This window comes from Vibrio fluminensis (genome assembly GCF_015278125.1).
Taxonomy (GTDB): Bacteria; Pseudomonadota; Gammaproteobacteria; order Enterobacterales; family Vibrionaceae; genus Vibrio; species Vibrio fluminensis.
Window position 1 is genome coordinate 1 of record NZ_JADILO010000035.1, and the last position, 56,768, is coordinate 56,768.

Here is a 56,768-nt window from a genome sequence, read left to right on the forward strand (position 1 = left end):
ACCTACAGGCAATAACTTCATCAAAGTTATTTAATTGATGGTGCGGTCGGAGAGACTTGAACTCTCACACCTTGCGGCGCCAGAACCTAAATCTGGTGCGTCTACCAATTCCGCCACGACCGCAGCAAACTTTTATAGTTAAGAAGACAATTGGTAAAGTCTTAGTAACGTTGTCATGTCGATTACTCAACATGTCTAAATAATGGCAGGTCTACCTGGATTCGAACCAGGGAATGCCGGCATCAAAAGCCGGTGCCTTACCGCTTGGCGATAGACCTGCAGATGCTCTTAACAGAGACTTGATCCTTCAGCATGCTTTACACTTTGCATTCATTCAAAAGAGAATGGTGCGGTCGGAGAGACTTGAACTCTCACACCTTGCGGCGCCAGAACCTAAATCTGGTGCGTCTACCAATTCCGCCACGACCGCAGCAAAGTTTCTTGTTAAGCGTATGCTTAGAGAAGAATATGTAGTTAGAAAGACGATTGGTAAGTCTTAATAACGTTGTATGGTGGCTACTACGGGATTTGAACCTGTGACCCCATCATTATGAGTGATGTGCTCTAACCAGCTGAGCTAAGTAGCCAATATGTTCACGATAAATCGAGACACATTTAATTATGGTGCGGTCGGAGAGACTTGAACTCTCACACCTTGCGGCGCCAGAACCTAAATCTGGTGCGTCTACCAATTCCGCCACGACCGCAGCAAACTTTATGGTTAAAAAGACGATTGGTGAGTCTTAGTAACGTTGTCATGTCGATTACTCAACATGTCTAAATAATGGCAGGTCTACCTGGATTCGAACCAGGGAATGCCGGCATCAAAAGCCGGTGCCTTACCGCTTGGCGATAGACCTACAGCATAACTTCGATGAAGTTATTTAAATCATGGTGCGGTCGGAGAGACTTGAACTCTCACACCTTGCGGCGCCAGAACCTAAATCTGGTGCGTCTACCAATTCCGCCACGACCGCGTGATTCGTTCGTAGATTATGTCAAGATGGTGCGGTCGGAGAGACTTGAACTCTCACACCTTGCGGCGCCAGAACCTAAATCTGGTGCGTCTACCAATTCCGCCACGACCGCATCTTGAATCTACATAACTGATAGTTGATTGGTTAAACTAACAGTTTGAATATGGTGGCTACTACGGGATTTGAACCTGTGACCCCATCATTATGAGTGATGTGCTCTAACCAGCTGAGCTAAGTAGCCATGTTTTCGAGCGAGATAATATAAACTATTCTCTCTCTCGGTGACAACCCTTTTTATCAAAAGGTTTCCACTTAAATAGTGGCAGGTCTACCTGGATTCGAACCAGGGAATGCCGGCATCAAAAGCCGGTGCCTTACCGCTTGGCGATAGACCTACAGCAATAACTTCTACGAAGTTATTCAAACAATGGTGCGGTCGGAGAGACTTGAACTCTCACACCTTACGGCGCCAGAACCTAAATCTGGTGCGTCTACCAATTCCGCCACGACCGCATCTATTCCTGATTGCTTTAAACTTAAAGTCGAAAACAATTAGGAATGGTGGCTACTACGGGATTTGAACCTGTGACCCCATCATTATGAGTGATGTGCTCTAACCAGCTGAGCTAAGTAGCCATTACCATGTTTTCCGTTCCTTTCTGATTCATCGCTGTCTCGTTGGGAACGGGGCGCATTATGCGTATCTGAGCGAGAACCGTCAACAGTTTTTTCGAAGAAATTTGGATAAATGAATCGTTCGGTTTCTTTTTAAACAAAGAGGCGCGTTAATGATCTAAAACTGGTAAAAAATTGACGGGCTATATTGAAATTAAAAGGTCACTTTGATTGGGGTATAAAAAAAGCCAGCATATTAGCTGGCTTTTAAACTCAATAGCTTGCACAAAAAATGCGCAATTAATTATACGTTGAAGCGGAAGTGAACCACATCGCCATCTTTTACGATGTATTCTTTGCCTTCAAGACGCCATTTACCTGCATCTTTAGCACCACTTTCACCGCTGTATTGGATAAAGTCGTCGTAGCCGACTACTTCTGCACGGATGAAGCCTTTTTCAAAGTCAGTGTGGATCTTGCCTGCTGCTTTGGGCGCAGTTGCACCCACAGGGATAGTCCATGCACGCACTTCTTTCACGCCTGCTGTGAAATAAGTGTGTAGACAAAGCAGCTCGTAGCCTGCGCGAATCACGCGGTTTAGACCTGGCTCTTCGATGCCCATGTCTGCTAGGAACTCTTCACGCTCATCATCTTCAAGCTCAGCCATTTCTGACTCAATTGCCGCACAAACAGGTACAACGACGTTGTTTTCTTTTGCTGCAAACTCACGAACTGCGTCTAAGTATGGGTTGTTCTCAAAACCATCTTCGTTCACGTTAGCGATGTACATGGTTGGTTTTAGCGTAAGGAAGTTTAGGTAACCAACGGCTGCTAGTTCTTCTTTCGACAGGTTAACAGTACGTGCAGAACCGCCTTCAGTAAGCACTGGTAGTAGCTTTTCAAGTACAGTTAGTTCGAACTTAGCGTCTTTGTCACCACCTTTCGCTTTCTTTGCATTGCGCTGAATTGCACGCTCACAAGAATCTAGGTCGGCAAGAGCAAGTTCTAGGTTGATCACTTCGATATCTTCGATAGGTGATACTTTACCTGCAACGTGAATGATGTTTTCGTTTTCAAAACAACGAACAACGTGACCAATTGCGTCCGTTTCGCGGATGTTTGCTAGGAACTTGTTACCTAGACCTTCGCCACGAGATGCACCAGCAACTAGACCAGCAATGTCTACGAATTCCATTGTCGTTGGCAGTACGCGCTGAGGGTTCACAATTTTTGCCAACGCATCTAGACGTAGATCTGGCACTGGAACCACACCAGTGTTTGGTTCGATAGTACAGAACGGGAAGTTTGCTGCTTCGATACCCGCTTTAGTTAGTGCATTGAACAGAGTTGACTTACCAACGTTTGGTAGACCAACGATGCCACATTTAAAACCCATGATTGTAACCTTATTCAGCTTTGAACGTGTGTAAGCGGTTTTGTGCTTTGCTTAGGCCATCTTTTAATAAGATGTCGAGACAGCGCACAGCTTCATCTGCTGCCGCTTCTAACTGCTCATGCTCTTTTGCAGGAGCTTTACCTAGCACATAACCAGCCACTTTATCTTTGTGTCCCGGATGGCCAATGCCAATACGAAGACGATAAAACTCTTTGTTGTTGCCTAATTTGCTAATGGTGTCACGCAAACCATTGTGACCACCATGGCCGCCGCCTTTTTTGAATTTAGCGACACCCGGAGGTAAGTCTAGCTCGTCATGAGCGACCATGATTTCCTCGGGTTTAATTTGGTAGAACTTAGCCAGCGCAGCGACTGCTTTGCCAGATAGGTTCATAAAAGTGGTTGGGATCAATAGGCGAAGATCCTCACCATTTACCATGATACGTCCAGTAAGACCAAAGAACTTTGGCTCATTCTTTAGCGTAACGTTATGAACGCGAGCTAACTCCTCAACGACCCAAGCACCCGCATTGTGACGAGTCTTAGCGTATTCAGGGCCAGGGTTAGCCAGTCCGACAAGAAGTTTGATCTGTTGAGTCAAGGTTAGGATCTCTCTGGAATCTCAAAAAGCGCAGTATAATAGCACACAAAATCGCTATCGGGCGAGAACGTGCTATCGCCGGGGATATAGAAATAAAAAAACACCCCTAAAAAGGGGTGCTTTGAAATTGTTCTAATCGGTTAGATTAGTTGAACATTGCAGAGATAGACTCTTCGTTGCTGATGCGACGAATTGCTTCAGCAAGCATGCGAGATAGGCTTAGTGTGGTTACTTTGCCAGTCGCTTCCATCTCTTTAGACAGAGTGATTGAGTCAGTTACGATCACTTGGTCTAGTACCGAATTCTTGATGTTGTCTGAAGCGTTACCAGAGAATACAGCGTGAGTTGCGTAAGCGAATACACGCTTAGCACCACGCTCTTTTAGCGCTTCAGCTGCTTTACATAGAGTGCCACCTGTATCGATCATGTCGTCAACGATCACACAGTCGCGACCTTCAACATCACCGATTAGGTTCATCACTTCAGATACGTTTGCACGTGGACGACGCTTGTCTACGATAGCGATGTCGATATCGCCTAGTGCTTTTGCAGTTGCACGAGCACGTACTACGCCACCTAGGTCAGGAGAAACCACTACAGGGTTTTCTAGACCACGAGATTGCATGTCTTCAAGCAGTACAGGCGTACCGAAGATGTTATCTACAGGTACGTCGAAGAAGCCTTGAATTTGCTCTGCGTGTAGGTCGATAGTTAGAACGCGGTCAACACCTACGTTAGACAGGAAGTCTGCTACCACTTTAGCAGTGATTGGCACGCGAGAAGAACGTACACGACGGTCTTGGCGAGCGTAACCAAAGTAAGGGATTACTGCTGTAATACGGCCCGCAGAAGCGCGGCGCATTGCATCAATCATCACGACAAGTTCCATTAGGTTGTCGTTAGTTGGTGCACAAGTAGATTGGATGATGAATACATCGCTACCACGTACGTTTTCGTTGATTTGAACAGCGACTTCGCCGTCAGAGAAACGAGAAACAGTGGCGTCACCAAGTGAGATGTAAAGACGATCAGCAATACGTTGGGCTAGTTCAGGTGTTGCGTTACCAGCAAATAGCTTCATATCAGGCACGGTGGAAACCTCAGGTTTGCGTCCAGTTTTTAAATAGATGATTTGTGGGCTAAACGGTATTTAGCCAGTGTCTGGTATAGGGGGGAAACATTGTTTCCTTTCGCCACAAATGCCGACACGTTGTCAGATAATTGCTCGAATGCATTTTGTGCATCGTTTTCGCTCAAAAATTCAGCAAAAACGCACGATCCAGTACCCGTCAATCTCGACGGCGCGTATTGTAGCAGCCATGAAAGTTGCTTATCAACCTCTGGATAAAGCATTCTCACAATTTTTTCGCAATCGTTTCCGTATTCTGACTCTAAAAGCAGTGATAACGGGCGTTTCGGTGTATCACGTGTTAAGTCTGGATGAGTAAAAATATCGACAGTTGCAATACTTACATTTGGTCTTACGACTAAGTACCACTTTTCTTCTGGTTCAACTTTTACAATCTCTTCACCGACGCCTTCGGCAAACGCGGCATGTCCTCGGACGAAAACGGGGACGTCAGCGCCAAGTTTGAGGCCGATATCCGCCAACTGGTCTTCACTGCAATGGGTTTGCCATAGGTGATTTAGGGCAACTAAAACGGTTGCGGCATTCGATGAGCCACCGCCAATACCCCCCCCCATAGGCAAAATCTTGTTTAACTTGATATCAGCACCTAACTGGCAACCGGTAAAGTTTTGCAATGCAGTCGCGGCACGCCAGATCAAATTATCCTCAAGCGCGACGCCCGGAATATCAGGTGTTAGCGTGATGTTTCCGCTTTCATTGGCAGAGATTGTTAGATCGTCACAGTGATCGACAAACTGGAAAAGCGTTTGTAGTTCATGGTAGCCGTTCTCACGACGTCCAGTGATATATAGAAATAGATTGAGTTTGGCTGGTGAAGGCCAATGAGTGGTGTCACGAATCATTACTTCAAAGTCCACTTTGAGATAACCAAATTGATGGTGGTGTCGTTTTGTTTTAGCTTTAGCTTGTATGGTACGGGCAGATCTGAGCCTAAAAATGGTACATCTTGGTAACTGGAGTAAATCAATTGCCAAGTTTGTCCATTTATCTTCTTGGTTAGCGTTGCCAATGTTTGGGTATCATTGACTGTAAATTCATCGGCATTGGTCGGTTTGCCTAGCAGCCAATCATTGAGTTGTTCTACTGGGATACTTAAACCAGTAAGGCGAGCTATCAAACGGTCAGCGCTGACATCACTGTAGACATCGTCTTCGTATGTTTTAACTGTCGCGAGTGATGGGGTGATCTGCATATTAAGCACCGTTTGACCAAGAAATGTGCTTAGGCGCAACTCACTGTCTTGCGCCGAGTTTTGCCAATAGAAGCTGAGCGATTCTCTTTGCTGCGGTGAAATGTACCCCAGTTTGCCAGATGCACTGTAATCAGAGATCAGTTCAAGTCTTTGCTGGTGAGCTTGCCATTCAACACTCGTAAAGCTGTTTTGAATGGAGCTACAACCAGAGAGCAGAACAAATGAAAATAAAATCGTCGTGAGTTTTGTGAATAGTCGCGAGGGCATGGCGAGTAGGATTCCTTATCAGCAAACTTCTCAGCACATACTATAGCATTGAAAAGTATTGTTACTCTTGTTTGAAAAAGGAAAATACTTACTTTGCAGTGCTATTCAACCTATGTGATTGAGAAATAGGGTAGAATCACTCTTTTTATCGCCATAATTACATTTTAATTAGTTGTTAACGGAAAACAGTTGAGTGATCCCCTTTTATTCAGGGGGGGCATCAAGTAAAATTCCGTCCCTGTTTTCACATAACCAGATTTAGAGAACACACAGTACATGTCATTGCTTGCTATCGGTATCAATCATAATACGGCTTCAGTAGAACTGCGCGAGAAAGTCGCGTTTGGGCCGGACAAGCTACCGCAAGCCCTACAGCAACTGTCTGAAAGCTCGTATGTAAGCGGTGGTGTGATTGTCTCTACTTGTAACCGTACAGAAATTTATTGCGACGTAAAACCGTCGTGCAAGAACAAGGTTATTGATTGGCTGGCGCAGTTTCATCAGGTTAGCGCAGAAGAGCTAAAGCCGAGTATCTATGTCCATGAAGAACAAGCTGCGATTCGTCATCTAATGCGCGTGGCTTGTGGTTTAGACTCATTAGTACTTGGTGAACCTCAAATTCTAGGTCAAGTAAAACAAGCTTTCGCTGACTCTCGCGATGGCAATTCCGTTAACGCATCAATAGAGAAATGGTTTCAAAAAACATTTTCTGTTGCGAAGCGTGTGCGCACTGAAACGGACATTGGCGGTAACGCGGTCTCTGTCGCTTACGCTGCGTGCACCCTTGCTAAACACATTTTTGAATCGCTACAAGATTCAACGGTATTATTGGTGGGTGCCGGAGAAACCATTGAATTGGTCGCGAAACATTTGGCTGCTAATGGCTGCAATAAAATGATTGTGGCTAACCGTACCAAAGAGCGTGCTCAGGTTTTAGCTGAGCAGTTTGGAGCGGAAGTGATTAGTTTGCCGGAAATTCCTGAGCACCTTCCGCGCGCCGACATCGTAATCAGTTCGACTGCTAGCCCATTGCCTATCATAGGTAAAGGTATGGTCGAAACAGCGCTGAAGAGCCGACGTTATCAACCTATGTTGTTCGTTGATATTGCAGTACCACGTGATATTGAGTCACAAGTTGGTGAGATTAATGATGCGTATCTTTACTCTGTGGACGATTTGCAGTCGATCATCGACAGCAATATAGAACAGCGCAAAGTAGAAGCGATTCAAGCGGAAGCGATTGTCAGTGAAGAAAGCGCCTCATTTATGACCTGGCTACGCTCGTTACAAGGCGTGGACAGCATTCGACAATATCGCACTAATGCCAACGATATTCGTCAAGATTTATTAAGTAAAAGTATCCAAGCTCTTGCTGCAGGCGGTGATCCTGAAAAAGTGTTAGTGGAATTGAGCAATAAGCTCACTAACAGACTCATTCATACACCGACACGAGCTCTACAAACAGCAGCAGAGCAAGGTGAGCCAGCAAAGCTTGCCATTATTAGACAAAGTTTGGGTCTTGATGACCCGCTATAACTAGAACCCTGAGTTAAATATATGAAAGCCTCTATTCTTACGAAGCTAGAAACGCTAGTAGAACGTTATGAAGAAGTACAGCACCTATTAGGTGACCCTGATGTCATTGGTGATCAGAATAAATTCCGTGCGCTATCAAAAGAGTACTCTCAGCTTGAAGAAGTAACTAAGTGCTTCCAAGCTTATCAGCAAGCGCAAGAAGATCTTGAAGCTGCAGAAGAGATGGCAAAAGAAGATGACGCAGAAATGCGTGAAATGGCTCAGGAAGAAATCAAAGACGCGAAAGAAGCGATTGAACGCCTTAGTGACGAACTGCAAATTCTATTGCTACCAAAAGATCCAAACGACGATCGCAACTGTTTCCTAGAAATTCGCGCCGGTGCGGGTGGTGATGAAGCGGGTATCTTTGCTGGTAACTTGTTCCGCATGTACTCAAAATTTGCTGAGAAGAAAGGTTGGCGCGTTGAAGTGATGAGCTGCAACGAATCTGAGCAAGGTGGCTACAAAGAGATGATCGCTAAAGTGACTGGTGACGGTGCTTACGGCGTACTGAAATTTGAGTCAGGCGGTCATCGTGTACAACGTGTACCAGAAACCGAATCGCAAGGTCGTGTGCACACATCAGCGTGTACGATTGCTGTGATGGCGGAAATTCCAGAAGCGGATCTACCTGAAATCAAAGCCGCTGATCTAAAAATCGATACGTTCCGTGCGTCAGGCGCGGGTGGTCAGCACGTTAACACCACGGATTCAGCAATCCGTATTACTCACTTGCCAACAGGTACTGTGGTTGAGTGTCAGGATGAACGTTCACAGCACAAGAACAAAGCGAAAGCGATGCAAGTACTGGCTGCGCGTATTGTGCAAGCTGAAGAAGCTCGTCGCGCCGCAGAGGTTTCTGACACCCGTCGTAATCTATTAGGCTCAGGTGATCGTAGTGACCGTATCCGTACTTACAACTACCCACAAGGCCGTGTATCGGATCACCGCATCAACTTAACGGTTTACCGTCTAAATGAAGTGATGGAAGGCGATCTTGCAAGCTTGATTGAACCGGTGATTCAAGAGCACCAGGCAGATCAGTTAGCGGCTCTAGCAGAGAACAACTAAGTTAATGTCGGCTACCAACAGTGTTGAAAACACACTAAAGCGAGCGACACAGCAACTTCAAGAGAGCGGCAGTGATTCGCCGTCTCTTGATGCTGCGGTATTACTCTGCCACGCATTAGATAAACCGCGCTCATTTTTGATGACTTGGCCTGAAAAAGAACTTTCAGCACAAGAATTAGCACCTTTTGAAGCGCTACTGTCGCGCCGTTTAACCGGTGAGCCAGTCGCTTATATTGTCGGTGAGCGTGAGTTTTGGTCCTTGCCACTTGAGGTTTCGCCTACAACCTTAATCCCTCGTCCTGATACTGAGCGCCTTGTCGAGCTGGCTTTAGATAAAGCTTTCGCTTGTGAAGGTGACATCCTCGATCTTGGCACCGGTACTGGCGCGATAGCATTAGCTTTGGCTTCAGAAATGCCAGCGCGTCGAGTGGTGGGGATTGATCTAATGGAAGAGGCGCAACAACTGGCTTCGCGTAATGCACAACGTCTTTGCATCAACAATGCTGAGTTTTTGGCTGGCAGCTGGTTTGAACCTTTGCAAGCTGGTACGCAGTTTGCTGTTATCGTTTCAAATCCCCCATATATTGAAGAGAACGATCCGCATTTGAGTCAAGGTGACGTGCGATTTGAGCCACTCAGTGCTTTAGTCGCAGCAGAGCAAGGCTTAGCCGATATTCGTCATATTACGGATAATGCGCGCCAATTTCTTAGCGACAACGGTTGGTTGTTGTTTGAACATGGTTATGACCAAGGTTTAGCTGTGCGTAAAATCTTCACGGAATTGGGTTACCAAGATGTGGAGACATTCCAAGATTATGGACATAACGATCGAGTGACATTAGGTCGCTATACAAAATAACAAAGAGAGCAATTAGATGTACGAAGGATTGAAGCATTTTCACTTACTCACTATCGCCCTAAGCGCAACATTACTGTCGGTGCGTTTTGCACTTTTATTGGCAAACTCTGAATTGCGCAATAATAAGTTTCTTAAGGTGTTCCCCCACATTAACGATACGGCATTGTTGTTATCAGGTATTGCGCTAGTCGTATTGTTTATACCTTGGTCAGCAGCGCCATGGTTGCCGATGAAAATTAGCTGCGTATTGGCTTATATTGCCTTAGGATTTTTTGCTTTAAAGTTGGCAAAAAATAATCTGTTGAGAATTTTTGCATTCCTTGGCGCATTAGGTTGGCTTGGTATGGCGGGTAAGATTGCTGTGACTAAAGTACCTACGTTGTTTTAGGCTGGTGATTACAAATGTACGAATTGTTTGATGAAGACTTTGATGCGCTAGAGTTGGCGGAAGGTGCCTTGGTGCTCAATCAGGCGATTGACCCAGAAACGCAAGTGGATTGGGCAAAGGCTGAAATGCAGCGTTTGCTACAAGAAGCTGAACTTGCATTGGTGCATGAAAGTCATCCTCAACAGCGCTTTGAAGCTTTCTTGCGACTTTTTTATCATGAGTGGGGTTTTCAGGGTGACAAAGAGGCCTATTTCGACGGTGCTAATGCCTTTTTAGATAAGGTGCTCGAACGTCGTAAAGGTATCCCTGTCAGTCTAGGGGCGTTGCTACTTTATTTTGGTAAACAACTGGGCTTTCCAATCGAGGGAATTACTTTTCCTACTCAGTTTGTGGTTAAGGTCTGTTGGCCACATGCCCCTGTACAGTACGTAAATCCTTTTAATGGTGAGTTTGTTTCTGAACATACGTTAAGGGCTTGGCTAGTTGGCCAGAAAGGACCATTCGCCAAGCTAAAGGCAAGTTACCTAAAATCGATAGATAATCCGACAGTAATTGGTCGTTGGTTAGCACTGATTAAGAGCGCTTTACTGAGAGAAGAACGTTATGCATTGGCACTACGTTGTTCCGATCTTGCGCTGACTTTTGCGCCAGATGACCCTTATGAAATTAGAGATCGCGGCTTTATCTTTCAGCAACTAGACTGTCATCAGATGGCGTTGTCTGATTATCAATATTTTATTGATCAGTGTCCGGACGATCCGGCTGCCGAATTACTTAAAAATCAAGTACGTGCCATGAGTAAGACTCAGGTGACGCTGCATTAAGTCCAGTTATAGGCTGGCTCACAAGGTTTAATAAGAGAGAAAAAGATGGAACAGAAAATCGTTCATGTTGGTGATATTCCTGTTGCTAACGACAAACCGTTTACTTTATTCGCTGGTATGAACGTACTAGAGTCACGTGACCTTGCTATGCAAATCTGTGAGCACTACGTAACGGTGACTGATAAGCTCGGTATTCCGTACGTATTCAAAGCGTCTTTTGACAAAGCGAACCGCAGCTCAGTGCATTCATACCGTGGTCCGGGTCTTGAAGAAGGCATGAAAATCTTCCAAGAGTTAAAAGATACTTTTGGCGTGAAAATCATCACAGACGTGCATACGGAAGCGCAAGCTCAACCCGTTGCGGACATTGTAGACGTAATCCAACTACCTGCATTCCTTGCTCGTCAAACAGACCTTGTTGAGGCGATGGCAAAAACGGGTGCGGTTATTAACGTTAAGAAACCTCAATTTATGAGTCCTGGCCAAGTTGGCAATATCGTGGATAAGTTTGCTGAGTGTGGTAACCACAACGTAATCTTGTGTGAGCGTGGCTCTTGCATGGGTTATGACAACCTAGTAGTGGATATGCTAGGTTTTGGTGTAATGAAAAAAGCATCAAACGGTAGCCCAATTATCTTTGACGTAACTCACTCGCTGCAAATGCGTGATCCTTCAGGTGCTGCGTCTGGTGGTCGTCGTGAGCAGACGGTTGAATTGGCGAAAGCTGGTCTAGCGACTGGTATTGCAGGTCTATTTATCGAGGCGCACCCAAACCCAGATCAAGCACGTTGTGATGGTCCATCGGCTCTTCCTCTTGATAAGCTTGAGCCTTTCCTAAAACAGATGAAAGATCTGGATGATTTAGTGAAAAGCTTCGCGCACATTGATATTCGCTAATTTAGTGTCAAATCAGAGTTTAAAAAGGCTGCCTTATGGCAGCCTTTTCTTTTGGAACTCAATAAGATATGTGGTTTTAAATGTGTCTATAAGTAAATTTGGAAATCAGTTGTTACAGCTAAGTAATCGCGAAAACGTTTGCTTGTGATCATTTGTTGAATCAGATGTAAGTTACCGCTTTTGTTGCACTTTTTAGTCAAAATAATAGTGATCGATGTTGCATAAACATGAAATCAAAATGTTTAAGGGGATTGGTTACTTTAAACTATGTCAAGTTTTGCTATTCAAAATTTAAACAATGCTTGCGCTGCATTTCTCAGCATGAGCCAAAACTGGTAGCAAATGGCAGTGGATCCTATTTAGTTCAAAGGTATGACTATGACGCAACGCCTGATTGTAAAAACAGCACTAAGTGCAGCAATTCTTGCAACCCTAGCTGGTTGTGCAACGACAGCACAAAATGAGTGGGAAGCTGATAAAACTTACAAGTTAACGGTTCTTCACACTAACGACCACCATGGCCGTTTCTGGGAGAACAAATACGGTGAGTACGGCATGGCGGCACGTAAGACACTTATCGACAATCTACGCGAAGAGATTCGTGCTGATGGCGGTAGCGTATTACTTCTTTCTGGTGGTGACATCAACACAGGTGTTCCAGAGTCAGACCTACAAGATGCTGAACCTGATTTCAAAGGCATGAGCAAGATTGGTTACGATGCAATGGCACTTGGTAACCATGAATTCGATAACCCGCTTGAAGTGCTAATGCAGCAAAAAGATTGGGCTAACTTCCCAATGCTTTCTGCAAACATTTACGACAAAAAGACTGGCGAGCGTATGTTCCAGGCTTACGAAATGTTTGAGAAACAAGGCATCAAGATTGCTGTTATCGGTCTAACAACAGAAGATACACAGAAAATCGGTAACCCTGAATTTATCGGTGGCATCGAGTTCCGTGATCCTAAAGAAGAAGCGAAGAAGCTAATCGCTGAACTTAAAGAGACTGAAAAACCTGATTTAATCTTCGCAGTGACGCACATGGGTCACTACGAAAATGGTAACCGCGGTGTAAACGCTCCGGGTGACGTAGCATTGGCTCGTTACCTAGATGAAGGCTCATTAGATATGATCGTTGGTGGTCACTCACAAGAGCCTGTGTGTATGGAAGCACCAAACGTAATTAAGAAGAACTTCCAACCTTCTGACGAATGTAAGCCAGACATTCAAAACGGTACTCATATCGTACAAGCGTACGAGTGGGGTAAATACGTAGGTCGTGCGGATTTCGAATTCCGTAACGGCGAGCTAGAAATGGTGAGCTACGATCTTATCCCTGTAAACCTGAAGAAGAAAATCAAGGTTGACGGTGAGAGCAAGCGTGTATTCATCGAAGATGAAATCGCGAAAGACCAAGCTATGGTTGAGTTCCTACGTCCTTACCAAGAAAAAGGTCAAGATCAGCTAAATGTGAAAATCGCAGAAACTAACGGTAAGTTAGAAGGCGATCGTAACGTGGTTCGTTTTGAGCAAACAAACCTAGGTCGTCTAATCGCGACGGCACATATGGATCGCGCTAAAGCTGACTTCGCAGTAATGAACTCAGGTGGTGTACGTGATTCTATTGAAGGCGGTGACGTAACTTACAAAGACGTATTGAAAGTTCAGCCGTTTGGTAACATCGTGACTTACATCGATATGTCAGGTAAGGAAGTGATTGATTACCTAAACGTTGTGGGTACTAAACCTGTTGATTCAGGTGCTTACGCACAGTTTGCTGGTATTTCAATGACAGTGGCTAACGGTCAAGTTTCAGATGTTAAGATCGGCGGTAAAGCGATCGATCTAGAGAAAACTTACCGTTTCACAGTGCCAAGCTACAACGCTGCTGGTGGTGACGGCTACCCGAAAGTATCGACTCACCCAGGTTACGTAAACACAGGTTTCGTTGATGCAGAAGTTCTTAAAGAATACCTACAAGAAAACAGCCCTGTAGATGTAAACGCATTCGCACCAAAAGGTGAGATTGTTTACAAATAAGCGCTATTGACTGTAAGTCTTAAATCGCATTAACTAAAGCGGCACCATTTGGTGCCGCTTTTCTGTTTTATCAAGACACTCATCACTATAAGTTATTGCTTGGCGCGATTTGCCTTGTCAGTGGTTTATCCTGATCGGTGATAGGAAGTTATTATGACCCCGGCAATCAATGCAGCCAAAAAGAAAAAAGTTACTCATAAAATTCACCAGTATGAACACGATCCGAGAGCAGAAAGCTATGGTCTAGAAGCCGCCGAAGCGTTGGGACAAGATCCTAAGCAAGTGTTTAAAACCCTGCTATTTTGCTTAAATGGTGAGCCAAAGAACCTTGCCGTGGCAGTATTGCCCGTTGAGCACAAACTGAATCTTAAGCTGGCCGCAAAAGCGGCTAAAGCAAAAAAAACGGAGATGGCAAATCCTGACATCGCACAAAAGACCACAGGCTATGTAGTGGGGGGCATTAGCCCATTAGGGCAAAAGAAAGCACTGCCAACATTTATTCATAACAGTGCCGAGGAGTTATCAACCATGATGGTTAGCGCTGGTCGCCGTGGTTTGGAAATTGAGCTGGCTCCAAAAGATTTGGCAGCACTGACGCGCGGACAGTTTGTGGAGTTGTGCCTTTAAGAGCGAGAGTCGGAAACGTTCTACAGAACGCTGCGCTCACGGATGTGGGAACGTTCTGCTGCGCCTCACTTACGGAATGAAAAAGGGTGACGATTACCGTCACCCTTTTTATTTGTACAATGCGCTTCGCTTGTTAAAATTCCGTATTCCGTATTCCGTATTCCGTATTCCGTATTCCGTATTCCGTATTCCGTATTCCGTATTCCGTATTCCGTATTCCGTATTCCGTATTCCGTATTCCGTATTCCGTATTCCGTATTCCGTATTCCGTAACTAGGTTAAGCACGATAGCAACGATACCACATAGGCTGATGCCTTGCAGGCTGAAGTCGCCGATGCCAAATGCCATGCCGCCGATACCAAATACTAGCGTGATAGCAACGATAACTAGGTTGCGAGACTTGTGTAGGTCAACGTTGTTTTTGATAAGCGTGTTTAGACCAACCGTTGCGATAGAACCGAACAGTAGGATCATGATGCCGCCCATTACTGGCATTGGGATAGTTTGTAGAACCGCACCCAGCTTACCAACGAGTGATAGAGTGATTGCCGTGATGGCTGTCCAAGTCATGATTACTGGGTTGAACGACTTGGTTAGCATTACTGCGCCCGTTACTTCTGAGTAAGTTGTGTTTGGTGGCGCGCCGACCATAGAGGCTGCGATAGTCGCTAAGCCGTCACCAGCGATAGTGCGGTGCAGACCAGGCTTTTTCAGGTAGTTTTTACCCGTTACGTTTGAGATTGCCAGCATATCACCGACGTGCTCAACGGCTGGTGCAATCGCCACAGGGATCATAAATAGAATCGCGTTGATGTTAAATTCAGGCATCACAAATGCAGGCATGGCAAACCAAGCGGCTTGATGTACAGGAGTAAAATCAACGATGCCATAGAATAAGCTTAACGAGTAGCCGACGATAATGCCGCCAAGGATAGGCATTAGTTTAAGGAAGCCGCGGCTGAATACGCTGATACCAATAGTAGTAAGCAATGATGCTGATGAAACGATTAGCGCCGTGTTTTTGTCAATAACTTGCTCACCACCAGCGACACCTAGTGCCATGCTCACTGCATTCGGCGCAAGACCGAGGCCGATAACCATGATAACTGGACCAACGACAACGGGCGGTAGCAGTTTATGTACAATTTCGACACCGCGCAGCTTAATAAGTCCACCCAATGCGACATAAACTAAACCCGCAACCATCAGGCCACCCATAGTTGCAGGGATACCCCAAGCTTGAACGCCATAAAGAATAGGAGCAATGAAAGCAAAAGAGGAAGCGAGGAAGATAGGAACAGAACGACGAGTAACAACTTGGAAGATTAGAGTACCGATACCAGCACCGAATAGTGCAACACTAGGGTCTAGTCCCGTTAGGAGGGGAACCAGTACCAGAGCACCAAATGCAACGAAGAGCATTTGAGCACCTTGAATGGCATTTTTCATTGTTTTATTCCTTTATGGTGGCAAAAATCCAAAACTCACACGATTTAGCTATTTTGCTAGCAAATAGTGGCGAATCTATGGCTCAAGATAAAAATTCGCGGGATTTTATCACCACTGCAAACGATTTCAATCTGAACTAGATCAAATGTTTACATTTTTGTGGATGCGATCTAATTGATAATCTGCTCGTCATCGATAAGTTCTGTGCAAAAAATACAATCATTGCATGGTGTTTTTGAACTTGTCACTAAGGTCAAAAAACGGTGAGTTCGCATGCAGTTTTGTTGCTCACTGATGAGAAGTTGCTTATCATCAGCGAATAACCGCAGTAACCGAATTTAGGAAATGTATGCGCTCTATTGTTTTATTCGCATTAGGTTTGATAGGCTTTCCTGCCCTAGCTCTAACAAATGTCGACTTATATCAATCACAAGTGGTATTAGACCAGAGCATTGAGAAACCTGACGCCCAAGCTCGCAAACAGGGAATGGAAGAGGTCATTGTGCGTGCCTCTGGTGTACCTGATGCTATCCATAATTCCGTTATTCAAAAAGCGCTGCAACAGAATGCTCAATATCTTGCACAGATTAGTTACGGTCAGCTAGATGGCCAGAAAACACTTAAAATGCGCTTTAATGATTCGCAAATTGACTCTTTGCTAAGTCAGGCTCAACTACCTTTGTGGCCTGCTCAGCGTGCAAACTTACTTGTTTGGTTGATTGAAGAATCTCAAACAGAGCGTTCGGTAGCTTGGGAAGATTCCAATTCCGCGCTGTTAGAGAGTATGAAGCAACAAGCAACAGAGCGAGGATTGCCGCTTACGATTCCTGTGGGTGACTTTAATGACGTGACAGGCGTTAATATTTCGGATTTATGGGGGGGATTTGCTCTACCTGTAGGTCAGGCGAGTCAGCGTTACCCGGTTGATGGCGTTTTGGTGGTTCGCGCAAGCAACAATAACCTGCGTTGGACGTTATATGACCAAATGCCGAAAACTATCGGCGTTACGCGCCAAGCACCTTTGTCAGGTAATGACAGTGGTCAAGATGCTGCGGATAAAATGATTGATCAAATCAGTGATTACTACGCAAAGCAAAGCAGCGTTGTTGTGGCTGGTGAATCATCGGAAGCGATCAAAGTTCGTTTTACCTCGTTGGATAATGCGGTTGATTTCTTTGTTTTGGAGCGAAAATTACAACAGTTAAGTTCAGTAGCATCGCTTGATATCACGAAAATTCAAGGGAAAGACGTAACATTTAAAGTCCACTTATTGGCGACACCAACCGAGTTTGAACAACAAGTGCTACGTCTTCGTGAGGCCAAAGCCATTGCAATCGAACCTGCGCCAGTCGTTGTAGAACCAACGATCACTCAAGAGCCGAAACCTGCAAATAACGCTGTCGTTGAGGAGCAGATTCTATCCGACGCTACAACACAGTCGCTAGATACCGATACCACAATAAATAATGCCGCTGCCCAAGCTCTTCCAGCGATTATTGAGCAGGCACCTCCGGCGATTGTTGAAGTGCCGCCAACCTTTATCTTTGAGTGGCATGGTGAGCAATATGCAGCGCCAATGCCAGTTACGGAACCACAACAAGAAGAAGCGTTAGAGTCTGAGGAAATCGAGACAGAAGTTGACGCTTAACTCGCTTTAATAATTAAAAAGGCCTAGCAATGCTAGGCCTTTTCCATATTACGCGAAACATTATTTCTCAAATCGGGCGCGTTCTTTCTTTTCTACTTCAGATAACCGACTTAACTTCATACCCATCTCCTTACCACGAGCTCGAGCATAAAGAATATTGCCAGCAAAAGCGCCACTGGTGAGAAGTAGTTCAACCACTGCTAGCATGCGTTCACCACCGTCAACATAGATAATCGTCAAGGCGTGCAGAAAATAAAGCATCAACACAAAGTTTGCCCATGCATGAGTGTATGGCTTGCCAGCAAGAATGCCGGGCAGTGGCAAAAGCAGCGGAATACACCACGCAATAGCCAAGGTGGTACTATTAATATGTGGATGAGGTGACAACGATATTTGCCAAATAGCGACCCACGCAAGCAAGCCTAAGTTCGCTCCTAATGCCAACAATCGATAAGCTTTGGTTGCAGGCTTCATATCTTGCAGCAGTCGATCGGTTTGTGGATCTGACATAATCACTCCTTGATTAGTTTTAACGCAGTCGTTGCTAGACGTTTTCCTAATTGTTGGGCCAATTCGCTTTCTTCAGTCGAGAGAGACTGTTGATTGTTATGGGCAACATGGCTTGATCCGTAGGGGGTGCCGCCTGTTTGTGTGGTGTGCAACTGTGGATGAGAGTAGGGAATCCCCATCACTAACATACCATGATGAAACAGTGGCAGTTTCATACTTTGCAACGTCGTTTCTTGCCCGCCATGTAGGCTCGAAGAGGCAGTAAAGACACAAGCGGGTTTATCGATTAAGTCGCCGGCTAGCCATAACGTACTCGTTTGATCCCAAAAGTGTTTTAAAGGGGCGGCCATATTACCAAACCAAACTGGGCTACCCATGGCGAGCCCATGACAATGCTTGAGCTCATCAATAGAGATAATCGGATCTTGCGGCTCACCATGATGAGAAGAAATCTCTTCTACTGTTCGCAGCAACGCTTCGCAATGAGGGATAGATTCTATCCCCCGAGCGATTTGCCGGGCTAATGCTCTAGTTGAGCCATGGCGGCTGTAATAAAGAACAATTAGCTGGCAGTTCATAAGATTTCTAGTACTTGCTCTGGTGGACGACCATGCTTAGCTTTGCCATTAGCCACCACGATTGGGCGCTCAATAAGCTTAGGGTTTTCAGCCATCGCAGCGAACAGTTGTTCATCAGATGCCTGTGCAAGATTCAGCTCTTTATATACATCCTCTTTAACTCGCATCATCGCGCGAACTTCTTCTAGCGCCAATAATGCGTATAGATCTTTCAGCTCCGCTACTGACAACGGGGTATCCAGATACTTGATAATTTCCGGCTGAACGCCTTGTTCTTCAAGTAATGTAAGTGTTTGGCGGCTTTTTGAGCAGCGAGGGTTGTGATAAATCACGACTGACATTTTCTGTCTCCTTTTTATTGTAATGCTAAGAAACGATCACGCTGTACCATCAACTGGTCAATCCGCGCATCGTATCTTGCTTGTTCTAAGCTTCCCAACTCAGCCATTTGGCTAGCCTGAGTATAATATTGTATCGCTTTATTCCAGTTTGCTTTTAGCGCAAAGATTTCAGCACGTGCCGCAAGATCTTCCTGGCTGTTACCCAGTTTAATATTGGCTTCAGAGAGTAAACTCCAACCGTTAACATCTTTGCCATTTTGATGGGTATAACGTTGCAAAACACGGATGGCTTCAGAGTATTTATCTTGTGCCAATAAACTATTGGCATAGTTAATCATCAAGACAGGATTGTCAGGCTCTGATCCCAGCGCTTTCTTCAGCATTGCGCTCGCTTTTTGTGGTTGCTTTTGTGCGATATAGAGATCGCTTAAAGCATCAAGATAAAAGCGGTTGCTGTTATCTATTGCGATCAGCTTTTCGAGAAGCGGAGCCGCTTTGTCGAGTTGGTGATTGTCCAAATAAACCAGTGCGCGTCCATATTGCATTGCAGGTTTGATGTTCTCCGGTAATTTTTTCTCTGTCCGTGTTAGCCAGTCCAAAGCAGCATCGGCTTTTATGCCGGCGTAACGCGCGACGATTCTCGCTCTGGCAAGGTTATAGTTAAGCGAAGTATCAACCCTTCTTTGTGGGTAAGTTTGTGCGCGTGCTCGTGTATCTGTAATTCGGTCTTGTGGCAGTGGGTGCGTGAGCAGCATTGGCGGTAATGTCGTCGCGTAACGATATTCTTCGGCTAAACGGCTGAAAAACTTTGGCATTGCGCTAACGTCGAACCCTGACTTTGATAGTGTTGCGATACCAAAACGGTCGGCCTCTTTTTCGTTGCTACGAGTGTAATTGATCTGGCCTTGCATGCTGCCTGCTGTTGTCGCCGTAATCGCTGCGACTCCAGCTTCCGGTGCGGCGATTGCCAGTAGTAACGCGCCTGCAAGAGCAGCCATGGTCGCCGGGGACCTTCTGGCTTGATCTTCCATGCTGCGAGCTAAGTGGCGTTGTGTCACGTGAGCAATTTCATGTGCAACAACAGAAGCAAGTTCACTTTCCGTTTGTGCGTGTAAAAATAGACCAGAATGAAGGGCGATATATCCGCCAAAGAACGCGAATGCATTGATATTGCGGTCGCGAATCAAGAAAAATGTAAACGGTGTTTTTACATCGTCAGCATTCGCAACTAAGCGGTGCCCTAAGCTATCGATATATTCATTCAGGACAGGGTCATTAATGATTGGCGCTCGGTTGCGCAACATGCGCATGTAAGCATCACCATATTGTAATTCTTGATCGATCGTTAGAGTACTACTGGCTGCGGTTCCGATATCTGGCAAATCATTGGTGTTTGCGAGTGATGGCGCGGAAGGGATGCTCAGTGCTGTCGCAATACAAAGGGCAATTAGCGAACGTGTCTGTTTAAACATAGCTAGCAGTTTTGATTTCCTGTTGAGATGACGCTGCAGTCAGACTGAAAGCCAGCATCATTTACAATCCATAGACAATTACCTAGGTAGCTCCTCGAAGTTAGTTTTACTTCTATAGCTACTGAGATATAGACACTTTATTGGTGTGAGGGTTTCAAAGCAAATAAAGTTAATTGATATCTCTATCTCCATCACCTCCAAGCGGTGATAGTTTGTTCCATCTCGACAGGGCGAGCAATTTTTAGCTGTTAAGTATACAATGGCAAGCTAATAGTGTTTATTCGGCTTTGATTGCTAAATGAAAGATTTAGACTTAAGAGAGCAGCGTTGCCCTATGTCATTGTTGCTTGCTAAACGCCAGTCGGCGAAGTTGGTTGATGGTGATAGGCTTAACATTTTAGTGACAGACCCAAGCTCTAAATCGGACATAGTGAGCTATTTAAGCCAGCATTCGTTTGAGGTCGAGTTGACTCAACTTAACAACTATTACTCTTTAAACGTGACTAGAGGGAAACTTCCAAGATGTTAGAAATGGTCAGTCGTTGGTACAAGCGACGTTTCTCCGACCCACACGCAGTGAGCTTAGTAGCAATTCTTTTCTTTGGTTTTATTACTATCTACTTCTTCGGCAATTTGATTGCCCCTTTGCTGGTGGCGATTGTGCTTGCTTACCTGCTTGAATGGCCAGTGGCAAAATTATCGAAACTTGGCGTTCCACGCACGTTGTCAGTTGTGTTTGCCATTCTTACCTTCTTTACTTTGGCTATTGTTGCCATTTTTGGTTTGGTGCCAACCATCTGGACTCAGGTCGGCAATCTAATCAATGATATTCCTAATATGTATTCAGGGTTGCAGCAAGTGATTGCTGAGTTACCACAAAAATACCCAGAGTTGGCCAACTTTCAGATTGTTGAGTCGCTGGTGACCAATGCCAAGAACCAAGTGATTAGCGTTGGAGAAAGTGTCGTTAAAGGCTCTTTAGCGTCTTTAGTTAGCCTTGCGACTCTTGCGGTTTACTTAATCCTGGTGCCATTGCTGGTTTTTTTCTTATTGAAAGATAAGGAAGAGATGATCGCAATGGCAAGTGGTATGTTGCCACGCAACCGAAAATTAGCGACTAAAGTATGGGATGAGATGAATGAACAGATCTCGAACTATATTCGCGGCAAAGTGATGGAGATCTTAATTGTTGGTGGTGTGAGTTACGTGACATTCGCCATTCTTGATCTGCGTTATTCCGTGTTGTTAGCGGTAGCGGTGGGGCTTTCGGTATTGATCCCATATATTGGTGCGGCTGCCGTGACGGTTCCCGTTGCGATTGTGGGTCTTTTCCAATGGGGACTTTCTCCAGATTTTTATTACTTGTTGATTGCCTACGGCATTATCCAAGCCTTAGATGGTAACGTCTTGGTTCCGGTACTGTTTTCAGAGGCGGTGAATTTGCACCCAGTCGCGATTATCGTTGCGGTGCTAGTATTTGGTGGGCTTTGGGGTTTTTGGGGTGTATTTTTTGCCATTCCACTTGCGACTTTGGTTAAAGCGGTGTGGAACGCGTTACCAAGTAGTCACGAAAATGATTCTTCAGTAACCTCAGAATGAGATATTGAGCCAAGAAAATTAAAGCTAACCTTTTTAGGTTAGCTTTTTTTATGCAATTAATTCAGTAGGTTGAAGTATTATTCTTGGTTGGTAACAAAAATTTAGTGATCTAGATTTAAACTTTTGCAACTTCTAGCCGATAAAGCTGGTATTGCTGATTTTTTTTATGAGGTAAAAATGAAGTTCAGCCAGAAAATAGTCGCCGCCTCTTCGGCGCTGCTTTTTATCACTGTGGTTTTGCTGTCGGTGCAACAGTCGATCTTAGTGAAAGCAGAAGTTGAAAATTTAGTCAGCACAAGCCTGAATGAGATTGAGCAAGAGCTTAGTCGAGCGGTCAGCTCTGAAATGGAAGCGAGCCGTAAGTTAGCGAAAGCAACCACTGAAATGATAGAGCTAGATCCAACTAACTCGACTTATATATCTTCAGTACTGGAAACGCCAGTAGTGAAAAATGAATACATCGTAGTTGGTGCCGGTTATGAATCTGATGGTCATGTGATTGAGAACGATGATGCTTGGGTGGTGGATTCAAGTTTTGATCCGCGTACGCGTCCATGGTACCAAGAAGCTAAATCGCAAAGTCGTCTGATTGTGACTGACCCGTATGTGGATGCATCAACCAATAAAGTAGTGATTTCTATCGCAATGCCAATGCGTGATAAAGGCGATTTCCTTGGTGTCGTTTTTTACGACATGGAACTTACCTCGTTGGCTGAGAAGGTAAACCAGACTAATCTTTTTGATGCGGGCTACTTGTTCATTGTTGCGCAAGATGGCACCACTATCGCTCACCCAGATGCAAATAATAACGGCAAGTCTTTGTCTGAGTACTTGCCTCAAGTGACGGTTAAAGAGGGGGAGCAGCGTTTCGAGCAAGATGGTAAATCCTACCTAGTACGTTTCACCAAAGTATCCTCTGAAGGTTGGTATGTCGGCTCTATTTTGGATGAATCGATCGTCTTGGCCACTATTGACGAGATGCGCAACAGTACGATGATTACCGTCATCATTGCTTTGGCATTGAGTATTCTAGTTCTTTCGCTATTGATTAAGTTCTTGATGCGTCCTCTAAATGAACTAAATGATGCAATTCAAGATGTGGCGTCTGGTCAAGGTGATTTAACCAAGCGCTTGGCAACCAATACCGATGCTGAATTTGCTCAATTGGCGAAAGGCTTTAATACCTTCACCGAAAATCTGCAGCAGCAAATTATTCAATCCAAAGAGATTGGCGCCAGTATTCTCGTTGGTACGGAGCAGTCTTATGTGAATGCGCAAGACGCTTCTCGCGCGGTAGCAAGCCAATTAGAAGAGCTTGAGCAACTAGCGACCGCAATGCATGAGATGTCGGTAACCGCTGCAGATGTAGCAAACAATGCGCAAGGTGCGGCAGAAGCGGTGAAAGAAGCCGAATACGTGACAGATCAAGGCTCTGTAGTGGTAAGTGATACGACAGAAGCGATCAGCCAGCTATCGATGCGTGTTGATCAAGCGGTTGAAGAGGTCGCAGGCCTTGCTTCTGCAACCAATAACATTGAAACCATTTTAAAAGTGATCAATGACATCGCCGATCAAACAAACTTGCTCGCGCTGAATGCGGCGATTGAAGCGGCTCGTGCTGGTGAATCTGGTCGCGGTTTTGCTGTGGTTGCCGATGAGGTACGCACACTGGCTCAGCGTACTCAACAGTCTACCACTGAAATTCGTGGCATGATTGAGCAGCTGCAATCTGGTGCTAGCGCAGTCTCTTCTGCAATGAGTGAAAGCAAATCGACCGCAGATATCGCGGTAGATAAAGCGCAACAAGCCAATGATTCATTACAAGCGATTCGTGCGATCATCCAACGCATTACCGATATGAACATGCAAATTGCCTCAGCTGCTGAAGAGCAAAGTTTGGTCGCAGAAGAAATCAACAGCAATACTGTACGTATTAAAGATCTGACCACGTTGGTTTCCGATGCAGCCCAGCAATCAAGTGTTGCAATGGAACATCAAACAGAAAGCGTGCGTAAGCAAGATGATCTATTGAACAAGTTTATCGTTTAGTCGATTGATAAAATAAAACGCCAGCGATTGCTGGCGTTTTTTATGATGTGTTGCTTTGTGACTAAATCACTATTTATTATTTAGATAATTCATCACGACTTCATGGTGATCTTTGGTTTTAAATTTGTTGAACACGTGTTCAATGGTGCCGTTTTCATCAATTAAGAAGCTGATGCGGTGAAGGCCATCATACACTTTGCCCATAAACTTCTTTTCGCCCCACACGCCAAACTGTTCTGCAACCGCATGATTTTCATCTGAGAGTAAAGAGAAGTTCAAGCTGTCACGCTCAATAAATTTACCAAGACGTTTTACAGGGTCGATGCTGACACCCAATACCACGACGTTATGTGCATCCAATTCCGCTTTAGTATCGCGCAGACCTTGAGCTTGTACGGTACAACCTGGCGTCATTGCTTTTGGGTAAAAGTAGAAAAGTATTTTTTTGCCAGCAAAATCGGCGAGTTTAACCAAATTACCGTCTTGGTCATGAAGAGAGAAGGCAGGTGCTGGAGAGCCAGCTGTCAGCGTGTTCATGCAGATTCCTTTTTATAGACTGTTCTTTATAAAATTTAGTGAGCCTTTTACGTCTTGCTCGCGACAAAGATCAGTAAACTCTTCTTGTAACTGCATTAAGTTAAACTCCGAGTCTACAGAGGCGGTCAGAGTTAACTGAAATTGGTCGTGCAAAGCGCCCAGTTTTTCTTTATCGATGGTTTGTGCACTGAGTGACGATAGATCGAGTTGTTTGTCGGCAAAAAAATTGGTGAATTTTTCGGTTAGCCCGACCTTATCGTCAGCCTCAATAAATGCTTCAATGGTATAGGCATGATCGACCAGAGCATGCTTCGCCGTGCGCTTCATCATAGTGATCAAGTTTTGCTCTTGCCCGAGCAGAGGCAGAGTCGTCTCAACACGAGTAATTGCCCCATTGCTGCCTGAAAGTAGCATGATGAGGGTAAACTCACTGCCAAAAAGTGCAATACGGCTATCAACGATGTTACAACCAGACTTCGTTACGAGACGCACAATTTGGTTACATATGCCGGGGCGGTCGCTACCAACCGCGGTTATTACCAGATGTTGAGTCATACAATCACTTTAAATTTGCTTAGCTTATTGACTGATTACTTTAGCATAGTTGTCGCTGCTGAAAATGGTGCATTCGATCACTTTATTCACATTTACTCGTGTTTGCTCATGAAATGTTCAGCAACTCGAAAAGTTGCTGTGTAATTCATCAGCAATGGCATATTAGTACAGTAATTAGGCTTGTTTTAGGGTGGGGCATCTTGATTTCAGCGTCGCCGAGGAGTGAAAAGGCCTTTGATAAGGTGTATTAATACAATTTGACCTAGATCTGAATTCTGCAGCTTTGCTGATTGTTGACCTACATATTGGAGTAAATAGATGGCTTTAGAGCAGTTAAGAGCTTGTCTTTGCTCGTCTCGATACAGTACCATGCAAAAAGTCACAATTTATCGGAGATAGACATGTTTTCAGGAAGTATCGTAGCGCTTATAACCCCATTTACTCAAGACGGCGAAGTAGATTACGTTAGCCTGAAGAAACTCGTGGATTTTCATGTAGCAGCGGGTAGCGATGGTATTGTCGCTGTTGGTACCACAGGTGAATCTGCGACGTTAACTATTGAAGAGCATGTCAAAGTCGTACATAAAACGGTTGAATTTGCCGAGGGACGTATTCCGGTTATTGCTGGTACAGGCGCCAATGCCACTCATGAGTGTGTGACATTTAGTCGTTTATTAAATAACTCGGGAATCGTAGGTTGTTTGAGTGTGACTCCTTACTATAACAAACCGACTCAAGAAGGTTTGTATCAGCACTACAAAGCAATCGCCGAGGAAAGTGAGATTCCTCAAATCCTTTACAACGTACCAGGTCGCACAGCGGTAGACTTGCAACCAGAAACCGTTGCTCGTTTAGCAGAGATTGAAAACATTGTGGCATTGAAAGATGCGACAGGTGATTTAAGTCGAATTGCAAAACATCGTGAACTTTGTGGCGAAGATTTTATCTTACTAAGTGGTGATGATGCCACGGGTCTGGATTTTGTTCGTCTTGGTGGGCACGGTGTGATTTCAGTGACTAACAACCTTGCAGCGGAAGACATGGCAACCATGTTCCGTTTGGCAAAAGAAGGTCGTTATGAAGAAGCTGAGTTGATTAACCAGCGATTGATGTCGTTACATAAAAACTTATTCGTTGAATCAAGCCCAATCCCAGTGAAGTGGGCTGCGCATCAAATGGGGTTGATTGAGTTCGGTGGCTTACGCTTACCTCTGACAGAGTTGTCTGAAGCGTCTCAACCTATCGTTCGTCAAGCATTGAAAGATGCAGGTATCAACTAAATTTAAGGATTGCTGAAGCCTATGGCTTCAGCATGTATTTATCAGGAGTTTCAATGAAGTTGTCATCCCAGCTAGTCGTTAGTTCACTAGCTGTTTTTGTATTGAGTGCATGTAGTGGTGGTGCTGATCAGCGTCGTCAAGCTGACAATGATTTCGATTATTTAAATACCCCATCACTTGAGAACTGGACGCCACTTGTCGGATCAGAAACTCGCTTTTACACCAACTATCAAATCCCACAAGGGGACTTTAAAGGTGGTGTTGGTAATCAAGTCGACATTCGACCGCCTCAACAAGTGCTTGAGTTAATTCCTGGCGCACGAATCGAACGTGACAATGGCGATGTATTAATTTGGTTACTCAGACAAGATGAAGCCGATCGTGTTTGGCAAACTGCCCAAACAATGATTAAAGAGCGTGATGTCAAAGTGCGTGAATCAAGCGATTCTCGTATTGAAACCGAATGGATTACATGGGTATCAGAAGATGAAACGACGCCCCTAAGTGCCCGTTATGAATTGAGCCGCAGTGTGAAAAATGGCCGTCATTTGGTTAGCCTAGCGCTTATTGATTGGCGCCAAGGTGATCAATCAGTTGCTCCGACCTACATTAATAAAGAGCGCTATAGTGGTTTGATGGCGAACATATTGACGGCGCGATACGATCTAAGCGTGCGTCAAGAAGCGGAGCGCAAAGCGAGTGAGCTCGTTAAACAGATCCCGATTTCAATGGGTACAGACCGTTCAGGTTTGCCTGTGATTATTGCGCGTTCGTCATACGATATTTTGTGGGCGCGTATGCCAAAGATCTTGCCTGAAATGGGCTTTAAGATTGAGGAACGCAGTCAGTCTCAGGGTACGATAAAAGCGAAATACTCTGAACCTGATGATGAGTTCTGGCAAGAAATCGGTGTTAAGCCAATTGAACTGAAATCGGTTGTTTACACCTTCCAATTAGGTGATTTAGGTAACCGTACTTCAATCAACGTAACCGCTCCAGATGGCAAGCCTGTCGAAGAAGCATTGCTGAAAGATATGGTGCCAGTACTTGCTGCGATGGCGAAGAAGCACCAATAAGACATTTAGTTACTAGCAAATAAGAAAAAAGCTGACATCATGTCAGCTTTTTTAGTTTCTGGAGTAGGGATTAAAGCACCATTGCTGCAATCCAACCAAAAATAATCAATGGGATATTGTAGTGAATAAAGGTCGGTACGACCGTTTCCCAAATATGCTCATGCTGCCCGTCAGCGTTCAGGCCAGATGTTGGGCCAAGCGTTGAATCTGAGGCTGGTGAGCCAGCATCGCCTAGTGCTGCGGCTGTACCCACAAGTGCAATGGTCGCCATTGGCGAGAAGCCAAATGCTAGCGCAAGAGGCACATAGATCGTCGCGATAATTGGAATGGTTGAGAATGATGAACCAATGCCCATAGTGACAAGTAGACCAACAATAAGCATCAACAGTGCTGCTAGCGGTTTATTATCCCCAATGCTGGTGGATAGAGCTTGAACCAGAGTTTCTACGCCACCCGTTTGCTTCATTACCGCGGCAAAACCCGCCGCTGAAATCATGATAAAACCAATCATCGCCATCATGTGTACACCTTTAGTGAATACATCATGGGTTTCTTTCCATGCGATAACACCGCCGAAAGTGAACACCATAAAGCCACCTAGCGCGCCAATGATCATTGAGCCAGTATATAGTTGCACAGTGAGTGCCGCTAAGATACCTAAGCCCGCGACCACGATATTGCGGCGGTTAATGGTTTGTGTCTCTTGATTCGGTTTAGTATGACTTGTTTCTGCATATTCGCGCGGTTTGCGATAGCTGAAGAAAATCGCGGTTAGCAATCCGAAGATCATACCAGCTGCTGGAAGAAGCATGGCTGTTGGGACTTGCGACGCAACCACATCCAAGCCATTGTCATGCAGGTTCTTCAGCAGAATGTTGTTGAGGAAGATACCGCCAAAGCCAATCGGTAACACCATGTATGGCGTGATCAGACCAAAGGTTAATACACAGGCAATCATTCGACGGTCGAGTTTTAATTTAGCAAACACGCCGAGTAGAGGTGGAATTAGAATAGGAATGAAGGCGATGTGAACAGGGATAACGTTTTGCGATGACATGGTCACCAGTACCAGTGCGAATAGCATACCGTACTTTAGACCGGTCGTTGATGCACTGTTCTCTTTGCCATTAAGGCGACGAATAACGCTGTTTGCTAACAGATCAGTGATGCCAGAACGAGAGATCGCGACAGCAAAAGTTCCTAACATCGCGTAGCTTAGAGCGATAGTTGCACCGCCACCTAAACCACTTTCAAAAGCTGAGATGGTTTCCTTCAGCTCCATACCTGATACTAAGCCGCCAACGATCGCGCTAAATGTTAGTGCAACCACTACATTTACCCGCATCAGGGCAAGTATCAGCATGATACATACAGATATTACAACAGGATTCATAGTTAACTCTTTATCGTGTTTGCGTTTATTGTTGTGTGTTGTTTGTTTCTTCGTTTACAAGCGGCCAACCACCTAAGGCCTTCCATTTGTTGACGATTCCACAAAACAGCTCTGCGGTTTGTTGTGTGTCATAAAGTGCAGAGTGGGCTTCTTTATTGTCAAACTCCATCCCCGCAGCTTTACATGCTTTTGCCAAAACGGTTTGGCCATAAGCAAGACCACTTAATGCCGCAGTATCAAAAGTTGCAAAAGGATGGAATGGGACACGCTTTAGCTTGCTACGTTCACTAGCGGCCATAACAAAGTTATGATCAAAGGTCGCATTGTGTGCCACGATGATCGCACGGCTGCAATCTGCCGCTTTCTGTTCTTTACGTACAAGCTTATAGATTTCTTTCAGCGCTTCTGACTCAGGAATAGCACCTCGCAGAGGGCTAAATGGGTCCTTCATACCAATGAAGTCGAGCGCTTCTTTCTCTAGGTTTGCCCCTTCAAAGGGCTCAATATGGAAATGAAGCGTTGATGCTGGATGAAGATTGCCATGTTCATCCATTTTTAGCGTTACGGCACAAATCTCAAGAAGAGCATCGGTTTGGGCATTAAAGCCTGCGGTTTCAACGTCGATAACCACCGGGAAATATCCACGGAAGCGTTTTTTCAACGTCAAAGCTTCATTTTCTACAGTCATATTGATTTACATTTGTGTGACAAGGCTTGCATTATTGCAGATTATTGATGCAATACCAATCAAGATTACTTTGCAATTACCGGAGTCTCAAAGAGTTATTGAACTACTTCTATACGGTGAGTTTTGATTTGTTGAAACTTCGAGCAAACAAATAGGGAGTTCACAAAGTTGGCGGGAATTTTGCAGAAGAGTTGTGATGTGACTGAGATATGTCGAAATGGCAATCTTGTGCCGCAATAAATCAATTCCAGAGAAGTGTAACGAATGAAGAATCGGATTGTTAACAGCTTAGCATTAACCATGGCTATCTTGAGCGCCAATAGTTGGGCTATGGATAAGTTCTATGCGGCCTCGCCAACACAATCCCAATGGCAAATGGTGGTCAATACACCGCTGCAATGCCAACTTGTTCATCCAATTCCTAACTATGGTGATGCGGTATTCACCTCCCATGCGAGTAAGAAGATCAATTTGGACTTTGAATTGAAGATGAAGCGTCCAATGGGTGAGACGCGAGATGTCTCTTTGGTTTCAATGCCACCGGCTTGGCGTCCGGGCGATAGTGCCGATCGCATGACCAGTATTCGCTTCTTCAAACAATTTGATGGTTATGTCGGCGGTCAAACTGCTTGGAGTATTTTGAGTGAACTGGAAAAAGGACGCTCACCAACGTTTAGCTATCGTGACTGGCAAAGTAATAATCAGCGTGTAGAAGTCGCACTGTCGTCCGTGTTGTTTCAGCAAAAGTACAATGTATTTAGTGATTGTTTAGCGAATCTTTTGCCGTACAGTTTTGAAGATATTGCCTTTACGATCCTGCATTATGATCGCTCAAGCGTACAACTGAACAAAGCATCGCAAAAACGTCTATCGCAAATTGCTGAATATATTCGATATAACCAAGATGTCGATTTGGTGTTGGTTTCTACTTATACCGGATCAGAAGACAGTAAGAGTGAGAGCCAAGCGTTGTCCGAACAACGTGCCGATGTCATGCGAGACTATTTCAAGTCGATTGGATTACCTGAAGATCGTATTCAAGTGCAAGGTTATGGTAAGCGCCGACCTATTGCTGATAATTCGTCGCCACTTGGCAAAGATCGAAACCGTCGTGTGGTTATTTCATTAGGTCGAACACAGATCTAAACAAGGCTACCCAAGCATTTTTCGATTGCAGGGCATATATTAAGAGAAAAACCAGCCGCTTGGCTGGTTTTTCATTTGGGTTGACTAAACACCAAAATACGAGGGAATTTAGTTCAATCTAAACTTAGCGATCAGGTTACAGTTGGTCGCAGTATCAATATCTTGAACTAAGCGCGCGATTTTTGCGTTAGGGTGACGCTTCATAAATTCGACCAGTGCTTTTTTACAACATCCCATCGAGTCAACAAAAGCATCGCAATCCGTATTTGGACATTGGGGAACAAGCGTCAGCACTTTTTCAGAGGCCAGCTTTAGGTATCTGAGCTCATACTTTGTATCACCGATGGTGCGCCAAAAAGAGGCAAGGTTGTGACAGGAGATCACTGAAATCATCAGCCTATCTTCCACTTCAATTTCCTCAGACTCACTGATTTGCTCACTGAGCGTTAAAGCTTGCTGATAGTGGAGAACACAACGAAGGTGATCATGCTCTTGAAGTGCGATGTCTGCTAGTAAGGTGTGTTTCTCCCAGTCTGAAATTTCCATTTCTTCAACCTCTTTATGAAACGTGATTGAAGATTAAATGATAATTATTTTCATGTAAAGCAAAAAAGGGCAGCGAATGCTGCCCTCAATCTAGAAATGGTGAAGTGTTGTTAGTTAGCCTTCAAGGCCAGCAGAAGCTTGCTTGTTTTGAATCAGTTCAATCATGTAGCCATCAGGGTCTTTGACGAAAGCGATATGTGTTGTACCGCCTTTTACTGGGCCTGGTTCACGAGTCACATTGCCGCCAGCGGCCTTGATTGCATCACAAGTAGAGTAGATATCATCAACACCAATTGCGATATGGCCAAACGCACTGCCTAGGTCATATTCAGTCGTGCCCCAGTTATAAGTAAGCTCAATAACAGAACCTTGTGATTCATCGCCATAACCGAGGAATGCGAGTGTGTATTTATACTCGGTATTCTCATTTTTGCGTAATAGCGTCATGCCCATTACATCAGTGTAGAATTGAATTGATTTGTCTAAATCACCTACGCGTAGCATAGTGTGTAAGATGCGTCCGTTTGACATGGTTCACTCCCGTGTTTGATTATCAGAGAAGTTTATCATGATTAATCGAGGTTTAGTCAGGATGAATATCAGTAGTAAGATCAGTATATTAATTTATTTTAGATTCTCTAAAGGCAACACATTTCGCTGCCTTTAGAGTTCAACTTGAGGCTAGACTTCCGTCTTATCTTTATACTCACATAGGTCTTCAATAATGCAGCTACCACAGCGGGGTTTGCGCGCGACACAGGTGTAGCGGCCATGCAGAATCAACCAGTGGTGTACGTCGAGTTTGAACTCTTTGGGTACCACTTTAAGCAGTTTTTCTTCTACCTGATCGACGTTTTTACCCATAGCAAACTTGGTGCGATTTGAGACACGATAGATATGAGTATCAACCGCAATCGTTGGCCAGCCAAAAGCGGTATTGAGCACCACATTGGCAGTCTTTCTTCCAACGCCAGGCAGAGCTTCTAACGCGGCGCGGTCTTCAGGCACCTCACCACCATGCTGCTCGATTAGGATCTTGCAGGTCTTGATGACATTTTCTGCTTTTGAGTTAAACAGACCAATGGTTTTGATGTATTGCTTAACGCCATCAACCCCTAAATCCAGTAGAGCTTGTGGGGTATTGGCAACGGGATAAAGTTTGTCGGTTGCCTTGTTGACGCTGACATCCGTTGCTTGTGCTGATAGTAAAACGGCGATCAGTAATTCAAAAGGCGTACTCCAGTTAAGTTCTGTTTGCGGGTTGGGGTTGTTTTCCCGTAACCGCTTGAGAATCTCAACACGCTTAGTATTGTTCATTTGTTAGCTGCTTCTAGTGTTTAATACCAATCAGCTGGGATTGGTTTGTTTTTATTATAAAAAAGCTCACTTCGAAGAGTGAGCTTTATAGCTTAATTGGTTACGCGAGCGCGCTCAATAGCTGGTTTATCCTGTTTCGGCTGACGCTCAGCCAGTTTCTTGTCGATCACATTTTTCAGTGCAATCAAGAAGCCGACGCCGATAAAGGCGCCCGGTGGCAATAGGGCAAGCAAGAAACTGTTATCGAATTGGAAGATTTCGATTCGTAACGCTTGCGCCCAATCACCAAGTAGCAAATCCGCACCATCGAACAGAGTACCGTTGCCGATGATTTCACGCATGGCGCCAAGTACAACCAGTACGCTGGTCATGCCTAAGCCCATCCAGAAACCGTCGAGCGCTGCGGGGAGTGGATCATTTTTTGACGCAAACGCCTCAGCACGACCAATGATGATACAGTTGGTTACGATAAGTGGAATAAAAATGCCCAGCGATAAGTAGAGTCCGTAAGCGTAAGCATTCATTAGCAATTGTACGCAAGTTACCAGCGCGGCAATGATCATTACGAACACGGGAATACGCACTTCTTTAGGCACATAGTCGCGCACTAAAGATACCGTAACGTTAGAGCCGACTAATACTAATAGCGTTGCAATACCTAAGCCTAAGGCGTTGGTAACGGTTGACGATACTGCGAGCAGGGGACACAAACCCAGTAATTGCACTAGGGCAGGGTTATTGTCCCACATACCATCTTTAAATAACTTTTTGTTATCAGCCATGAGAGCCTCCACAACCGCGAGGTTGAGCAAGTAATTGATCGCGGTTTTGGTTGATGTAATCAACCGTACGTTTTACCGATTTTACCACAGCACGAGGAGTAATAGTTGCGCCAGTAAATTGGTCGAACTGACCGCCATCTTTACGTACATGCCAGCTTGCTTGGTTGTCTTCTGTGACTTGTTTGCCAGCAAAACTCAAAATCCAATCACTAACACGTAGGTCAATCTTGTCCCCTAGTCCCGGCGTTTCTTGATGAGATAGAACGCGAGTGCCAGTAATTGTGCCATCTTGTTTAACCGCTACGATGATTTTAATTGCGCCGTTGTAACCGTCAGGTGCGATGGCTTCTAGCGCGATTGCGGTTGGTTGACCTTGCAACGTTGCGATATAAGCAGGCATCGGCGCTTCAGTACCAAGAGCGGGATCTTGTACAAGCGTGCAAGCTTCGTATAGCACATTGTCATGCATCTCTTGCGGGATCACTTGGTTCAAGACGGAGAGCAATTGCTTCTGTTCTTGGACTTGGATTTGATCCTTAGTTAGGTATTGAGTCAAAGCGACTAGGCCTGTTGAGGCGCAGGCGAATATAGCTAGAACAACACCATTTTTACGAATTGCGTTTAACATGCTTACCTCAGTGTCCGTAAGTTCGTGGCTTAGTGTAGTAATCGATCAGTGGTACACACATGTTAGCCAGCAATACTGCGAAAGCTACGCCATCAGGGAAACCACCCCAGCTACGAATAATAAACACCATTGCGCCAATAAATGCGCCAAAAATTAGACGACCTTTCACTGTAGTCGAAGCTGATACTGGGTCAGTGGCAATGAAGAATGCACCGAGCATCGTTGCACCTGAGAACAGATGAATAATCGGTGACGCAGTTTGATCCGGCGTTAGCAGCATAAACAGACCACTGATAACAAAGAGACTCGCTAAGAAGCTCACCGGGATTTGCCAACTGATCACGCGCAGTTTGATCATCGCCAAACCACCGATCAGGTAGGCAAGGTTAACCCATTGCCAGCCAAGACCGGCGAACTCACCAAATTGTGGTTGAGAAAGCGCTTCGCTTGCGGTGTTGCCTGCCACTAAAGCGGTCTTAAAGCTATCAAGTGGGGTTGCCATCGTGATGCCATCAATACCGGTACGGATTTGCTGCAGTGACAAACCTTCAACATTGAAGCCTGTGAAAATCAATGAGAAAGCATCCGCCATGCTGATAGGGGTTGCTTGAAGTTCAACTGGCGAAATCCAACTGGTCATTTGTACCGGGAAAGAGATCAGGAGTACCACATAAGCGACCATTGCTGGGTTAAATGGGTTTTGCCCAATGCCACCATAAAGTTGTTTCGCAATCACAATCGCAAAGATCAGACCGATGGTAATGACCCACCATGGTGAAAGTGGCGGAATGGCGATGGCCAGCAACCAAGCGGTGACTAGAGCACTATTGTCGCGTAAAGCAGACATCGGTGGGCGCTTACGCAGCAGCATCACCATTGCTTCAAGGCTTAATGCAATTACGATAGCCATCACTAATTGAATCACTGTCCCCCAACCAAAGAAGTAAGTTTGGGCAATGAGACCTGGTAGGGCGCACAAGGCGACCCACTTCATAAGATCAGGAGTGCTTCTGCGGCTGTGCGCATGGGGTGAGCTGGCAATAAAGAAGGCCACTACTCTTTCTCCTCAGATTGTTTTTGTTGTTCTTGTTGTGCTTTACGAGCTTTAGCGCGTGCGATAGCTGCTGCGACCGCCGCTTTCTTTGGATCGATTTCTGCGCGTTCCGCATCCGTAGCATCATTTTCTGCTTGGGCTTCTGTTTCAGCAGTGTCGCTGTCAGCTTTTGCTTGTTGCTCCGCTTTGCGTGCTTTAGCGCGAGCGATCGCGGCAGCGACAGCCGCTTTTTTCGGGTCTTCGCTTGCGGTTTCTGCCTCAGCAGTGTCACTATCAGCGTTTGCTTCTTGCTCTGCTTTACGCGCTTTCGCACGGGCAATTGCGGCAGCGACAGCGGCTTTCTTCGGATCTTCGCTTGCGGTTTCTACCTCAGCAGTGTCGTTGTCAGCTTTCACTTCTTGTTCAGCTTTGCGTGCTTTAGCGCGAGCGATCGCGGCAGCGACAGCGGCTTTTTTCGGATCTTCGCTTGCGGTTTCTGCCTCAGCCGTGTTGTCGTCAGCTTTCGCTTCTTGTTCAGCTTTGCGTGCTTTAGCACGGGCAATCGCGGCAGCGATAGCGGCTTTTTTCGGATCTTCGTTTGCGGTTTCTGCCTCAGCCGTGTCGTTGTCAGCTTTCACTCCTTGTTCAGCTTTGCGTGCTTTCGCGCGGGCAATCGCGGCAGCGACAGCGGCTTTTTTCGGATCTTCGTTGGTCGCTCCTGTCTCAGCCGTGTTTTCGTCAGCTATTACTTCTTGTTCAGCTTTACGCGCTTTTGCACGAGCAATCGCGGCAGCGACAGCAGCTTTCTTCGGATCTTCGCTTGCCGTTTCTGCCTCAGCCGTGTTGTCGGCATTTGATACTTCTGCTTCGGCTTTACGCGCTTTCGCACGGGCAATCGCAGCTGCAACCGCCGCTTTCTTATCCGCTGCTGGAGTATCCGTAGCGTCGCTCTGTTGTTGCTGCGCTTTTTTCGCTTTAGCGCGAGCAATTGCCGCAGCGACCGCGTCTTTCTTATCGGTAGACTCAGCGCTTGCAGAGTCTTTTTCAGCCTTACGTTCACGAGCTTGACGTTTACGCTCTTCACGTAATTTTGCCATCTCGCTATTGTCTGGCTCAGTTTGACCTTTCTGCATGGCTTCCGCTTGCTTCGCTTTAGCACGCGCAATTGCTGCTGCGACAGCAGGCTTAACACTTGCTTCTTGCGGCTGTTCTTGGCTCTTTTGCGCTTTAACACGAGAAATTGCAGCCGCAATCGCATCATCACCACCAGATTCTTTCATATCTTTACGACGATCATCTGCGGCTTTTTTGAAGCGATTTTCACGTTCTGCTTTGTCGCGTTCCATACGCGCTTTTTTATTTTCAAAGCGCTGTTTTGCGCGTTCTGAAGCATCAGCTTCTTCTTTGCGTAGACGAATTTCAGCTTTGGCTTGACGGTAGTACTTAACCAGTGGAATTTCACTAGGACAGACAAACGCACATGCGCCACACTCAATACAATCTTTGAGGTTGAGTTCTTCGCACTTGTCGAACTCTTGAGCTTTGGCATGCCATTGCAATTGCTGTGGTAGCAGTGAAGCAGGGCAAGCCTCGGCACATTGACCACAACGAATACACGCCATTTCATACGAATCAACTGCGATTTCACGGCGTGTTGGCGCCAAAATACAGTTCGCCGTTTTGGTAATCGGCACATTGGTATGCGGCAGAGTAAAGCCCATCATTGGGCCACCCATGATCAGGCGTTGCATTTTCTTGTCAGCACTGTAGTCAAACTCATCAAGCAGAGCTTGCACTGGCGTACCAATCAGTGCCCAAACGTTCTTAGGCTGTTTGAAAGTATTACCCGTTAGTGTAACGATACGCTCAATGAGTGGCTCGCCATGGAAAACGGCACGTTGAATCGCGTACAGAGAGCCGACGTTTTGCACCATTAAGCCAATATCTGCAGGGATGCCATTGTTCGGTACTTCTTTGTTAGTTAGTACTTTAATCAGCTGTTTTTCACCACCAGAAGGATATTTCGTCGGGATCACTCGGATCACGATATCTTTATCTTGTGCAGCAAGCTCTAAAGCTTTTACGGCTTGAGGTTTGTTGTCTTCAATACCAATGATAGTCAGCTTTGGCTTGAGAATATATTCAACAACTTCAATACCTTGGATAATGGCATCAGCATAGTCTTGCATCAGCACATCATCCGCCGTGATGTAAGGTTCACATTCTGCGGCGTTAACAATCAAGATTTCCGTGCGGCCAAGACCGGCTTGAATTTTCTTTGCGGTAGGGAAGCCTGCGCCACCCATACCTGAAATACCCGCTTGGCGAATAATCTCAATCAGAGCTTCCGGCGTTTTTACTTGGTAATCAGCAACTGGCTGGCGCTCAATCCATTCATCCAAATGATCCGGCTCGAGAACAATACACAGTTCAGAGAGACCTGAAGGGTGGGCCGTGGTTCTTGGCTCAATAGCTTTTACGATGCCAGAGGTAGGCGCGTGGATCGGTAGCATAAAGCTGGTATCGTACTTAGTCAGAGGTTGACCTTTTAATACGCGCTCACCTTCGGTAACGATTAAGTTACCAGCTTGACCGATATGCTGCTTCACTGGCAAAACCAGTTCGTTAGCAATAGATGCTCGTGCTACAGGAGTTTTTAGCGACTGCAGTTTATTCTCCGGTGGATGAACACCACCAGGAAAATTCCAAAGAGCACCAGATTTGATTTGTTCGATTAATGGCAACATACCAGTCCTTAATTCACACTTTCCTGCTTGTCAGCAGAGTCGGTAATATCAACAACAGGAATGGCGTTTAATTGCCACTTCCAATTCGCTGTAGTGGTGACTACAGGGATCATTTCAATACAGTCTGTCGGGCAAGGAGAGACACAGAGATCACAGCCCGTACATTCATCTTTAATGACGGTATGCACCGCTTTTGTACCACCAACAATGGCATCAACTGGGCATGCTTGAATACATTTAGTACAACCGATACACATGTCTTCATGGATAAAGGCGACAGTTTTCACTGCGTCATCGAGATCATGTGCTGAGTCAGTCGCTTCAACCCCCATTAGAGAGGCTAGCTTTTCAATAGTCGCTTGACCACCCGGAGGGCATTTATTGATCGCATCGCCGTTAGCGATGGCTTCAGCGTATGGGCGGCAACCAGGGTAACCACATTGACCACATTGGGTTTGGGGCAAAATACCGTCGATTTGGTCAACAATAGGGTCAGCTTCGACTTTAAAGCGAATCGAAGCAAAACCGAGAATAGCGCCAAATACAGCGGCAAGTACCGCGAGTGCGATAATAGCGATTAGTATTGAACTCATTACAGCTTCACCAAACCAGTAAAGCCCATAAAGGCTAGAGACATTAAACCGGCGGTGATCATCGCAATGGATGCGCCTTTAAATGGAGTCGGTACGTCGGCAGCAGTGATACGCTCGCGCATTGAAGCAAACAAGATCAGCACTAATGAAAAACCAACAGCTGCACCAAATCCGTAGATAATTGATTCGATGAAGTTATGATTTTCATTGATGTTGAGCAGTGCAACACCCAATACCGCACAGTTGGTGGTGATTAGCGGTAAGAAAATACCCAGCAGACGATAGAGTGTCGGGCTGGTTTTATGTACCACCATTTCAGTGAACTGTACCACCACGGCGATAACGAGAATGAAACTCATAGTTCGCAAATATTGTAGCCCTAATGGTACTAAAATATAGCTTTCTACGAGATACGCGCACACCGAAGCGAGAGTTAGCACAAAAGTGGTTGCTAACCCCATACCAATAGCAGTCTCTAATTTCTTAGAAACGCCCATAAATGGACATAAGCCCAAGAACTTCACCAGTACAAAGTTGTTGACCAGCACAGTGCCGACCAACAACAAAAGATATTCGGTCATAGTTTTATATTTAAAGAAATCCGATCCCGATATTATCTCGCTTTGCTTGCTTAATAACAACCAAGGAAAGATAAGGTTTTAGGTTGTTGAGTAAAAATTATACGCAAAATATGTGCTAATAGAGCGGAAAACGTTTTCGTCGTGGAGCAGAGCGGTGAGGATATGTTGCATAACAATAGTGGTTTATATCCATTCCAATTACACAGCAGTAACAACTGACCAGTAATAGCGAGAGGTATTAAACAATCTTCACATAGCGCGGTTTTTTCGTTGCGCTTATGTGATGGTGTGCTGAAAACAAAAATAATAAAAAACTTACTATTCACAAGGTTTTATTTAAACGTTGTCATCAAGGAGTTTGATGTGTTTTTGATAGAGTTTTTAGTTGTTCTGGGATGTATTTTAATTGGTGCGCGGATCGGCGGTATCGGTCTTGGTGTTATGGGTGGTATCGGCTTAGCGATCTTAAGCTTTGTCTTTGGCTTAAAACCGACTAGTCCACCCATTGATGTAATGCTAATGATCATGGCGGTGGTTGCGGCGGCAGCGGCAATGCAAGCGGCTGGTGGTCTAGATTATCTGATTAAAGTGGCATCTAACATTTTGCGCAAGAACCCTCGCCAAATCACTTTTATTGCGCCACTGGTTACTTGGTCTTTCACCTTTTTAGCGGGTACTGGTCACGTAGCGTATTCAGTTCTACCGGTTATTGCAGAAGTAAGTCGTCGTAGCGGCATTCGCCCTGAGCGCCCACTGGGTATGGCGGTAATCGCATCTCAGTTTGCTATCGTGGCAAGCCCTATCGCAGCTGCGGTTGTTGCTCTGGTTGCATTTTTAGAGCCGCAAGGCATTACCCTAGCTGATGTACTGATGGTAACCATTCCGGGTACGTTCCTTGGTCTTGCCTCAGCTTGTTTAATTGTTAACAAGCTTGGCAAAGAGCTAAAAGACGATCCTGAGTACCAACGTCGCATGCAAGATCCTGCTTTCCGTAAAGAGATGGAAGAAGAGACTCAAGTAGAAGAAATTGAGATTCGTCCAGAAGCGAAACGTGCCGTTGGTCTGTTCCTATTTGGTGCGCTAGCGGTTGTTATCATGGGCGCATTCCCATTCCTAAGACCAAACTTTGATGGTTCACCGATGGGCATGGCGCACACGATTGAAATCATTATGTTAGCTATGGGTGCGCTGATTATTTTGATCTGTAAACCGGATGGCAACGCGATCACCCAAGGTTCGGTATTCCATGCGGGTATGCGTGCGATTGTCGCAATCTTCGGTATTGCATGGCTTGGCGATACTTTCATCGGTGGTCACGATATGATGGTGAAAGAGGCGGTATCGGGCATGGTGGAAGTGGCGCCTTGGACGTTTGCATTTGCGCTGTTTGGTCTCTCTGTGATGGTAAATAGCCAAGGTGCAACGACTGCGGTATTGGTGCCGGTAGGTATTATGCTTGGTTTGCCACCAGAAGTAATTATCGCGACGTTCGTTGCGGTTAACGGTTACTTCTTTATTCCTAACTACGGTCCAATCATTGCTTCAATTGACTTTGACCGCACAGGGACGACTAAGATTGGCAAATATATCTTTAACCACAGCTTTATGATTCCGGGTCTACTGAGCTTAGTGTTCAGTATTATCTTCGGCTTTATCTTTGCGGGTATCGTGTTGTAATCATTTGATTAAAAAGCTATATGCTGCCTTATCGTGGCGGTAAGAAAACAAAGGCGCCTGCGGGCGTCTTTGTGTTTTTTGTGCATTGGTAAAGAGAGTTACGAGTGTACAGATACGAAAAAGCCGCGTCCTAAGACACGGCTTTTCCATGGAATTTGGCTCCTCCTGCTGGGCTCGAACCAGCGACCTGCGGATTAACAGTCCGTCGCTCTACCAACTGAGCTAAGGAGGAATTGCATTTAGCGGAGCAAATGTTATCTGTAGCTAATTTCACTGTCAACAGTTGTGAAATGAAAATTGGCAAAACGAGTGAAGAAAAATATCTTTACTTTTTGCTAGCCCGCATGGCTATTGGGCTGTAAATAGTTATCCACTAAAATTGTGGATAAGTGTGTTAATTATGCTTTAATAACTATTTTAATGATTAAAAGATCGTCAATGGGGATTTTTTGTTGCGCAAATGGATCTTTGCTTAGATGTAGCAATAACAAACGTTTGTGGTGGTTTTTGATCTAATTTGAGAGTGAGCGCAAATAAATGATCGAAGTGCGATCGGCGCTTGATCGAGTGATTTTGTGTATAAGCTGTGAATGGTTAAGGTGCGTTTTTTAGGCTGGGTGCCTTGATAGGGGCAGGAATGTTATCAGCTTATTAGTCAGGGATCTAGCGTCAATTAGAAAAATAATCGATAAAAGCTGAGTGAATTTTTCGATTAGGACTTGAGTCTGTATATATATACAGACAAAATGGCCCTCTACTATAGTTACGTTTTCGAGGATGCGATGAGCAAACTGTACGACTTGGTCTCAGATTACAAGCCCTCAGGTGATCAACCCAAGGCAATCAATCAATTACTAGAAGGTCTCGATGCCGGTCTTGCCCATCAAACCTTATTAGGGGTAACGGGCTCTGGTAAAACCTTTACTTTGGCCAATGTTATCGCTACCGCTCAGCGTCCGGCAATTTTGCTCGCGCCAAACAAAACCCTTGCGGCACAGTTATACGGGGAGATGAAAGCATTTTTCCCTAATAACGCCGTAGAGTTTTTTGTTTCTTACTACGATTACTATCAGCCAGAAGCTTACGTACCGACTACAGATACTTTCATCGAGAAAGACGCGTCGATCAACGCGCACATTGAACAAATGCGTTTGTCGGCAACCAAAGCCCTACTTGAACGTAAAGATGCCATCATTGTTGCGTCGGTATCTGCGATTTACGGCTTGGGTGATCCCCAATCATATCTAAAAATGATGCTGCACGTTCGTCGTGGTGATGTGATGGATCAGCGTGACATACTGCGTCGTTTGGCTGAACTGCAATATAGCCGCAATGATGTCGCTTTTGAGCGTGGACAATTCCGAGTTCGAGGCGAAGTGATTGACATTTTCCCTGCTGAATCAGAGCAGGATGCAGTTCGCATTGAAATGTTCGATGATGAAATTGATTGTATCAGTATCTTTGACCCGCTGACCGGAGTGGTTAAACAAAGAGACTTGCCGCGGTACACCATTTATCCGAAAACTCACTATGTTACGCCTCGTGAGAAGATTCTTGATGCGATAGAAGAGATCAAGGTTGAGTTAGAGCAACGTAAGAAATACTTGCTAGACAATAACAAGTTGCTAGAAGAACAGCGTATAAGTCAGCGTACTCAGTTCGATATTGAGATGATGAATGAGCTTGGCTTCTGTTCTGGTATTGAAAACTACTCCCGTTATTTAAGTGGACGTAGCGAGGGTGAGCCGCCCCCAACCCTATTTGATTACTTGCCAGGCGATGGTCTACTGATCATCGATGAGTCACACGTCACCGTGCCGCAAATTGGTGCGATGTATAAAGGTGACCGTTCACGTAAAGAAACGCTGGTGGAGTACGGTTTTCGTTTACCATCGGCTTTGGACAACCGCCCGCTAAAATTTGATGAGTTTGAGTCATTAGCGCCGCAGACAATTTTTGTCTCAGCCACACCGGGTAATTATGAGCTAGAGAAATCGGCCGATGAAATCGCTGACCAAGTAGTTCGTCCCACAGGTTTGCTTGACCCTGAGCTTGAAGTTCGTCCTGTCGCGACTCAGGTTGACGACTTACTCTCTGAAGTGCGTATTCGCGCCGCTAAAGATGAGCGTGTGTTAGTGACCACTCTCACCAAGCGCATGGCAGAAGATTTAACCGAATACTTGAGCGAGCATGATGTTCGCGTTCGTTACCTTCACTCAGACATTGATACCGTTGAACGTGTCGAGATTATTCGTGATTTACGTCTAGGTGAGTTTGACGTGTTAGTGGGTATTAACTTACTTAGAGAGGGCCTTGATATGCCCGAAGTTTCGCTAGTTGCGATTCTTGATGCGGATAAAGAGGGCTTCTTACGCTCTGAGCGTTCATTGATTCAGACGATTGGCCGTGCAGCGCGTAACGTCAATGGTAAAGCGATTTTGTATGCAGACCGTATTACCGGCTCAATGGAACGCGCGATGGGAGAAACGAATCGCCGTCGTGAAAAACAGCAAGCTTATAACCAAGAGCAAGGTATCGAGCCGCAGGCTTTGAAGCGTAATGTCAAAGATATTATGGAATTAGGTGATATTGGTAAAGGGCGTAAGCAGCGTAACAGCAAAGCGGTTCCGCTGTCGAAAGTGGCCGAGCCTTCGCAAGATTACCAAGTGCTTTCTCCTCAGCAACTTGAAAAAGAGATTAACAAACTGGAAGCACAGATGTATCAACATGCGCAAAATCTCGAATTTGAATTGGCGGCTGCTAAGCGAGATGAGATAGAAAAACTGCGTGCACAGTTCATTACCAATAGCTAACCGATTTGGTCGCTAAATATCAGACAAAAAAATAGCCAATAGAAATGGTTCTATTGGCTGTCATTTGTGAATACTAAGTTCACTAACAACGTCAGTTGGCTAGGTGACCCGTTAGGGTCAATTTATCTACAGCACTATTCGTGCCAATTATTAATTGTTGAATAATCCTTACTTTTATTACTGATTCAGGCATTTTTTGATTAAGTTATTTGCAAAATGCAATGCGCAATGCAATTATTAAAACAAAATGCAATCAAAAATCTATGGCTAGGTTATGCAGCAAAATACTCTAACGCAAAAAAATCGCTATCTATTGATGGTGGAAGATACGGCTTCCGTTGCCGCATTGTATCGCTCTTATCTGACTCCACTTGGTATCGACATTAATATTGTTGGAACTGGTCGAGACGCGATTGAGAGTCTCTCTTTTCGTACACCAGATCTAATCCTATTGGACCTACGTCTACCTGATATGACGGGTATGGATGTTCTTCATGAAGTAAAACAGCAAAACCCAGATGTGCCGATCATCTTTATGACGGCGCATGGCTCTATCGATACAGCGGTTGAAGCGATGCGACATGGCGCGCAAGACTTCTTGATTAAGCCTTGTGAAGCAGACCGCTTGCGCGTTACGGTCAATAATGCGATTCGCAAAGCAAGCAAGCTAAAAACCGAAGATGGAATAAATGAAGGTTATCAGGGCTTTATCGGTAGTAGTCATACAATGCAAGCGGTGTATCGCACCATTGACTCAGCAGCAGCAAGTAAGGCGAGTATTTTTATTACCGGTGAAAGTGGCACTGGTAAAGAAGTCTGTGCTGAAGCTATCCACGCAGCAAGTAAGCGTGGTGATAAGCCCTTTATTGCGATTAACTGTGCAGCGATACCAAAAGATCTCATCGAAAGTGAATTGTTTGGCCACGTAAAAGGTGCGTTTACTGGCGCGGCGACAGACCGACAAGGAGCCGCAGAGCTTGCTGATGGTGGAACCTTGTTCCTTGATGAGCTGTGTGAGATGGACTTGGATTTGCAAACCAAGCTACTGCGTTTCATCCAAACTGGCACGTTCCAAAAAGTGGGTTCGTCAAAGATGAAGAGCGTCGATGTCCGTTTTGTCTGTGCGACTAACCGCGATCCGTGGAAAGAAGTGCAAGAAGGCCGTTTTCGTGAAGATTTGTATTATCGCTTATATGTCATCCCTCTTCATTTGCCACCTTTGCGTGAGCGTGACGAAGATGTCATTGAAATTGCATACTCTTTGCTTGGCTTTATGTCTAAAGAAGAAGGCAAAGACTTCATCAGACTATCGCCGGAGGTGGTAGATTGCTTCTCCCGTTATGAATGGCCGGGTAATGTGCGTCAATTACAAAATGTATTGCGTAATGTTGTGGTGCTGAACAATGGCAAAGAAATTCGCCTTGATATGTTGCCACCACCATTGAATAAGCCGATTCATGGCAGTGAGGTTAGCGCCTCGCAAGAGAGAGAAGTGTTAACTGTGCACGATATTTTTCCATTATGGCTAACGGAAAAACGTGCCATTGAGCAAGCGATTCAGGCTTGTGATGGCAATATTCCGAAAGCTGCAGGGTATTTAGACGTTAGCCCGTCGACAATTTATCGCAAGCTGCAAGCCTGGAATGAAAAACAACTATAGTAGGGTTTCATGGACATTATTAATCAACAGCAAGTTGAACGTTTGAAGCAAGAGATTGGTGCCGATAATCTGCCAATTTTATTGGAGATTTTTTTGGGTGAGCTCAATCAATATGCAGAGAAGCTTGACCTGCCAGACAGCGACCAAGATGCTTACCTAAAAGAGATAAGCCATGCCTTAAAAAGCAGTGCTGCCAGCTTTGGTGCAGAAGCATTATGTCGACTAGCGATCGATTATGACAGTTCAGGTAAGTCAGGGCTGGCGTTAACCAGCCCTGAAGATAAGCAGAAAATGTTAGATTTGCTTAAAGAGACTCATCATCAATACGAAGGGCTATTGAGATAGTAGCTCGATAATGGCGGCGTGAAGTTTTTGACGGTCATGTCGCCAATCTCGATTGGGTGAAGCCAAATCGGCTGTGACACAGTTCCATTCACTCAATTCAGGGTGTGCTTCTGCACCCAATACCACGTCTAGTTTACGAGCTTGGCAAGCACGCTCACACCACTCCAGCTTTTCACGCAGAGACATGCGACCCGCAGGCCCATATTCTGGTGACAGGTTTTCTACAAACACCAGTTTTGCTGAGGTGTTGCTGGCAATTGCTCGCCCAACCTCGGGCAGTAGCAATGGTGGCATTACGCTAGTGAGGAAACTCCCCGGACCTAGAATAATCATGTCGGCCTGTTCAATGGCTTGAACCCCTTCTTTCGTTGCTGGGACTTCTGGATCGAGATCTAAGCGTTGTAGATCGGCTTCCATTTCATCGACACTGGTTTCTCCCGTCACCCACTTGCCTTCTTTTGAGAGTGCTTTCAGGTCCGATGGATGTTCTGACATCGGTACTAAATTTACATCCACTTTCAACATATTGCGGATGAGGTTAATCGCATCGAGTGGACGCACCGAAAGGTTGTCAAGCGCGGTCAACATCAAGTTACCTAGATTATGGCCATCAAGCTCTCCTGTGCCTTTAAAACGATACTCAAACATCATTGAACTAATGGAGGGTTCGGTGATTAGCTGATTCACACAGTTACGAGTATCGCCCCAAGCAATCCCGCCTTGGCAATGACGAATTCGACCTGTTGAGCCGCCATTGTCAGTGGTGGTTACAATGCCAGTCGCATTGGTTCCAAAATCTTTTAGTGCCGCAAGCATTCGACCTAAGCCGTGGCCACCACCAATAGCGACCACTTTTTTTTCTGAATAGATTGTCATTCGTTTTCTTATTTTCAGCTATACCAACTACAATTTAAGTTAATCGATTTACTCTTAGTACTCAATAGGGGGCAAATTGAGTGAACTGTGCGTTTTTTTTCATTCTAAGGGTGGAATCCCTCACAGTTTTTAAGTATTTTATGCGGTAGCTGCTGTTAAATTCTTAATTGTAAAAATTTTGAACATGTAACGGTTGCCATAACTCCGAGCTCAGTAAGCTAAGTTCAGTGACGAATAAGCTTTGTGAGCCAGTGACATGATGTCACAAGGGCACAGTTGGAAATGACTATGCCTCCCGTGTTTGGAAAGGTGTTCCGTGGCGCAACAATTAGAAGATAAATTTCATCGCAAGTTTTACTACTTGCGTCTCTCTGTTACAGATGTCTGTAACTTTAAATGCACATATTGCTTACCTGATGGTTACAAACCTTCGGGGCAAAAAAACTCGTCTTTTTTATCGCTTCCTGAAATTCAACGTGTAGTACGCGCGTTTGCTGACTGCGGTACGAGTAAAGTTCGTATCACCGGTGGCGAACCAAGTTTGCGTAAAGATTTTACACAGATCATTGAAACCGTCGCGAACACGAATGGTATTCGTAAAGTTGCGACCACCACCAATGGCTACCGAATGGAGAAGCAAGTTGCTGAGTGGCAACAAGCGGGTTTAACGCATATCAATGTCAGTGTGGATAGCCTTGACCCACGCCTTTTTCATCAAATCACAGGCGAGAATAAGTTCAATCAAGTAATGGCGGGTATCGACCGAGCTTTCGAGGTTGGTTACTCACAGATCAAAGTTAATGTTGTGTTGATGAAAGATCTGAATTCCCACCAATTGCCGTTATTTCTTGATTGGATTAAACATCGTCCAATTCAATTGCGTTTTATTGAATTGATGCAAACCGGTGAGATGGACGAGTTATTCCAAAACCATCATGTATCCGGTGTACAAATCCGCAACCAGTTGATCGCAAATGGTTGGTTACTCAAAATTCGCGAGAAAAATGACGGTCCAGCTCAGGTTTTTGTTCACCCTGATTACCAAGGTGAAATTGGCTTGATTATGCCTTATGAAAAAGGGTTTTGTGAAAGCTGTAACCGACTACGCGTATCTGCATTGGGTAAACTACATCTGTGCTTGTTTGGTGATCACGGCGTCGAATTGCGTGATCTACTTGAGCAAGATGAACAAGAACCTTTGTTAATTCAACGCATTCAAGAGCAGTTACAAACCAAGTCTGTCAGCCATTTCTTGCAAGATGGCAACACAGGTATGACGCCACACTTGGCGTCGATTGGCGGCTAATCAAACTCTCTTCCAAATTATTTATCGCCGACGTAGAGCGGCGAACAAAACTAATCACGATAGGTAGGTGAGCAAATGGGTCATGCAGAAAGCAAGTTCCAACCAGCAAACATTGCAGTACTAACAGTCTCTGACACTCGTACAGAAGAAAATGATACATCAGGTCGTTTCCTAGCTGAAAACGCTCAAGATGCAGGTCACAACATTGTTGATAAGCAAATTGTTATCGATGATATGTACAAAATCCGCGCGATCGTTTCACAGTGGATTGCCGATGAAAACGTGCAAGCAATTATGATTACTGGTGGCACTGGTTTCACTTCTCGTGACAGTACTCCAGAAGCGTTAAAACCACTATTCGATAAAGAAGTAGAAGGTTTTGGTGAGCTATTCCGTTTGGTTTCTTACGAGGAAATCGGCACATCAACCATTCAATCTCGCGCAATCGCTGGTTTTGCTAACCACACGGTAATTTTTGCGATGCCAGGCTCAACGGGTGCGTGTCGTACAGGTTGGACGAAGATCATCAAGCAACAGCTAGATGCGAGCCACCGTCCTTGTAACTTTATGCCACACCTTTCAGTTTAATTACTGATCCATTTAACAGCGGAGCACTCATGAGCCAGTTTACCCATATCAACGCTTCTGGCGAAGCAAACATGGTGGACGTATCGGGCAAAGCAGAAACAGTACGTGAAGCGCGCGCTGAAGCTTTTGTTCATATGGCACCGGAAACCTTGCAATTGATCACGTCTGGTCAACATCACAAAGGTGATGTATTCGCGACGGCGCGAATTGCTGGTATTCAAGCTGCAAAGAAAACGTGGGACTTGATCCCACTTTGCCATCCTCTTCTGCTGTCTAAAGTGGAAGTGCAGCTAGAAGCAAACGAAGCAGAAAATTACGTACGCATTGAGTCGTTATGTAAGCTGGCGGGTAAAACCGGTGTTGAGATGGAAGCGCTAACAGCCGCTTCGGTTGCTGCTTTAACCATTTACGATATGTGTAAAGCGGTACAGAAAGATATGGTGATTGGTCAAGTTCGTTTGTTAGAGAAGCTTGGCGGTAAATCAGGACACTTTAAGGTGGATGCATGATTAAGGTTTTATTCTTTGCTCAAACTCGTGAGTTGGTTGAAACCGATGAGCTGCAACTTGAAGGGCAGTTTACTACGGTTGAAGAGTTGCGTGCTCATTTAGCTGCACAAGAAGGTAAGTGGGATCTTGCACTTGATCCTGGCCGTCTTTTGGCGGCGGTAAATCAATCAATCGTACCGCTTACTCACCCGCTTACCGCTGGTGATGAGGTGGCATTTTTCCCACCGGTTACCGGAGGCTAAGATGGATCCTCGTGTATTAGTACAAGTTGAAGATTTCAACGTCGGTGATGAGTATCAAGCGTTAGCAAAAAGCAATGCTTCAGGTGCGGTGGTGACTTTCGTCGGTAAAGTTCGCGACATGAATCTAGGCGACGATGTGGTTGGTCTTTCACTTGAGCACTACCCAGGCATGACAGAAAAAGCGTTGGCAGAAATCTGTGATGAAGCTGAGCAGCGTTGGCCGTTGGAAGCGATCCGTGTTATTCACCGTGTGGGTGATATGACAACAGGCGATCAAATCGTGTTTGTCGGTGTGGCAAGTGCGCACCGTGGCGCAGCATTTGACGCATGCGAATTTGTTATGGATTACCTAAAAACCAAAGCACCGTTCTGGAAGAAAGAGCGTACCACTGAAGCAACACGTTGGGTTGATTCGCGTGACTCTGATGCGAAAGCCGCAGAGCGTTGGCAAAAATAGTTTTTAGATTCGAGCCGTACTTTTTAAGACCGCCGTACTTTTTAAGACCATAGGTATTTGCCTGTGGTCTTTTTTTATCTTGCTTACGTAGTGATAGATTAAACCTATCAGAAAAATTGTTGCTTTCCATTTAGTAAAATCAAGAAATTAGGCGACACTTAAGTTAACAAAGTTATTTCTCAATAGAGTTTAGTCAGTGGCGCGACATAGGAGACCAACATGGAATCGTTAAAAGTAAGAGACTACATGAAGCTACAAGCGGTAACTTTTACACCAGAGATGTCACTCAGTGCGGCCCTAGATAAAGTGATGGGTTCGGATTATTTAGGCGGACCTGTTGTGGATGAGAATAAAAAAGTAATTGGTTTTTTATCAGGACAAGACTTGCTCGATAAACTGATCAAAGTAAGCTACTACTGTCAAGATACTCATATAGTCAGCGATTGCATGTATCCTGATGTGCTCTCGGTATCCCCTGAGATGTCAGTGATTGAGTTGGCGGAAATGATGCAGGTAGGCAAACCTAAAGTGTATCCGGTTATCGAAAACGGTAAGCTCATCGGCATAATTACACGTAAAGATGTGTTACGAGCGATAGCTAAAAATATCGATGCGTGTTTTAAGCATCCAGTATGATAATCTAGATTGAAGATAAGGCGCTGCGGCGCCTTTATTTTTGCCAGAGGAAAAGCGATGACCGACCAAAGTGCCAAGTTTGTTGAAGGTTCTACGATGCGACATATTTTAGTGATGTCGGGGGCTGGTTCTGTAGGGCTAATGGCTCTGTTTGTGGTCGACTTACTGGATATGCTGTTTATCAGTATGCTTGGGCAGGTAGAGTTAGCGGCGGCTGTTGGCTTTGCAGGAACTTTGGTTTTCTTTTCTACCTCTATCTCTATCGGCACGTCGATTGCGATGGGGGCATTAGTCTCGAAGGCTATTGGTAGCAACCAGTTCACTTATGCGCGGGCTTTAAGCGCCAGTACTATGTTAACCGCTTTCTTGATTAGCTGTGTGGTGAGCGTTGTTATGTACAGCTACATTCCTGAGTTGCTTGCGGCAATTGGTGCTCAGGGGTTTGCCGCCGAGAGGGCGCAAGCATACTTAGAGATCCTCATCCCAAGTGGGCCTATTTTAGCGCTGGGTATGGCAGCAGGGGCAGCTCTTCGTGCTGCTGGTGATGCGAAGCGTTCGATGTGGGCTACATTGTCTGGTGGCATCGTTAATGCCATTCTCGACCCAATATTTATCTTCGTCTTTAATTGGAATGTTGAAGGGGCTGCAGCGGCTTCTGTTATCGCTCGTGTCACCGTACTTGCTTTTTCTATTTACCCTCTAATCAAGATACATGATCTGGTCGCCGTGCCATCGTGGTTTGCATGGAAGTGCAATTCAAAAGCCATTTTGGCGATTGCGTTACCTGCGATTGTCACCAATATCGCTACGCCAATCGGCAACGCGATTGTCACCTCTTCTTTGGCTCAATTTGGCGAAAACTTTGTCGCTGGCTTTGCGGTGATAGGGCGAATAACGCCAGTCTGTTTTGCGGTGATATTTGCTCTGTCTGGTGCGGTAGGGCCAATTATCGGACAGAACTTTGGCGCTGAAAGGTTTGACCGAGTGAAAGAGACGCTGAATAACTCTCTCATTGTGACTACGGTGTACACTGTCTTTGTTTGTATTGTGTTGTATTTAGTGCAGGGCCTACTCATCAGCAGCTTTAGTCTTACTGGAGATGCGGCGTTGATTGTTGGGACGTTTTGTACGTTTATCGCCGTCAGTTTTATTTTTAATGGTATGCAGTTTGTCGCGAACACCTCATTTAATAACCTTGGTAAGCCTCTCTATTCGACTGCCTTGAATTTAGGTAAAGCGACTTTAGGAACGCTACCTTTTGTCCATATTGGTGCGAGTTGGTTTGGTGCATTAGGGGTTCTCTACGGCCAAGCGGTAGGGACGGTCGTGTTTGGTCTGATTGCTATCTGGGTTTTACGTAAGCATATTCGCGATCTGATGCAGGGTGAAGTGGCAGAGCTTGAACCTAAAGATCCCGCGATAAAAAGTGTTAATGCTACACCTTTCTGTAGCCATGACGCGGTATTGATTGAAGAAGTCGCAGCGAATAAAACCAAATTGTCAGATTAAGAGCTTGACCTTGGAGTATACTCCAAGGTTTATGCTTAGGGTGTACTTTGATAGGAGAATCAATTATGTGCACCAAACATGAAGCATGCCGTACAAATAAAGCGGCAGCGAATCCATCTCAAGCTGGCTCATGCGCGAGTCCTAAAATTACCAGTATCAAAATGGCTGGTGTGGAAAGCACAGGTTCAGACTGTTGTTCTAGCTCGACTTGTGGCAGCGGCTCTGACCCAAGTGATGAGGAAAGCGATTCCGGTCTGTCATCACAAGCTCGTTTTAGCCATAGCTGGAAAATCAACGGTATGGACTGCCCTTCGTGCGCCCGCAAAGTTGAGACTGCAGTCAATAAAATCCCAGGTATTACTGAAGCTAAAGTACTGTTTGCCACTGAAAAACTCATTGTTAAGTCGAGTGATGTTGCTGTCGCCACTTTAGTTGAGCAGGCCATCATAGATACGGGGTTTACCTTTAGCTCACCCAATCAAAAATCTACCCAACCTAAGCCCACTGGCTGGCTACCGATTATTAAGCAAAATGGGCAGATTATCGCGATTGCTTCGGCAATGGCGTTCGCTGGCTTGATTAAGCCTTATCAACCTCAATTAAGTGAATGGCTGTTTATTCTGACCTGTTTGGTTGGTCTGTATCCCATTGCTAAAAAAGCCATCTCTTTGGCCAAATCAGGTACGCCGTTTGCGATAGAAACGTTAATGAGTGTTGCCGCCATTGGTGCGCTTTATTTGGGTGAAAGTGTCGAAGCGGCGATGGTGCTGTTGCTGTTTTTAATTGGTGAACGTTTAGAAGCCTTTGCTGCATCTCGAGCGCGCAGTGGCGTGCAAGCGTTAATGGAATTAGTGCCAGAGACCGCGACCAAGATCATTGATGGTAAGCGAGTAGAAGTCTCCGCGAGTGAACTCAATCTTGGTGACGTAATCGAAGTCGCGCCGGGTGCTCGTCTTCCTGCTGATGGCAAAATTATCGCTGGTGCAGCAAGTTTTGATGAGAGTGCCTTAACCGGTGAATCTATTCCTGTGGAACGCTTGGCGAATGAATCGGTGATGGCAGGGGCAGTGGTGGTTGATAAGGTTGTGCGCCTAACCATTACTTCGCGCCAAGGCGAAAACGCTATCGACAGAATTCTCCATCTGATCGAGGAAGCGGAGTCGCGTAAAGCGCCGCTAGAGCGATTCTTAGATCGCTTCAGCCGCTGGTATACCCCATTGATGATGTTGGTCTCGCTGCTGGTGATCATCACGCCGCCATTGTTGTTTGCTCAACCGTGGGAAACATGGGTCTATCGCGGTTTAGCTCTATTGTTGATTGCTTGTCCGTGTGCTCTCGTGATTTCAACGCCGGCAGCGATTACTTCGGGGCTTGCAGCAGCAGCTCGTCGAGGAGCTTTAATCAAAGGCGGCGCAGCATTGGAGCAACTGGGTCATGTACAAACGGTGGCGTTTGATAAAACCGGCACGCTCACCAAGGGGAAACCTGAGGTAACCGATGTGGTGGCTGCTGATACTATTGATCCAGTTTGGCTGCTGAAACACATCGCGGCAATTGAAGTCGGCTCGAGCCATCCATTGGCGAGTTCTTTGGTGAAATACGCCGAGAACAAAGGGATTGAATTGCCCGAAGCAAGTGACAAACAAGCGCTAATTGGTAGCGGTATTCAAGGCGTGATTGATGGTGATCTATTCCGCGCATTGGCACCAAGTAAGTTAGAGTTTGATTTGGATAGTGAATTGAGTCAGCGCGTAGCTGAGCTCGAAGACCAAGGTAAAACAGTGATTGTGGCACTGAAGCAGGATCAGGTTTTAGGTTTGATCGCTTGGCAAGATACTTTGCGTGAAGACGCTAAACAGGCAGTTAAGGCTTTGAAAGTGCTGGGTATCAACTCAATCATGCTTACCGGAGACAATCCACGTAGTGCCTCTGCGATTAGCTCGCAAATCGATATCGACTTTCAAGCCAGCTTGCTGCCACAAGACAAAGTCCATTTTGTTGAGCAGTTATCAGCACGCAATAATGTTGCGATGGTCGGGGATGGTATTAATGATGCGCCAGCGATGAAAGCGGCGAGTATCGGTATTGCAATGGGGGGCGGAACCGACGTTGCGCTGGAAACCGCCGATGCGGCCATCACTCATAATCGTTTGGTTGAGCTGCCTGCGATGATTGAGCTGTCACGCGCAACACTGAATAACATTCGTCAAAATATCGCATTGGCATTGGGCCTCAAAGGGGTATTTCTGGTCACAAGTCTGTTGGGGATTACGGGGTTGTGGGTCGCGGTGTTAGCCGACAGTGGTGCGACAGCGATTGTGACGCTAAATGCACTCCGCCTACTCAAATTTGAAAGTAAACTTGATTAATTTCCCTGTGCTGCTTTGGTAGCAACTTAAGGTTGAACGTAAAAATAGCCACTAAAGTCAATTTAGTGGCTATTCTTTTTTATGCAATCACATCAGTTGTTATACATTGTTATGTGATGCCAACCGTTTTTATGTGCAAGTTGACGGTTTATTACTTTTTTATGTGTGACTTGAATCACTCTATATCCTAGGTGAGTTCGTTACATTAGTTGCGTACCCAATGAATTTATAGATCGAGTGTTAAACGACAACTCGACGTAATAAGGAGTTTCCTCATGTCTCAAGCTGTATTCCATTTAGGTGTTACCGAAGCCGATCTAGCTGGCGCAACTCTAGCGATCATTCCTGGTGATCCAGCACGTGTACAAAAAATTGCAGAGGAAATGGAAAACCCAGTTTTTCTAGCTAGTCATCGTGAATATACACTTTACCGTGCAGAGCTAGATGGTAAACCAGTTGTCGTGTGCTCAACCGGTATTGGTGGTCCTTCAACATCGATTGCAGTAGAAGAGCTTGCTCAACTAGGTGTACGCACATTCCTACGAGTTGGTACCACAGGCGCAATTCAACCGCATGTTAATGTTGGCGACATGATTGTTACGACTGGTTCAGTTCGTCTTGATGGCGCAAGCTTACACTTTGCACCAATGGAATTCCCAGCAGTTGCTGACTTTGAAGTTGCAACGGCAATGAAAGCGGCTGTTGAAGAATCAGGGGCTGCAGTACATATGGGTGTGACGGCATCGAGTGATACTTTCTACCCAGGCCAAGAGCGATACGACACCTTTACTGGTCGTGTAGTGCAACGTTTCCAAGGCTCGATGAAAGAGTGGCAAGAGATGGGCGTACTGAACTTTGAAATGGAGTCAGCGACATTGCTAACAATGTGTGCAAGCTCAGGTTTGAAAGCGGGTTGTGTTGCGGGTGTGATTATCAACCGTACCCAAAAAGAGATTCCAGATCACGCGACGCTAAAAGAAACCGAGGCTCGCTCAATTAAAGTCGTGGTCGAAGCTGCACGTAAAATGCTGTAAGGCGATTGCCTGATGCTCGGATGCTCGAGTTTGACGACTTGAAACGATATCAGCAAAAGATGTCTAACGTTGAAGTCGAATGATTCAGCTCAAATGATTACCCCAAACACCCTCAATATTTAGTAATAAGTATTGGGGGTGTTTTTATTTTGGCGTGTGGTGTTAGTCAGCAAACGCCTCAGAGTCTGGACGCTGAGTGAACTGCACACCATTTAAGAAGTCACACAGTAGCTCATCGCTACACTCTTTATAATTCTTATTATTTGGTTTGCGGAAGTAAGCACCAATCTCATACTTGCTTAGGCTGATGCCCATGAGTTCAAGTGCGTCTAACACATCTTCATTCTTCATGTTTAGTGCGATACGCAGCTTCATAAAGATCATGTTATTCGTCAATTGCTGCTCAGGTTTTGGCTGTTCACCTTCTTTCTTCCCACGTTTTAGATTAATAAAACCATTCAAGAACACCGCAAGATCTTTATCTTTCATCTTAGAGAAAGACTTTTCGTTCTCTGCTTTTAACCAGTTATTCACCTGATCATGAGCAACAGCTACATCAGCTTGCTCGAAAGCTTTGATAATTTGGGCATTTTTAAGGTTTAGAGCGTGCTGAACGCGACGCAAAATTTCGTTGTTAGTCAAAGGGTGTCCTAGTCTGGCTATTAGTTGAAGCGAATTGCTGCAACCAACGATATCAAGAATGAGCGCGACTCTATCAGAGAATGGCGACTATCAACAGAACTAATGGTTTTACGGTTAGTGTGCTTAACCATTTTCTGTGTAAATGTTGTCAGACGAAATATCGGGTAATGCTTGATAGAGACTTTGCGTAATATCTGTCAGCATATCATCGTAGACCTGGGCGATAAGCTGTGAGATATCCGTGGTCAGTTGGTAGAGTTGTTGCTGATTAAGTTTCAGTGTATCCGCTGAACTCAATTCATCGAGCTGATCGAGCACTTGGCTGCCGATCGGAGAGCGAATAGGCAGGGAGCTGATCAAACTGAGTTGGTGCAGTTTATGGCGGATCTTGTCGCTGTAGTATTTCACTCTCATCTCCCCAATCGGCTGATCGATTTCTTGAATACAAATTCGCAGCTGAGTTAATACCTCCATGCTGTCGAGCACTTGCTGCCAGTTCATATGATACTCATCGCTAAGATCGGCACGACCAGACTCTAACAGCCACACTAGAGCAATATCATCAATTAAAAACATACAGTGGCGAATTGCCGTACCATGAATACGTTGGTTACGGGCAAATGAACGCTGCTGCCACTCATGACTCAACCCTTTGAGCTTCATTTGCAGTACTCGATACATAGGTTTATGGTCAAAATTAGCTAAGCTGACTAATCGACTAGCTTGTGCTTCTAATTCTTTATCGATTTGCTTAAGCGCATAGTCAGCAGCAGGTTGGTTATTTGTCGTGGCAGCATGATGAGTGACAGCACGATGTTTTCTGCATAGTTCCATCACAAGGCGCAAAGTGACGATTTGTTGATAGTTACGCTGGTGGGAAAGAGATCGTTGTCTTGAGTAGTGGTAGATTAAAATCAGGATGAGAACGGAAACCGAGATAGAAATGAGAATAAACATAGCGACTCCTTGCTGCTGGTGGCATTAGAGTCTCAGCACTATCAGTGCCAGATTTTAAGTTGATTATTATCAATGGCTTATTTTTAAAGGCTCGGTATGGCTGTACTATTTTGGTGCAGA

53 protein-coding genes, 13 tRNA genes, 1 pseudogene and 1 riboswitch are annotated in these 56,768 nt (G+C 45.3%); of the genes and pseudogenes, 28 read left to right on the forward strand and 39 right to left on the reverse strand.

Annotated features, from left to right (window positions below):
- Positions 1–38: 38 nt before the first annotated feature.
- The 17 genes from IRQ95_RS18440 to lolB all read right to left on the reverse strand — a co-directional run bounded on the left by IRQ95_RS18440 (position 39) and on the right by lolB (position 6,198).
- Positions 39–123, reverse strand: a tRNA-Leu gene (locus IRQ95_RS18440).
- Between the two features lie 80 nt (positions 124–203).
- A tRNA-Gln gene (locus IRQ95_RS18445) sits at positions 204–278 on the reverse strand.
- A 67-nt stretch (positions 279–345) separates the two neighbouring features.
- Positions 346–430 (reverse strand) — tRNA-Leu (locus IRQ95_RS18450).
- 80 nt (positions 431–510) lie between these two features.
- Positions 511–587, reverse strand: a tRNA-Met gene (locus tag IRQ95_RS18455).
- 35 nt (positions 588–622) lie between these two features.
- Positions 623–707, reverse strand: a tRNA-Leu gene (locus IRQ95_RS18460).
- A 78-nt stretch (positions 708–785) separates the two neighbouring features.
- Positions 786–860 (reverse strand) — tRNA-Gln (locus tag IRQ95_RS18465).
- A 32-nt stretch (positions 861–892) separates the two neighbouring features.
- Positions 893–977: transfer RNA gene (locus IRQ95_RS18470), tRNA-Leu, on the reverse strand.
- A gap of 27 nt (positions 978–1,004) precedes the next feature.
- A tRNA-Leu gene (locus IRQ95_RS18475) sits at positions 1,005–1,089 on the reverse strand.
- A 52-nt stretch (positions 1,090–1,141) separates the two neighbouring features.
- Positions 1,142–1,218: transfer RNA gene (locus IRQ95_RS18480), tRNA-Met, on the reverse strand.
- Between the two features lie 79 nt (positions 1,219–1,297).
- A tRNA-Gln gene (locus IRQ95_RS18485) sits at positions 1,298–1,372 on the reverse strand.
- 33 nt (positions 1,373–1,405) lie between these two features.
- Positions 1,406–1,490, reverse strand: a tRNA-Leu gene (locus tag IRQ95_RS18490).
- Positions 1,491–1,536: 46 nt separating this feature from the next.
- A tRNA-Met gene (locus IRQ95_RS18495) sits at positions 1,537–1,613 on the reverse strand.
- A 283-nt stretch (positions 1,614–1,896) separates the two neighbouring features.
- A complete protein-coding gene (gene ychF / locus IRQ95_RS18500) occupies positions 1,897–2,988 on the reverse strand; it encodes a redox-regulated ATPase YchF (RefSeq protein WP_194438645.1) in 1,092 nt (363 codons plus the stop codon).
- Positions 2,989–2,998: 10 nt separating this feature from the next.
- Entirely contained in the window at positions 2,999–3,589 is a 591-nt protein-coding gene (gene pth / locus IRQ95_RS18505; RefSeq protein ID WP_114767888.1) for an aminoacyl-tRNA hydrolase, read from the reverse strand.
- A 145-nt stretch (positions 3,590–3,734) separates the two neighbouring features.
- Positions 3,735–4,679 carry a ribose-phosphate diphosphokinase gene (locus IRQ95_RS18510; protein WP_194438647.1) on the reverse strand — a complete coding sequence of 315 codons (945 nt, stop codon included), beginning with the start codon at positions 4,677–4,679 and terminating at the stop codon, positions 3,735–3,737.
- Positions 4,680–4,708: 29 nt separating this feature from the next.
- Positions 4,709–5,581, reverse strand: a complete 873-nt coding sequence (ispE, locus tag IRQ95_RS18515) for a 4-(cytidine 5'-diphospho)-2-C-methyl-D-erythritol kinase (RefSeq protein ID WP_194438846.1) — start codon at positions 5,579–5,581, stop codon at positions 4,709–4,711.
- On the reverse strand, positions 5,581–6,198 hold the full coding sequence (gene lolB, locus IRQ95_RS18520; protein ID WP_194438648.1) for a lipoprotein insertase outer membrane protein LolB: 618 nt from the start codon (positions 6,196–6,198) through the stop codon (positions 5,581–5,583). The genes ispE and lolB overlap by 1 nt, the downstream gene beginning before the upstream one ends.
- A gap of 276 nt (positions 6,199–6,474) precedes the next feature.
- Here lolB and hemA point away from each other — a divergent pair, with 276 nt between their 5' ends.
- From hemA to ybaK, 8 genes are all read left to right on the forward strand, one after another.
- Entirely contained in the window at positions 6,475–7,734 is a 1,260-nt protein-coding gene (gene hemA / locus IRQ95_RS18525; protein ID WP_194438650.1) for a glutamyl-tRNA reductase, read from the forward strand.
- A 21-nt stretch (positions 7,735–7,755) separates the two neighbouring features.
- A complete protein-coding gene (gene prfA, locus IRQ95_RS18530; protein ID WP_194438652.1) occupies positions 7,756–8,844 on the forward strand; it encodes a peptide chain release factor 1 in 1,089 nt (362 codons plus the stop codon).
- Positions 8,845–8,848: 4 nt separating this feature from the next.
- Positions 8,849–9,703, forward strand: a complete 855-nt coding sequence (gene prmC, locus IRQ95_RS18535; protein ID WP_194438654.1) for a peptide chain release factor N(5)-glutamine methyltransferase — start codon at positions 8,849–8,851, stop codon at positions 9,701–9,703.
- A gap of 16 nt (positions 9,704–9,719) precedes the next feature.
- On the forward strand, positions 9,720–10,091 hold the full coding sequence (locus IRQ95_RS18540) for a SirB2 family protein (protein WP_194438656.1): 372 nt from the start codon (positions 9,720–9,722) through the stop codon (positions 10,089–10,091).
- 14 nt (positions 10,092–10,105) lie between these two features.
- Complete coding sequence (locus tag IRQ95_RS18545; RefSeq protein ID WP_194438658.1) at positions 10,106–10,915, forward strand: SirB1 family protein; 810 nt, start codon at positions 10,106–10,108, stop codon at positions 10,913–10,915.
- 45 nt (positions 10,916–10,960) lie between these two features.
- On the forward strand, positions 10,961–11,812 hold the full coding sequence (gene kdsA, locus IRQ95_RS18550; protein ID WP_194438660.1) for a 3-deoxy-8-phosphooctulonate synthase: 852 nt from the start codon (positions 10,961–10,963) through the stop codon (positions 11,810–11,812).
- A gap of 378 nt (positions 11,813–12,190) precedes the next feature.
- Complete coding sequence (gene ushA / locus IRQ95_RS18555; protein WP_194438662.1) at positions 12,191–13,852, forward strand: bifunctional UDP-sugar hydrolase/5'-nucleotidase UshA; 1,662 nt, start codon at positions 12,191–12,193, stop codon at positions 13,850–13,852.
- A 153-nt stretch (positions 13,853–14,005) separates the two neighbouring features.
- Entirely contained in the window at positions 14,006–14,479 is a 474-nt protein-coding gene (ybaK, locus tag IRQ95_RS18560) for a Cys-tRNA(Pro) deacylase (protein WP_194438671.1), read from the forward strand.
- 271 nt (positions 14,480–14,750) lie between these two features.
- Here ybaK and IRQ95_RS18565 read toward each other — a convergent pair.
- A pseudogene (locus tag IRQ95_RS18565) lies at positions 14,751–15,929 on the reverse strand (uracil-xanthine permease family protein); the annotation flags it as partial.
- A gap of 349 nt (positions 15,930–16,278) precedes the next feature.
- Between IRQ95_RS18565 and IRQ95_RS18570 the strand changes: the two are divergent.
- Positions 16,279–17,577, forward strand: a complete 1,299-nt coding sequence (locus IRQ95_RS18570; protein ID WP_194438673.1) for a DUF2066 domain-containing protein — start codon at positions 16,279–16,281, stop codon at positions 17,575–17,577.
- Between the two features lie 60 nt (positions 17,578–17,637).
- Here IRQ95_RS18570 and IRQ95_RS18575 read toward each other — a convergent pair whose 3' ends face one another.
- The 4 genes from IRQ95_RS18575 to bepA are packed head-to-tail and all read right to left on the reverse strand — an operon-like array spanning position 17,638 to position 20,478.
- Positions 17,638–18,087, reverse strand: a complete 450-nt coding sequence (locus tag IRQ95_RS18575; protein WP_194438675.1) for a DUF2069 domain-containing protein — start codon at positions 18,085–18,087, stop codon at positions 17,638–17,640.
- 2 nt (positions 18,088–18,089) lie between these two features.
- Positions 18,090–18,665, reverse strand: coding sequence for an NAD(P)H:quinone oxidoreductase (gene wrbA, locus IRQ95_RS18580; RefSeq protein ID WP_194438677.1), 576 nt, complete (start codon positions 18,663–18,665; stop codon positions 18,090–18,092).
- The gene (arsC, locus tag IRQ95_RS18585; RefSeq protein WP_194438679.1) at positions 18,662–19,006 is read right to left on the reverse strand and encodes an arsenate reductase (glutaredoxin); all 345 of its coding nucleotides are present in this window, start codon (positions 19,004–19,006) and stop codon (positions 18,662–18,664) included. Before arsC ends, wrbA begins: the two co-directional genes overlap by 4 nt.
- A 14-nt stretch (positions 19,007–19,020) precedes the next feature.
- On the reverse strand, positions 19,021–20,478 hold the full coding sequence (bepA, locus tag IRQ95_RS18590; RefSeq protein ID WP_194438681.1) for a beta-barrel assembly-enhancing protease: 1,458 nt from the start codon (positions 20,476–20,478) through the stop codon (positions 19,021–19,023).
- Between the two features lie 298 nt (positions 20,479–20,776).
- Between bepA and IRQ95_RS18595 the strand changes: the two genes are divergently transcribed.
- The 3 genes from IRQ95_RS18595 to IRQ95_RS18605 all read left to right on the forward strand — a co-directional run bounded on the left by IRQ95_RS18595 (position 20,777) and on the right by IRQ95_RS18605 (position 24,126).
- A complete protein-coding gene (locus IRQ95_RS18595; protein WP_194438683.1) occupies positions 20,777–21,007 on the forward strand; it encodes a sulfurtransferase TusA family protein in 231 nt (76 codons plus the stop codon).
- A complete protein-coding gene (locus tag IRQ95_RS18600; protein ID WP_194438685.1) occupies positions 21,001–22,077 on the forward strand; it encodes an AI-2E family transporter in 1,077 nt (358 codons plus the stop codon). Before IRQ95_RS18595 ends, IRQ95_RS18600 begins: the two co-directional genes overlap by 7 nt.
- 177 nt (positions 22,078–22,254) lie before the next feature.
- Complete coding sequence (locus IRQ95_RS18605) at positions 22,255–24,126, forward strand: methyl-accepting chemotaxis protein (RefSeq protein WP_194438687.1); 1,872 nt, start codon at positions 22,255–22,257, stop codon at positions 24,124–24,126.
- Between the two features lie 69 nt (positions 24,127–24,195).
- On the opposite strand, the gene bcp is transcribed toward IRQ95_RS18605, so the two are convergent.
- Together bcp and IRQ95_RS18615 are read right to left on the reverse strand one after the other, a co-directional pair.
- Positions 24,196–24,663, reverse strand: a complete 468-nt coding sequence (bcp, locus tag IRQ95_RS18610; RefSeq protein ID WP_194438690.1) for a thioredoxin-dependent thiol peroxidase — start codon at positions 24,661–24,663, stop codon at positions 24,196–24,198.
- A 12-nt stretch (positions 24,664–24,675) separates the two neighbouring features.
- Positions 24,676–25,218 (reverse strand): glycine cleavage system transcriptional repressor, encoded by a 543-nt coding sequence (locus IRQ95_RS18615; protein WP_194438691.1) that lies wholly within the window; start codon positions 25,216–25,218, stop codon positions 24,676–24,678.
- Positions 25,219–25,619: 401 nt separating this feature from the next.
- Here IRQ95_RS18615 and dapA point away from each other — a divergent pair, with 401 nt between their 5' ends.
- Positions 25,620–26,498: a 4-hydroxy-tetrahydrodipicolinate synthase gene (dapA, locus tag IRQ95_RS18620; RefSeq protein WP_194438693.1), complete on the forward strand. Its 879-nt coding sequence runs from the start codon at positions 25,620–25,622 to the stop codon at positions 26,496–26,498.
- A 53-nt stretch (positions 26,499–26,551) separates the two neighbouring features.
- Positions 26,552–27,574, forward strand: coding sequence for an outer membrane protein assembly factor BamC (bamC, locus tag IRQ95_RS18625; protein WP_194438695.1), 1,023 nt, complete (start codon positions 26,552–26,554; stop codon positions 27,572–27,574).
- A gap of 70 nt (positions 27,575–27,644) precedes the next feature.
- Here the strand turns inward: bamC and IRQ95_RS18630 are convergent, their stop codons facing one another.
- Both IRQ95_RS18630 and rnt read right to left on the reverse strand, forming a co-directional pair.
- Complete coding sequence (locus IRQ95_RS18630) at positions 27,645–28,967, reverse strand: Na+/H+ antiporter family protein (RefSeq protein ID WP_194438697.1); 1,323 nt, start codon at positions 28,965–28,967, stop codon at positions 27,645–27,647.
- Positions 28,968–28,992: 25 nt separating this feature from the next.
- Positions 28,993–29,655: a ribonuclease T gene (gene rnt, locus IRQ95_RS18635; protein ID WP_194438700.1), complete on the reverse strand. Its 663-nt coding sequence runs from the start codon at positions 29,653–29,655 to the stop codon at positions 28,993–28,995.
- Positions 29,656–29,955: 300 nt separating this feature from the next.
- Here rnt and motY point away from each other — a divergent pair, with 300 nt between their 5' ends.
- Positions 29,956–30,801, forward strand: coding sequence for a flagellar protein MotY (gene motY, locus IRQ95_RS18640; RefSeq protein WP_431358063.1), 846 nt, complete (start codon positions 29,956–29,958; stop codon positions 30,799–30,801).
- Positions 30,802–30,909: 108 nt separating this feature from the next.
- Here motY and IRQ95_RS18645 read toward each other — a convergent pair whose 3' ends face one another.
- The 9 genes from IRQ95_RS18645 to rsxA form a co-directional block, all read right to left on the reverse strand.
- Positions 30,910–31,347, reverse strand: coding sequence for a DUF2753 family protein (locus IRQ95_RS18645; RefSeq protein ID WP_194438704.1), 438 nt, complete (start codon positions 31,345–31,347; stop codon positions 30,910–30,912).
- A gap of 114 nt (positions 31,348–31,461) precedes the next feature.
- Entirely contained in the window at positions 31,462–31,878 is a 417-nt protein-coding gene (gloA, locus tag IRQ95_RS18650) for a lactoylglutathione lyase (protein WP_075650083.1), read from the reverse strand.
- 150 nt (positions 31,879–32,028) lie between these two features.
- The gene (nth, locus tag IRQ95_RS18655) at positions 32,029–32,664 is read right to left on the reverse strand and encodes an endonuclease III (RefSeq protein WP_075650084.1); all 636 of its coding nucleotides are present in this window, start codon (positions 32,662–32,664) and stop codon (positions 32,029–32,031) included.
- Positions 32,665–32,756: 92 nt separating this feature from the next.
- Positions 32,757–33,446 carry an electron transport complex subunit E gene (locus IRQ95_RS18660; RefSeq protein WP_075650085.1) on the reverse strand — a complete coding sequence of 230 codons (690 nt, stop codon included), beginning with the start codon at positions 33,444–33,446 and terminating at the stop codon, positions 32,757–32,759.
- Positions 33,439–34,074 (reverse strand): electron transport complex subunit RsxG, encoded by a 636-nt coding sequence (gene rsxG, locus IRQ95_RS18665; protein ID WP_194438706.1) that lies wholly within the window; start codon positions 34,072–34,074, stop codon positions 33,439–33,441. The genes IRQ95_RS18660 and rsxG overlap by 8 nt, the downstream gene beginning before the upstream one ends.
- A gap of 7 nt (positions 34,075–34,081) precedes the next feature.
- Complete coding sequence (gene rsxD / locus IRQ95_RS18670) at positions 34,082–35,128, reverse strand: electron transport complex subunit RsxD (protein WP_123780412.1); 1,047 nt, start codon at positions 35,126–35,128, stop codon at positions 34,082–34,084.
- Positions 35,128–37,854 carry an electron transport complex subunit RsxC gene (gene rsxC, locus IRQ95_RS18675; protein WP_194438708.1) on the reverse strand — a complete coding sequence of 909 codons (2,727 nt, stop codon included), beginning with the start codon at positions 37,852–37,854 and terminating at the stop codon, positions 35,128–35,130. Before rsxC ends, rsxD begins: the two co-directional genes overlap by 1 nt.
- An 8-nt stretch (positions 37,855–37,862) precedes the next feature.
- A complete protein-coding gene (gene rsxB, locus IRQ95_RS18680) occupies positions 37,863–38,447 on the reverse strand; it encodes an electron transport complex subunit RsxB (protein WP_194438710.1) in 585 nt (194 codons plus the stop codon).
- Complete coding sequence (gene rsxA / locus IRQ95_RS18685) at positions 38,447–39,028, reverse strand: electron transport complex subunit RsxA (RefSeq protein WP_194438712.1); 582 nt, start codon at positions 39,026–39,028, stop codon at positions 38,447–38,449. The genes rsxB and rsxA overlap by 1 nt, the downstream gene beginning before the upstream one ends.
- Before the next feature lie 363 nt (positions 39,029–39,391).
- Here rsxA and IRQ95_RS18690 point away from each other — a divergent pair, with 363 nt between their 5' ends.
- Positions 39,392–40,705 carry an anaerobic C4-dicarboxylate transporter family protein gene (locus IRQ95_RS18690; RefSeq protein ID WP_194438713.1) on the forward strand — a complete coding sequence of 438 codons (1,314 nt, stop codon included), beginning with the start codon at positions 39,392–39,394 and terminating at the stop codon, positions 40,703–40,705.
- Positions 40,706–40,861: 156 nt separating this feature from the next.
- On the opposite strand, the gene IRQ95_RS18695 is transcribed toward IRQ95_RS18690, so the two are convergent.
- Positions 40,862–40,937 (reverse strand) — tRNA-Asn (locus IRQ95_RS18695).
- 550 nt (positions 40,938–41,487) lie between these two features.
- Between IRQ95_RS18695 and uvrB the strand changes: the two genes are divergently transcribed.
- From uvrB to luxU, 3 genes are all read left to right on the forward strand, one after another.
- Positions 41,488–43,518, forward strand: a complete 2,031-nt coding sequence (uvrB, locus tag IRQ95_RS18700) for an excinuclease ABC subunit UvrB (protein ID WP_194438715.1) — start codon at positions 41,488–41,490, stop codon at positions 43,516–43,518.
- A 274-nt stretch (positions 43,519–43,792) separates the two neighbouring features.
- Positions 43,793–45,178: a quorum-sensing sigma-54 dependent transcriptional regulator LuxO gene (gene luxO / locus IRQ95_RS18705; RefSeq protein ID WP_194438717.1), complete on the forward strand. Its 1,386-nt coding sequence runs from the start codon at positions 43,793–43,795 to the stop codon at positions 45,176–45,178.
- A gap of 9 nt (positions 45,179–45,187) precedes the next feature.
- Positions 45,188–45,523, forward strand: coding sequence for a quorum-sensing phosphorelay protein LuxU (luxU, locus tag IRQ95_RS18710; RefSeq protein ID WP_194438719.1), 336 nt, complete (start codon positions 45,188–45,190; stop codon positions 45,521–45,523).
- On the opposite strand, the gene IRQ95_RS18715 is transcribed toward luxU, so the two are convergent.
- Positions 45,512–46,399, reverse strand: coding sequence for a YvcK family protein (locus tag IRQ95_RS18715; RefSeq protein WP_194438721.1), 888 nt, complete (start codon positions 46,397–46,399; stop codon positions 45,512–45,514). The genes luxU and IRQ95_RS18715 overlap by 12 nt on opposite strands.
- Positions 46,400–46,589: 190 nt before the next feature.
- Positions 46,590–46,727, forward strand: a riboswitch (molybdenum cofactor riboswitch).
- Here IRQ95_RS18715 and moaA point away from each other — a divergent pair.
- The 9 genes from moaA to udp all read left to right on the forward strand — a co-directional run bounded on the left by moaA (position 46,716) and on the right by udp (position 55,049).
- Entirely contained in the window at positions 46,716–47,705 is a 990-nt protein-coding gene (moaA, locus tag IRQ95_RS18720) for a GTP 3',8-cyclase MoaA (RefSeq protein ID WP_194438724.1), read from the forward strand. It overlaps the preceding riboswitch by 12 nt.
- Before the next feature lie 75 nt (positions 47,706–47,780).
- A complete protein-coding gene (gene moaB / locus IRQ95_RS18725) occupies positions 47,781–48,293 on the forward strand; it encodes a molybdenum cofactor biosynthesis protein B (RefSeq protein WP_075708489.1) in 513 nt (170 codons plus the stop codon).
- A gap of 29 nt (positions 48,294–48,322) precedes the next feature.
- Entirely contained in the window at positions 48,323–48,802 is a 480-nt protein-coding gene (gene moaC / locus IRQ95_RS18730) for a cyclic pyranopterin monophosphate synthase MoaC (protein ID WP_194438726.1), read from the forward strand.
- Entirely contained in the window at positions 48,799–49,044 is a 246-nt protein-coding gene (gene moaD / locus IRQ95_RS18735; protein WP_194438729.1) for a molybdopterin synthase sulfur carrier subunit, read from the forward strand. Before moaC ends, moaD begins: the two co-directional genes overlap by 4 nt.
- A 1-nt stretch (position 49,045) precedes the next feature.
- A complete protein-coding gene (moaE, locus tag IRQ95_RS18740) occupies positions 49,046–49,501 on the forward strand; it encodes a molybdopterin synthase catalytic subunit MoaE (protein ID WP_194438732.1) in 456 nt (151 codons plus the stop codon).
- Between the two features lie 219 nt (positions 49,502–49,720).
- Positions 49,721–50,137 (forward strand): CBS domain-containing protein, encoded by a 417-nt coding sequence (locus IRQ95_RS18745; protein WP_194438734.1) that lies wholly within the window; start codon positions 49,721–49,723, stop codon positions 50,135–50,137.
- A gap of 57 nt (positions 50,138–50,194) precedes the next feature.
- Complete coding sequence (locus IRQ95_RS18750) at positions 50,195–51,646, forward strand: MATE family efflux transporter (protein WP_194438737.1); 1,452 nt, start codon at positions 50,195–50,197, stop codon at positions 51,644–51,646.
- A gap of 65 nt (positions 51,647–51,711) precedes the next feature.
- The gene (locus tag IRQ95_RS18755) at positions 51,712–54,015 is read left to right on the forward strand and encodes a zinc/cadmium/mercury/lead-transporting ATPase (RefSeq protein WP_194438739.1); all 2,304 of its coding nucleotides are present in this window, start codon (positions 51,712–51,714) and stop codon (positions 54,013–54,015) included.
- Between the two features lie 275 nt (positions 54,016–54,290).
- A complete protein-coding gene (gene udp / locus IRQ95_RS18760) occupies positions 54,291–55,049 on the forward strand; it encodes a uridine phosphorylase (RefSeq protein WP_194438741.1) in 759 nt (252 codons plus the stop codon).
- Between the two features lie 162 nt (positions 55,050–55,211).
- Here the strand turns inward: udp and IRQ95_RS18765 are convergent, their stop codons facing one another.
- On the reverse strand, positions 55,212–55,691 hold the full coding sequence (locus tag IRQ95_RS18765; protein WP_194438743.1) for a YehS family protein: 480 nt from the start codon (positions 55,689–55,691) through the stop codon (positions 55,212–55,214).
- Positions 55,692–55,814: 123 nt separating this feature from the next.
- Positions 55,815–56,648, reverse strand: a complete 834-nt coding sequence (locus IRQ95_RS18770; protein ID WP_194438745.1) for a hypothetical protein — start codon at positions 56,646–56,648, stop codon at positions 55,815–55,817.
- Positions 56,649–56,768 lie beyond the last annotated feature (120 nt).

What these genes read in the sequence shown, in the direction of transcription:
- ychF (WP_194438645.1), bottom strand. Translation starts at nt 2,988, where the DNA reads ATGGGTTTTAAATGTGGCATCGTTGGTCTACCAAACGTTGGTAAGTCA.
- ispE (WP_194438846.1), bottom strand. Translation starts at nt 5,581, where the DNA reads ATGATTCGTGACACCACTCATTGGCCTTCACCAGCCAAACTCAATCTA.
- lolB (WP_194438648.1), bottom strand. Translation starts at nt 6,198, where the DNA reads ATGCCCTCGCGACTATTCACAAAACTCACGACGATTTTATTTTCATTT.
- hemA (WP_194438650.1), top strand. Translation starts at nt 6,475, where the DNA reads ATGTCATTGCTTGCTATCGGTATCAATCATAATACGGCTTCAGTAGAA.
- prfA (WP_194438652.1), top strand. Translation starts at nt 7,756, where the DNA reads ATGAAAGCCTCTATTCTTACGAAGCTAGAAACGCTAGTAGAACGTTAT.
- prmC (WP_194438654.1), top strand. Translation starts at nt 8,849, where the DNA reads ATGTCGGCTACCAACAGTGTTGAAAACACACTAAAGCGAGCGACACAG.
- IRQ95_RS18540 (WP_194438656.1), top strand. Translation starts at nt 9,720, where the DNA reads ATGTACGAAGGATTGAAGCATTTTCACTTACTCACTATCGCCCTAAGC.
- IRQ95_RS18545 (WP_194438658.1), top strand. Translation starts at nt 10,106, where the DNA reads ATGTACGAATTGTTTGATGAAGACTTTGATGCGCTAGAGTTGGCGGAA.
- kdsA (WP_194438660.1), top strand. Translation starts at nt 10,961, where the DNA reads ATGGAACAGAAAATCGTTCATGTTGGTGATATTCCTGTTGCTAACGAC.
- ushA (WP_194438662.1), top strand. Translation starts at nt 12,191, where the DNA reads ATGACGCAACGCCTGATTGTAAAAACAGCACTAAGTGCAGCAATTCTT.
- ybaK (WP_194438671.1), top strand. Translation starts at nt 14,006, where the DNA reads ATGACCCCGGCAATCAATGCAGCCAAAAAGAAAAAAGTTACTCATAAA.
- IRQ95_RS18570 (WP_194438673.1), top strand. Translation starts at nt 16,279, where the DNA reads ATGCGCTCTATTGTTTTATTCGCATTAGGTTTGATAGGCTTTCCTGCC.
- IRQ95_RS18575 (WP_194438675.1), bottom strand. Translation starts at nt 18,087, where the DNA reads ATGTCAGATCCACAAACCGATCGACTGCTGCAAGATATGAAGCCTGCA.
- wrbA (WP_194438677.1), bottom strand. Translation starts at nt 18,665, where the DNA reads ATGAACTGCCAGCTAATTGTTCTTTATTACAGCCGCCATGGCTCAACT.
- arsC (WP_194438679.1), bottom strand. Translation starts at nt 19,006, where the DNA reads ATGTCAGTCGTGATTTATCACAACCCTCGCTGCTCAAAAAGCCGCCAA.
- bepA (WP_194438681.1), bottom strand. Translation starts at nt 20,478, where the DNA reads ATGTTTAAACAGACACGTTCGCTAATTGCCCTTTGTATTGCGACAGCA.
- IRQ95_RS18595 (WP_194438683.1), top strand. Translation starts at nt 20,777, where the DNA reads ATGAAAGATTTAGACTTAAGAGAGCAGCGTTGCCCTATGTCATTGTTG.
- IRQ95_RS18600 (WP_194438685.1), top strand. Translation starts at nt 21,001, where the DNA reads ATGTTAGAAATGGTCAGTCGTTGGTACAAGCGACGTTTCTCCGACCCA.
- IRQ95_RS18605 (WP_194438687.1), top strand. Translation starts at nt 22,255, where the DNA reads ATGAAGTTCAGCCAGAAAATAGTCGCCGCCTCTTCGGCGCTGCTTTTT.
- bcp (WP_194438690.1), bottom strand. Translation starts at nt 24,663, where the DNA reads ATGAACACGCTGACAGCTGGCTCTCCAGCACCTGCCTTCTCTCTTCAT.
- IRQ95_RS18615 (WP_194438691.1), bottom strand. Translation starts at nt 25,218, where the DNA reads ATGACTCAACATCTGGTAATAACCGCGGTTGGTAGCGACCGCCCCGGC.
- dapA (WP_194438693.1), top strand. Translation starts at nt 25,620, where the DNA reads ATGTTTTCAGGAAGTATCGTAGCGCTTATAACCCCATTTACTCAAGAC.
- bamC (WP_194438695.1), top strand. Translation starts at nt 26,552, where the DNA reads ATGAAGTTGTCATCCCAGCTAGTCGTTAGTTCACTAGCTGTTTTTGTA.
- IRQ95_RS18630 (WP_194438697.1), bottom strand. Translation starts at nt 28,967, where the DNA reads ATGAATCCTGTTGTAATATCTGTATGTATCATGCTGATACTTGCCCTG.
- rnt (WP_194438700.1), bottom strand. Translation starts at nt 29,655, where the DNA reads ATGACTGTAGAAAATGAAGCTTTGACGTTGAAAAAACGCTTCCGTGGA.
- motY (WP_431358063.1), top strand. Translation starts at nt 29,956, where the DNA reads ATGGCTATCTTGAGCGCCAATAGTTGGGCTATGGATAAGTTCTATGCG.
- IRQ95_RS18645 (WP_194438704.1), bottom strand. Translation starts at nt 31,347, where the DNA reads ATGGAAATTTCAGACTGGGAGAAACACACCTTACTAGCAGACATCGCA.
- gloA (WP_075650083.1), bottom strand. Translation starts at nt 31,878, where the DNA reads ATGTCAAACGGACGCATCTTACACACTATGCTACGCGTAGGTGATTTA.
- nth (WP_075650084.1), bottom strand. Translation starts at nt 32,664, where the DNA reads ATGAACAATACTAAGCGTGTTGAGATTCTCAAGCGGTTACGGGAAAAC.
- IRQ95_RS18660 (WP_075650085.1), bottom strand. Translation starts at nt 33,446, where the DNA reads ATGGCTGATAACAAAAAGTTATTTAAAGATGGTATGTGGGACAATAAC.
- rsxG (WP_194438706.1), bottom strand. Translation starts at nt 34,074, where the DNA reads ATGTTAAACGCAATTCGTAAAAATGGTGTTGTTCTAGCTATATTCGCC.
- rsxC (WP_194438708.1), bottom strand. Translation starts at nt 37,854, where the DNA reads ATGTTGCCATTAATCGAACAAATCAAATCTGGTGCTCTTTGGAATTTT.
- rsxB (WP_194438710.1), bottom strand. Translation starts at nt 38,447, where the DNA reads ATGAGTTCAATACTAATCGCTATTATCGCACTCGCGGTACTTGCCGCT.
- rsxA (WP_194438712.1), bottom strand. Translation starts at nt 39,028, where the DNA reads ATGACCGAATATCTTTTGTTGTTGGTCGGCACTGTGCTGGTCAACAAC.
- uvrB (WP_194438715.1), top strand. Translation starts at nt 41,488, where the DNA reads ATGAGCAAACTGTACGACTTGGTCTCAGATTACAAGCCCTCAGGTGAT.
- luxO (WP_194438717.1), top strand. Translation starts at nt 43,793, where the DNA reads ATGCAGCAAAATACTCTAACGCAAAAAAATCGCTATCTATTGATGGTG.
- luxU (WP_194438719.1), top strand. Translation starts at nt 45,188, where the DNA reads ATGGACATTATTAATCAACAGCAAGTTGAACGTTTGAAGCAAGAGATT.
- IRQ95_RS18715 (WP_194438721.1), bottom strand. Translation starts at nt 46,399, where the DNA reads ATGACAATCTATTCAGAAAAAAAAGTGGTCGCTATTGGTGGTGGCCAC.
- moaB (WP_075708489.1), top strand. Translation starts at nt 47,781, where the DNA reads ATGGGTCATGCAGAAAGCAAGTTCCAACCAGCAAACATTGCAGTACTA.
- moaC (WP_194438726.1), top strand. Translation starts at nt 48,323, where the DNA reads ATGAGCCAGTTTACCCATATCAACGCTTCTGGCGAAGCAAACATGGTG.
- moaD (WP_194438729.1), top strand. Translation starts at nt 48,799, where the DNA reads ATGATTAAGGTTTTATTCTTTGCTCAAACTCGTGAGTTGGTTGAAACC.
- moaE (WP_194438732.1), top strand. Translation starts at nt 49,046, where the DNA reads ATGGATCCTCGTGTATTAGTACAAGTTGAAGATTTCAACGTCGGTGAT.
- IRQ95_RS18745 (WP_194438734.1), top strand. Translation starts at nt 49,721, where the DNA reads ATGGAATCGTTAAAAGTAAGAGACTACATGAAGCTACAAGCGGTAACT.
- IRQ95_RS18750 (WP_194438737.1), top strand. Translation starts at nt 50,195, where the DNA reads ATGACCGACCAAAGTGCCAAGTTTGTTGAAGGTTCTACGATGCGACAT.
- IRQ95_RS18755 (WP_194438739.1), top strand. Translation starts at nt 51,712, where the DNA reads ATGTGCACCAAACATGAAGCATGCCGTACAAATAAAGCGGCAGCGAAT.
- udp (WP_194438741.1), top strand. Translation starts at nt 54,291, where the DNA reads ATGTCTCAAGCTGTATTCCATTTAGGTGTTACCGAAGCCGATCTAGCT.
- IRQ95_RS18770 (WP_194438745.1), bottom strand. Translation starts at nt 56,648, where the DNA reads ATGTTTATTCTCATTTCTATCTCGGTTTCCGTTCTCATCCTGATTTTA.